The sequence below is a fragment of the Candidatus Nitrosopumilus sp. genome (genome assembly GCF_040878665.1).
Classification (GTDB): domain Archaea; phylum Thermoproteota; class Nitrososphaeria; order Nitrososphaerales; family Nitrosopumilaceae; genus Nitrosopumilus.
Window position 1 is genome coordinate 173,015 of record NZ_JBBDLU010000006.1, and the last position, 54,466, is coordinate 227,480.

General features: G+C 34.0%; 74 protein-coding genes and 1 tRNA gene (1 of these 75 only partly in view). 54 read left to right on the forward strand and 21 right to left on the reverse strand.

The genetic code is table 11. The features are described 5' to 3' along the window. Positions 1 to 179: 179 nt before the first annotated feature. Positions 180 to 611, forward strand: coding sequence for an Lrp/AsnC family transcriptional regulator (locus tag WDZ98_RS05595; protein WP_368059135.1), 432 nt, complete (start codon positions 180 to 182; stop codon positions 609 to 611). On the opposite strand, the gene WDZ98_RS05600 is transcribed toward WDZ98_RS05595, so the two are convergent. The 3 genes from WDZ98_RS05600 to WDZ98_RS05610 are packed head-to-tail and all read right to left on the reverse strand — an operon-like array spanning position 612 to position 1,760. Then, positions 612 to 1,091, reverse strand: a complete 480-nt coding sequence (locus tag WDZ98_RS05600; protein WP_368059133.1) for a 50S ribosomal protein L11 — start codon at positions 1,089 to 1,091, stop codon at positions 612 to 614. It abuts the gene before it with no gap. Between the two features lie 34 nt (positions 1,092 to 1,125). Further along, positions 1,126 to 1,584: a transcription elongation factor Spt5 gene (locus tag WDZ98_RS05605; RefSeq protein WP_368059131.1), complete on the reverse strand. Its 459-nt coding sequence runs from the start codon at positions 1,582 to 1,584 to the stop codon at positions 1,126 to 1,128. Positions 1,585 to 1,586: 2 nt separating this feature from the next. After that, positions 1,587 to 1,760 (reverse strand): protein translocase SEC61 complex subunit gamma, encoded by a 174-nt coding sequence (locus WDZ98_RS05610; RefSeq protein ID WP_368059129.1) that lies wholly within the window; start codon positions 1,758 to 1,760, stop codon positions 1,587 to 1,589. Positions 1,761 to 1,799: 39 nt separating this feature from the next. On the opposite strand from WDZ98_RS05610, the gene WDZ98_RS05615 reads away from it, so the two are divergent. Both WDZ98_RS05615 and WDZ98_RS05620 read left to right on the forward strand, forming a co-directional pair. Then, entirely contained in the window at positions 1,800 to 2,576 is a 777-nt protein-coding gene (locus WDZ98_RS05615) for a D-aminoacyl-tRNA deacylase (protein WP_368059127.1), read from the forward strand. Then, positions 2,573 to 2,872 (forward strand): methylated-DNA--[protein]-cysteine S-methyltransferase, encoded by a 300-nt coding sequence (locus WDZ98_RS05620; protein ID WP_368059125.1) that lies wholly within the window; start codon positions 2,573 to 2,575, stop codon positions 2,870 to 2,872. The genes WDZ98_RS05615 and WDZ98_RS05620 overlap by 4 nt, the downstream gene beginning before the upstream one ends. Here WDZ98_RS05620 and WDZ98_RS05625 read toward each other — a convergent pair. Together WDZ98_RS05625 and WDZ98_RS05630 are read right to left on the reverse strand one after the other, a co-directional pair. Beyond that, entirely contained in the window at positions 2,869 to 3,324 is a 456-nt protein-coding gene (locus WDZ98_RS05625) for a 50S ribosomal protein L19e (protein WP_368059123.1), read from the reverse strand. The genes WDZ98_RS05620 and WDZ98_RS05625 overlap by 4 nt on opposite strands. Then, a complete protein-coding gene (locus WDZ98_RS05630; RefSeq protein ID WP_368059121.1) occupies positions 3,308 to 3,712 on the reverse strand; it encodes a 50S ribosomal protein L32e in 405 nt (134 codons plus the stop codon). Before WDZ98_RS05630 ends, WDZ98_RS05625 begins: the two co-directional genes overlap by 17 nt. Positions 3,713 to 3,859: 147 nt before the next feature. On the opposite strand from WDZ98_RS05630, the gene pckA reads away from it, so the two are divergent. Further along, positions 3,860 to 5,464: a phosphoenolpyruvate carboxykinase (ATP) gene (pckA, locus tag WDZ98_RS05635; RefSeq protein WP_368059119.1), complete on the forward strand. Its 1,605-nt coding sequence runs from the start codon at positions 3,860 to 3,862 to the stop codon at positions 5,462 to 5,464. Here the strand turns inward: pckA and WDZ98_RS05640 are convergent. After that, on the reverse strand, positions 5,448 to 7,466 hold the full coding sequence (locus tag WDZ98_RS05640; protein WP_368059117.1) for a S8 family serine peptidase: 2,019 nt from the start codon (positions 7,464 to 7,466) through the stop codon (positions 5,448 to 5,450). The two genes, pckA and WDZ98_RS05640, sit on opposite strands and share 17 nt — an antisense overlap. A 103-nt stretch (positions 7,467 to 7,569) precedes the next feature. Between WDZ98_RS05640 and WDZ98_RS05645 the strand changes: the two genes are divergently transcribed. From WDZ98_RS05645 to WDZ98_RS05715, 15 genes are all read left to right on the forward strand, one after another. Further along, positions 7,570 to 8,190, forward strand: a complete 621-nt coding sequence (locus WDZ98_RS05645; RefSeq protein WP_368059115.1) for a superoxide dismutase — start codon at positions 7,570 to 7,572, stop codon at positions 8,188 to 8,190. Positions 8,191 to 8,287: 97 nt separating this feature from the next. Then, the gene (gene pfdA, locus WDZ98_RS05650) at positions 8,288 to 8,713 is read left to right on the forward strand and encodes a prefoldin subunit alpha (protein WP_368059113.1); all 426 of its coding nucleotides are present in this window, start codon (positions 8,288 to 8,290) and stop codon (positions 8,711 to 8,713) included. 3 nt (positions 8,714 to 8,716) lie between these two features. Further along, positions 8,717 to 9,982 carry a signal recognition particle-docking protein FtsY gene (ftsY, locus tag WDZ98_RS05655; protein WP_368059111.1) on the forward strand — a complete coding sequence of 422 codons (1,266 nt, stop codon included), beginning with the start codon at positions 8,717 to 8,719 and terminating at the stop codon, positions 9,980 to 9,982. Beyond that, positions 9,979 to 10,893 carry an ornithine carbamoyltransferase gene (gene argF, locus WDZ98_RS05660; RefSeq protein WP_368059109.1) on the forward strand — a complete coding sequence of 305 codons (915 nt, stop codon included), beginning with the start codon at positions 9,979 to 9,981 and terminating at the stop codon, positions 10,891 to 10,893. Before ftsY ends, argF begins: the two co-directional genes overlap by 4 nt. 36 nt (positions 10,894 to 10,929) lie before the next feature. Beyond that, a complete protein-coding gene (locus WDZ98_RS05665; protein ID WP_368059107.1) occupies positions 10,930 to 11,412 on the forward strand; it encodes a 50S ribosomal protein L18 in 483 nt (160 codons plus the stop codon). A 2-nt stretch (positions 11,413 to 11,414) separates the two neighbouring features. After that, positions 11,415 to 12,128, forward strand: coding sequence for a 30S ribosomal protein S5 (locus tag WDZ98_RS05670; protein ID WP_368059105.1), 714 nt, complete (start codon positions 11,415 to 11,417; stop codon positions 12,126 to 12,128). A gap of 6 nt (positions 12,129 to 12,134) precedes the next feature. Continuing rightward, on the forward strand, positions 12,135 to 12,602 hold the full coding sequence (locus tag WDZ98_RS05675; RefSeq protein ID WP_368059103.1) for a 50S ribosomal protein L30: 468 nt from the start codon (positions 12,135 to 12,137) through the stop codon (positions 12,600 to 12,602). 1 nt (position 12,603) lies between these two features. Continuing rightward, on the forward strand, positions 12,604 to 13,029 hold the full coding sequence (locus WDZ98_RS05680) for an uL15 family ribosomal protein (RefSeq protein ID WP_368059101.1): 426 nt from the start codon (positions 12,604 to 12,606) through the stop codon (positions 13,027 to 13,029). Further along, positions 13,022 to 14,452: a preprotein translocase subunit SecY gene (secY, locus tag WDZ98_RS05685; protein WP_368059099.1), complete on the forward strand. Its 1,431-nt coding sequence runs from the start codon at positions 13,022 to 13,024 to the stop codon at positions 14,450 to 14,452. Before WDZ98_RS05680 ends, secY begins: the two co-directional genes overlap by 8 nt. Beyond that, entirely contained in the window at positions 14,430 to 15,017 is a 588-nt protein-coding gene (locus WDZ98_RS05690; protein ID WP_368059097.1) for an adenylate kinase, read from the forward strand. Before secY ends, WDZ98_RS05690 begins: the two co-directional genes overlap by 23 nt. 2 nt (positions 15,018 to 15,019) lie before the next feature. Continuing rightward, positions 15,020 to 15,643 carry an EMC3/TMCO1 family protein gene (locus WDZ98_RS05695; RefSeq protein ID WP_368059095.1) on the forward strand — a complete coding sequence of 208 codons (624 nt, stop codon included), beginning with the start codon at positions 15,020 to 15,022 and terminating at the stop codon, positions 15,641 to 15,643. Then, positions 15,640 to 16,200: an AAA family ATPase gene (locus tag WDZ98_RS05700; protein WP_368059093.1), complete on the forward strand. Its 561-nt coding sequence runs from the start codon at positions 15,640 to 15,642 to the stop codon at positions 16,198 to 16,200. The genes WDZ98_RS05695 and WDZ98_RS05700 overlap by 4 nt, the downstream gene beginning before the upstream one ends. Then, positions 16,197 to 17,198, forward strand: a complete 1,002-nt coding sequence (locus WDZ98_RS05705) for an RNA-guided pseudouridylation complex pseudouridine synthase subunit Cbf5 (RefSeq protein WP_368059091.1) — start codon at positions 16,197 to 16,199, stop codon at positions 17,196 to 17,198. The genes WDZ98_RS05700 and WDZ98_RS05705 overlap by 4 nt, the downstream gene beginning before the upstream one ends. Then, a complete protein-coding gene (locus WDZ98_RS05710; protein ID WP_368059089.1) occupies positions 17,165 to 17,671 on the forward strand; it encodes a hypothetical protein in 507 nt (168 codons plus the stop codon). The genes WDZ98_RS05705 and WDZ98_RS05710 overlap by 34 nt, the downstream gene beginning before the upstream one ends. A gap of 67 nt (positions 17,672 to 17,738) precedes the next feature. Further along, positions 17,739 to 17,836 (forward strand) — tRNA-Ser (locus tag WDZ98_RS05715). A gap of 16 nt (positions 17,837 to 17,852) precedes the next feature. Here WDZ98_RS05715 and WDZ98_RS05720 read toward each other — a convergent pair. Continuing rightward, a complete protein-coding gene (locus WDZ98_RS05720; RefSeq protein ID WP_368059087.1) occupies positions 17,853 to 19,163 on the reverse strand; it encodes an NAD(P)/FAD-dependent oxidoreductase in 1,311 nt (436 codons plus the stop codon). An 87-nt stretch (positions 19,164 to 19,250) separates the two neighbouring features. Between WDZ98_RS05720 and WDZ98_RS05725 the strand changes: the two genes are divergently transcribed. Together WDZ98_RS05725 and WDZ98_RS05730 are read left to right on the forward strand one after the other, a co-directional pair. Next, positions 19,251 to 19,532, forward strand: coding sequence for a hypothetical protein (locus tag WDZ98_RS05725; protein ID WP_368059085.1), 282 nt, complete (start codon positions 19,251 to 19,253; stop codon positions 19,530 to 19,532). Between the two features lie 26 nt (positions 19,533 to 19,558). Next, positions 19,559 to 19,933, forward strand: coding sequence for a ChuX/HutX family heme-like substrate-binding protein (locus tag WDZ98_RS05730; protein ID WP_368059083.1), 375 nt, complete (start codon positions 19,559 to 19,561; stop codon positions 19,931 to 19,933). A 37-nt stretch (positions 19,934 to 19,970) separates the two neighbouring features. Here the strand turns inward: WDZ98_RS05730 and WDZ98_RS05735 are convergent, their stop codons facing one another. Together WDZ98_RS05735 and WDZ98_RS05740 are read right to left on the reverse strand one after the other, a co-directional pair. Then, a complete protein-coding gene (locus WDZ98_RS05735) occupies positions 19,971 to 20,105 on the reverse strand; it encodes a hypothetical protein (protein ID WP_368060938.1) in 135 nt (44 codons plus the stop codon). Positions 20,106 to 20,129: 24 nt separating this feature from the next. Continuing rightward, the gene (locus tag WDZ98_RS05740; protein WP_368059081.1) at positions 20,130 to 21,098 is read right to left on the reverse strand and encodes a 2-hydroxyacid dehydrogenase; all 969 of its coding nucleotides are present in this window, start codon (positions 21,096 to 21,098) and stop codon (positions 20,130 to 20,132) included. A gap of 53 nt (positions 21,099 to 21,151) precedes the next feature. On the opposite strand from WDZ98_RS05740, the gene WDZ98_RS05745 reads away from it, so the two are divergent. The 4 genes from WDZ98_RS05745 to WDZ98_RS05760 are packed head-to-tail and all read left to right on the forward strand — an operon-like array spanning position 21,152 to position 24,702. Continuing rightward, entirely contained in the window at positions 21,152 to 21,298 is a 147-nt protein-coding gene (locus WDZ98_RS05745; RefSeq protein ID WP_368059079.1) for a hypothetical protein, read from the forward strand. A gap of 49 nt (positions 21,299 to 21,347) precedes the next feature. After that, complete coding sequence (locus tag WDZ98_RS05750) at positions 21,348 to 23,258, forward strand: 2-oxoacid:ferredoxin oxidoreductase subunit alpha (protein ID WP_368059077.1); 1,911 nt, start codon at positions 21,348 to 21,350, stop codon at positions 23,256 to 23,258. Continuing rightward, the gene (locus WDZ98_RS05755) at positions 23,248 to 24,210 is read left to right on the forward strand and encodes a 2-oxoacid:ferredoxin oxidoreductase subunit beta (protein ID WP_368059075.1); all 963 of its coding nucleotides are present in this window, start codon (positions 23,248 to 23,250) and stop codon (positions 24,208 to 24,210) included. Before WDZ98_RS05750 ends, WDZ98_RS05755 begins: the two co-directional genes overlap by 11 nt. 51 nt (positions 24,211 to 24,261) lie before the next feature. Further along, positions 24,262 to 24,702: a hypothetical protein gene (locus tag WDZ98_RS05760; RefSeq protein WP_368059073.1), complete on the forward strand. Its 441-nt coding sequence runs from the start codon at positions 24,262 to 24,264 to the stop codon at positions 24,700 to 24,702. Here WDZ98_RS05760 and WDZ98_RS05765 read toward each other — a convergent pair. Further along, positions 24,695 to 25,228, reverse strand: a complete 534-nt coding sequence (locus WDZ98_RS05765) for a hypothetical protein (RefSeq protein WP_368059071.1) — start codon at positions 25,226 to 25,228, stop codon at positions 24,695 to 24,697. The two genes, WDZ98_RS05760 and WDZ98_RS05765, sit on opposite strands and share 8 nt — an antisense overlap. Positions 25,229 to 25,331: 103 nt before the next feature. Between WDZ98_RS05765 and WDZ98_RS05770 the strand changes: the two genes are divergently transcribed. After that, on the forward strand, positions 25,332 to 25,658 hold the full coding sequence (locus WDZ98_RS05770) for a hypothetical protein (protein ID WP_368059069.1): 327 nt from the start codon (positions 25,332 to 25,334) through the stop codon (positions 25,656 to 25,658). Position 25,659: 1 nt separating this feature from the next. Here the strand turns inward: WDZ98_RS05770 and WDZ98_RS05775 are convergent, their stop codons facing one another. Further along, positions 25,660 to 26,214, reverse strand: a complete 555-nt coding sequence (locus tag WDZ98_RS05775) for a hypothetical protein (RefSeq protein ID WP_368059067.1) — start codon at positions 26,212 to 26,214, stop codon at positions 25,660 to 25,662. A gap of 47 nt (positions 26,215 to 26,261) precedes the next feature. Beyond that, positions 26,262 to 27,038 carry a coenzyme F420-0:L-glutamate ligase gene (locus WDZ98_RS05780; RefSeq protein WP_368059065.1) on the reverse strand — a complete coding sequence of 259 codons (777 nt, stop codon included), beginning with the start codon at positions 27,036 to 27,038 and terminating at the stop codon, positions 26,262 to 26,264. Between the two features lie 67 nt (positions 27,039 to 27,105). On the opposite strand from WDZ98_RS05780, the gene WDZ98_RS05785 reads away from it, so the two are divergent. Genes WDZ98_RS05785 through leuD (WDZ98_RS05805) form a run of 5 tightly spaced genes read left to right on the forward strand, consistent with a single transcriptional unit; the run spans position 27,106 to position 31,138 of the window. Beyond that, positions 27,106 to 27,321, forward strand: a complete 216-nt coding sequence (locus tag WDZ98_RS05785; protein WP_368059063.1) for a hypothetical protein — start codon at positions 27,106 to 27,108, stop codon at positions 27,319 to 27,321. Between the two features lie 54 nt (positions 27,322 to 27,375). After that, positions 27,376 to 28,647 (forward strand): aconitase/3-isopropylmalate dehydratase large subunit family protein, encoded by a 1,272-nt coding sequence (locus WDZ98_RS05790; protein ID WP_368059061.1) that lies wholly within the window; start codon positions 27,376 to 27,378, stop codon positions 28,645 to 28,647. Further along, entirely contained in the window at positions 28,644 to 29,129 is a 486-nt protein-coding gene (leuD, locus tag WDZ98_RS05795) for a 3-isopropylmalate dehydratase small subunit (RefSeq protein ID WP_368059059.1), read from the forward strand. Before WDZ98_RS05790 ends, leuD (WDZ98_RS05795) begins: the two co-directional genes overlap by 4 nt. A gap of 7 nt (positions 29,130 to 29,136) precedes the next feature. Continuing rightward, positions 29,137 to 30,552 (forward strand): 3-isopropylmalate dehydratase large subunit, encoded by a 1,416-nt coding sequence (gene leuC / locus WDZ98_RS05800; RefSeq protein WP_368059057.1) that lies wholly within the window; start codon positions 29,137 to 29,139, stop codon positions 30,550 to 30,552. 1 nt (position 30,553) lies between these two features. Next, a complete protein-coding gene (gene leuD, locus WDZ98_RS05805; protein ID WP_368059055.1) occupies positions 30,554 to 31,138 on the forward strand; it encodes a 3-isopropylmalate dehydratase small subunit in 585 nt (194 codons plus the stop codon). On the opposite strand, the gene WDZ98_RS05810 is transcribed toward leuD (WDZ98_RS05805), so the two are convergent. The 5 genes from WDZ98_RS05810 to WDZ98_RS05830 form a co-directional block, all read right to left on the reverse strand. Next, the gene (locus WDZ98_RS05810; RefSeq protein WP_368059053.1) at positions 31,116 to 31,835 is read right to left on the reverse strand and encodes an NDP-sugar synthase; all 720 of its coding nucleotides are present in this window, start codon (positions 31,833 to 31,835) and stop codon (positions 31,116 to 31,118) included. The genes leuD (WDZ98_RS05805) and WDZ98_RS05810 overlap by 23 nt on opposite strands. 3 nt (positions 31,836 to 31,838) lie before the next feature. Further along, the gene (rpsI, locus tag WDZ98_RS05815) at positions 31,839 to 32,288 is read right to left on the reverse strand and encodes a 30S ribosomal protein S9 (RefSeq protein ID WP_368059051.1); all 450 of its coding nucleotides are present in this window, start codon (positions 32,286 to 32,288) and stop codon (positions 31,839 to 31,841) included. Then, positions 32,285 to 32,749, reverse strand: coding sequence for a 50S ribosomal protein L13 (gene rplM, locus WDZ98_RS05820; protein WP_368059049.1), 465 nt, complete (start codon positions 32,747 to 32,749; stop codon positions 32,285 to 32,287). Before rplM ends, rpsI begins: the two co-directional genes overlap by 4 nt. Beyond that, positions 32,742 to 33,065, reverse strand: a complete 324-nt coding sequence (locus WDZ98_RS05825; RefSeq protein ID WP_368059047.1) for a 50S ribosomal protein L18e — start codon at positions 33,063 to 33,065, stop codon at positions 32,742 to 32,744. Before WDZ98_RS05825 ends, rplM begins: the two co-directional genes overlap by 8 nt. A gap of 69 nt (positions 33,066 to 33,134) precedes the next feature. Continuing rightward, positions 33,135 to 33,773, reverse strand: a complete 639-nt coding sequence (locus WDZ98_RS05830; RefSeq protein ID WP_368059045.1) for a DNA-directed RNA polymerase subunit D — start codon at positions 33,771 to 33,773, stop codon at positions 33,135 to 33,137. An 87-nt stretch (positions 33,774 to 33,860) separates the two neighbouring features. Between WDZ98_RS05830 and WDZ98_RS05835 the strand changes: the two genes are divergently transcribed. Genes WDZ98_RS05835 through WDZ98_RS05870 form a run of 8 tightly spaced genes read left to right on the forward strand, consistent with a single transcriptional unit; the run spans position 33,861 to position 38,082 of the window. After that, positions 33,861 to 34,547: a ribosome assembly factor SBDS gene (locus WDZ98_RS05835; protein WP_368059043.1), complete on the forward strand. Its 687-nt coding sequence runs from the start codon at positions 33,861 to 33,863 to the stop codon at positions 34,545 to 34,547. Beyond that, positions 34,547 to 35,230, forward strand: coding sequence for an exosome complex RNA-binding protein Rrp4 (rrp4, locus tag WDZ98_RS05840; RefSeq protein WP_368059041.1), 684 nt, complete (start codon positions 34,547 to 34,549; stop codon positions 35,228 to 35,230). Before WDZ98_RS05835 ends, rrp4 begins: the two co-directional genes overlap by 1 nt. Beyond that, positions 35,230 to 35,964 carry an exosome complex exonuclease Rrp41 gene (gene rrp41 / locus WDZ98_RS05845; RefSeq protein WP_368059039.1) on the forward strand — a complete coding sequence of 245 codons (735 nt, stop codon included), beginning with the start codon at positions 35,230 to 35,232 and terminating at the stop codon, positions 35,962 to 35,964. Before rrp4 ends, rrp41 begins: the two co-directional genes overlap by 1 nt. Before the next feature lie 2 nt (positions 35,965 to 35,966). Next, the gene (gene rrp42, locus WDZ98_RS05850; protein WP_368059037.1) at positions 35,967 to 36,785 is read left to right on the forward strand and encodes an exosome complex protein Rrp42; all 819 of its coding nucleotides are present in this window, start codon (positions 35,967 to 35,969) and stop codon (positions 36,783 to 36,785) included. Between the two features lies 1 nt (position 36,786). Continuing rightward, on the forward strand, positions 36,787 to 36,999 hold the full coding sequence (locus tag WDZ98_RS05855) for a 50S ribosomal protein L37 (RefSeq protein ID WP_368059035.1): 213 nt from the start codon (positions 36,787 to 36,789) through the stop codon (positions 36,997 to 36,999). Continuing rightward, a complete protein-coding gene (locus tag WDZ98_RS05860) occupies positions 36,983 to 37,228 on the forward strand; it encodes a KEOPS complex subunit Pcc1 (protein WP_368059033.1) in 246 nt (81 codons plus the stop codon). The genes WDZ98_RS05855 and WDZ98_RS05860 overlap by 17 nt, the downstream gene beginning before the upstream one ends. 32 nt (positions 37,229 to 37,260) lie before the next feature. Then, positions 37,261 to 37,899, forward strand: coding sequence for a transposase (locus WDZ98_RS05865; RefSeq protein ID WP_368059031.1), 639 nt, complete (start codon positions 37,261 to 37,263; stop codon positions 37,897 to 37,899). 9 nt (positions 37,900 to 37,908) lie between these two features. Further along, the gene (locus WDZ98_RS05870) at positions 37,909 to 38,082 is read left to right on the forward strand and encodes a hypothetical protein (protein ID WP_368059029.1); all 174 of its coding nucleotides are present in this window, start codon (positions 37,909 to 37,911) and stop codon (positions 38,080 to 38,082) included. Here WDZ98_RS05870 and WDZ98_RS05875 read toward each other — a convergent pair. Together WDZ98_RS05875 and WDZ98_RS05880 are read right to left on the reverse strand one after the other, a co-directional pair. Beyond that, a complete protein-coding gene (locus WDZ98_RS05875) occupies positions 38,069 to 38,989 on the reverse strand; it encodes a nucleotidyl transferase AbiEii/AbiGii toxin family protein (RefSeq protein ID WP_368059027.1) in 921 nt (306 codons plus the stop codon). The genes WDZ98_RS05870 and WDZ98_RS05875 overlap by 14 nt on opposite strands. Beyond that, complete coding sequence (locus tag WDZ98_RS05880; RefSeq protein WP_368059025.1) at positions 38,989 to 39,630, reverse strand: hypothetical protein; 642 nt, start codon at positions 39,628 to 39,630, stop codon at positions 38,989 to 38,991. The genes WDZ98_RS05875 and WDZ98_RS05880 overlap by 1 nt, the downstream gene beginning before the upstream one ends. A gap of 787 nt (positions 39,631 to 40,417) precedes the next feature. Between WDZ98_RS05880 and WDZ98_RS05885 the strand changes: the two genes are divergently transcribed. The 10 genes from WDZ98_RS05885 (at position 40,418) to WDZ98_RS05930 (ending at position 48,794) form a co-directional block, all read left to right on the forward strand. Beyond that, positions 40,418 to 40,558: a hypothetical protein gene (locus WDZ98_RS05885; protein ID WP_368059009.1), complete on the forward strand. Its 141-nt coding sequence runs from the start codon at positions 40,418 to 40,420 to the stop codon at positions 40,556 to 40,558. Positions 40,559 to 40,820: 262 nt separating this feature from the next. Beyond that, positions 40,821 to 41,120: a winged helix-turn-helix domain-containing protein gene (locus WDZ98_RS05890; RefSeq protein ID WP_368059021.1), complete on the forward strand. Its 300-nt coding sequence runs from the start codon at positions 40,821 to 40,823 to the stop codon at positions 41,118 to 41,120. An 81-nt stretch (positions 41,121 to 41,201) separates the two neighbouring features. Continuing rightward, positions 41,202 to 42,395 carry a hypothetical protein gene (locus WDZ98_RS05895; protein ID WP_368059019.1) on the forward strand — a complete coding sequence of 398 codons (1,194 nt, stop codon included), beginning with the start codon at positions 41,202 to 41,204 and terminating at the stop codon, positions 42,393 to 42,395. A gap of 247 nt (positions 42,396 to 42,642) precedes the next feature. Beyond that, a complete protein-coding gene (locus WDZ98_RS05900; protein ID WP_368059017.1) occupies positions 42,643 to 43,083 on the forward strand; it encodes a hypothetical protein in 441 nt (146 codons plus the stop codon). Between the two features lie 443 nt (positions 43,084 to 43,526). After that, positions 43,527 to 43,817: a winged helix-turn-helix domain-containing protein gene (locus WDZ98_RS05905; protein WP_368059015.1), complete on the forward strand. Its 291-nt coding sequence runs from the start codon at positions 43,527 to 43,529 to the stop codon at positions 43,815 to 43,817. A gap of 100 nt (positions 43,818 to 43,917) precedes the next feature. Continuing rightward, positions 43,918 to 45,189: a hypothetical protein gene (locus tag WDZ98_RS05910; protein WP_368059013.1), complete on the forward strand. Its 1,272-nt coding sequence runs from the start codon at positions 43,918 to 43,920 to the stop codon at positions 45,187 to 45,189. A gap of 67 nt (positions 45,190 to 45,256) precedes the next feature. After that, on the forward strand, positions 45,257 to 45,814 hold the full coding sequence (locus WDZ98_RS05915; RefSeq protein ID WP_368059011.1) for a hypothetical protein: 558 nt from the start codon (positions 45,257 to 45,259) through the stop codon (positions 45,812 to 45,814). 898 nt (positions 45,815 to 46,712) lie between these two features. After that, positions 46,713 to 46,853 (forward strand): hypothetical protein, encoded by a 141-nt coding sequence (locus tag WDZ98_RS05920; RefSeq protein WP_368059009.1) that lies wholly within the window; start codon positions 46,713 to 46,715, stop codon positions 46,851 to 46,853. 397 nt (positions 46,854 to 47,250) lie between these two features. Then, entirely contained in the window at positions 47,251 to 48,390 is a 1,140-nt protein-coding gene (locus WDZ98_RS05925; RefSeq protein WP_368059007.1) for a hypothetical protein, read from the forward strand. A gap of 152 nt (positions 48,391 to 48,542) precedes the next feature. Then, complete coding sequence (locus WDZ98_RS05930; protein ID WP_368059005.1) at positions 48,543 to 48,794, forward strand: hypothetical protein; 252 nt, start codon at positions 48,543 to 48,545, stop codon at positions 48,792 to 48,794. Between the two features lie 542 nt (positions 48,795 to 49,336). On the opposite strand, the gene WDZ98_RS05935 is transcribed toward WDZ98_RS05930, so the two are convergent. Both WDZ98_RS05935 and WDZ98_RS05940 read right to left on the reverse strand, forming a co-directional pair. Then, positions 49,337 to 49,612 (reverse strand): hypothetical protein, encoded by a 276-nt coding sequence (locus tag WDZ98_RS05935; RefSeq protein ID WP_368059003.1) that lies wholly within the window; start codon positions 49,610 to 49,612, stop codon positions 49,337 to 49,339. A gap of 558 nt (positions 49,613 to 50,170) precedes the next feature. Next, on the reverse strand, positions 50,171 to 50,566 hold the full coding sequence (locus WDZ98_RS05940; protein WP_368059001.1) for a hypothetical protein: 396 nt from the start codon (positions 50,564 to 50,566) through the stop codon (positions 50,171 to 50,173). A 195-nt stretch (positions 50,567 to 50,761) separates the two neighbouring features. Between WDZ98_RS05940 and WDZ98_RS05945 the strand changes: the two genes are divergently transcribed. The 5 genes from WDZ98_RS05945 to WDZ98_RS05965 all read left to right on the forward strand — a co-directional run. Beyond that, entirely contained in the window at positions 50,762 to 51,811 is a 1,050-nt protein-coding gene (locus WDZ98_RS05945) for a hypothetical protein (protein ID WP_368058999.1), read from the forward strand. Further along, the gene (locus tag WDZ98_RS05950) at positions 51,811 to 51,996 is read left to right on the forward strand and encodes a hypothetical protein (RefSeq protein ID WP_368058997.1); all 186 of its coding nucleotides are present in this window, start codon (positions 51,811 to 51,813) and stop codon (positions 51,994 to 51,996) included. The genes WDZ98_RS05945 and WDZ98_RS05950 overlap by 1 nt, the downstream gene beginning before the upstream one ends. Positions 51,997 to 52,289: 293 nt before the next feature. Further along, complete coding sequence (locus WDZ98_RS05955; RefSeq protein ID WP_368058995.1) at positions 52,290 to 52,907, forward strand: hypothetical protein; 618 nt, start codon at positions 52,290 to 52,292, stop codon at positions 52,905 to 52,907. Then, the gene (locus WDZ98_RS05960; protein ID WP_368058993.1) at positions 52,904 to 53,794 is read left to right on the forward strand and encodes a hypothetical protein; all 891 of its coding nucleotides are present in this window, start codon (positions 52,904 to 52,906) and stop codon (positions 53,792 to 53,794) included. The genes WDZ98_RS05955 and WDZ98_RS05960 overlap by 4 nt, the downstream gene beginning before the upstream one ends. 503 nt (positions 53,795 to 54,297) lie before the next feature. Further along, positions 54,298 to 54,466: the beginning of a hypothetical protein gene (locus tag WDZ98_RS05965; RefSeq protein ID WP_368058991.1), read on the forward strand. It continues 476 nt past the right edge of the window; 169 of the gene's 645 nt are visible here — the first part of the coding sequence; it begins with the start codon at positions 54,298 to 54,300; the stop codon falls past the right edge of the window.

Genomic DNA, 54,466 nt, shown 5'->3' on the forward strand with positions numbered 1-54,466 from the left:
CCTAGACAGCCTACTTAAAATCGTTTAGAGGTTGAGATTTTTGATAAGCATTTTTTTTAAATAATTACACATTTCCTACAAAATAATTACAATTTCACAGGGAATTTTACTCAAAACCTACATATATTAAATCACAACCACGTTTTTCTAACAAGTTGCACCGCTTTGATGAATTAGATATGAAATTGCTTTTTGAATTGACCCTTGATGGTTCTATTTCAGTTCCTGCTTTGTCAAAAAAACTTGGAATCAATGCATCCGTTTTGTATAGTAGAATTAAGAGGTTAATGAAGAAGAAACTAATTAAAAAATTCACCATTGAAATTGACGATTCCTTACTGGGAATAGGAGTAAAGGCTTCGGTGGGAATTAATCGAGATCCAAAGTTAAAGGATTCTATTCATAAAAAATTCATAGACATAACTGAGGTTGTCTCCATTTCAGAAGTCACTGGTAGGTTTGACATTATAATTCAAGTTTATGCTAAAAATCTTGAAGCACTTCATTCAGTAGTAATTGAAAAAATTGGAAAAATCGAAGGTATTCAAAATACTGAAACCTTTGTTGAATTACAAAAAACTGACAAAAATCCTGTTTATTTGATTAAATAGTTATTGGAATTTTGCATCCCATTTACCTTCATTCACTTCGGCAGTGATCTCTTTTGGTGTTTTGCCTTCCACCTTTACTCCTAATGCTAGACATGTTCCAATGATTGTCTTTGCAACCGATTTTAATGAAGAAGCATAAGATTTCTCGAGTTTTGTGTTTGCCACTTTGATAACTGCATCCATTGTTATGTCTCCTGCCCATGTAGTTCCAGAAGCTCCTGAGCCTTTTTGGATTCCTGCTTCTTTCATAATTAATGCAGCTGCAGAAGGAATTCCGATTTCAATCGTGTATTTTTTTGTGTCTGTATTAACAGCTACTGTTACAGGAACTTTCATTCCTTCAAAGTCTTTTGTTTTATCATTAATTGATTGTATGACTTCCATAATGTTTACTCCCAGAGGACCTAATGCCGGACCTAACGGTGGACCTGCTGATGCTCCTCCACCTGTTACGAGTGCTGATACTTTTTGTTCTCCCATGTTAAATCAACTTAAAATGAAAATTTAATCCTTCCTAAGCCTCACTTGAAAGCTTTAGGTAATTTGCGTCTACTGTTACTGGTAATTGATATGATGCATCTAACAAAACAACTGTTGCTTCTTCTTTTTCAACATCTATTCTGGTGATAGTTGCTTTCATTCCTTTGAATGGACCTCCTGTAATCTCCACTATGTTATCTACTGCTAATTGTGAAACTGTTGATTTTTTAACAAGATATCCTTCAATATCTTTGAATTCTAACTCTCCTCGTAATTGACCCCGAATGTGTCTAACTCCTTCAACTGCCATATATGCATCACTTGGATTGATTGCCTCAATTACAACATATCCTTTAAGATTATCCACTAACAGGACTGATTGAATGTTAATTTGATTCGTAGCAGCTTTTGCTTCTAATAATCTCATTACTACTTTTTCTTGTCCACCCGTGGTTCTAATTGCAAATAAGTGTGATTTTATTTCTTCTGACAATTTTATCTCCCAAATGTAATTACAGAAAAGACAAACTGTATAGTAAAACCTATAGCTCCTACACCAGCTATTCCTAATAATACAAGTCTAAGATGTTGTTGGTATTCCTCTTTATCTGGTTTTTTAGCCATTTTCATTGTATTGACCATGTTTTTCATAGTTTGCCTAGGGTTCATTGGTGGAAATTAATAAGGTGTCCTTATATCTCTTATCTCATGGAACTTCTAGTTGCGTATCAGGACGATCCTGCCGGTTACAATATGGCAAAATTTCTTTCAAAAGAAATGATTTTGGAGAATGATGTATTTCACGGACAATATTATGACCTTGTTGTGATTTCTACCCCATCCATTTCTGCTGATTGGCTAGAAGAGAAATATGATTACGATGGATTTACATTTCTTTCAAAACATGCTGCCGAATCTGGTGTGTTAGCTTTGACTTGTCATAGTACTGGAAATTTTTCTGATGCAAAATTTGGTGGAAATGTTCGACAAATTGCAATTCCCAACCCTGATCTTCAAAAAACATATCTGCAAACTTTAAAAAAAAATCAATCACAATTCTCTGCTTTTCAAATTACAATTGAGGCTACTCATCATGGACCTACTGCACTTACTAAACCCTCCATCTTTATCGAAATTGGAACTACTGAAAAACAATGGAATGATGTATCTTTGTGTGAATCTGTAGCGACTATAGTTCATCAGGTGATGTCACAACCAATCAAAGAACATCCAGTAGCAATATGTTTTGGTGGGACTCATTATCCTTCAAAATTTAATGATGAATTATTGAACGGGAAATATGCCCTTGGTACAGTAATTCCAAAACATGCTTTGGATGATCTCGATGAAGAACTATTCTCTCATGTTCTTACACAGAACAGTATGGCAACAGTTGCTCTTTTAGATTGGAGAGGATTAGGTTCTAATAAACAAAAAATACTTGATTTTCTCAAATCAACTGAACTTGAGGTAATCAAACTTTGAATCTCCAACAAAAAATTTTTAAAAAATTACTTGAAGTACCAAAAGGTCAAATCACAACATATGGTGAATTGGCAAAATCTGTTGGACTCAAAAATGGGCAACGTACAGTTGGAAAAATAATGAACAAAAATCCCTATCCTGTAATCATTCCATGTCATAGGGTTGTAATGTCTACTGGAAAAGTTGGTGGTTATGCTTATGGAGAACATGTCAAAATCAAGATGCTAAACGATGAGGGTGTTAAAATCCAAAATGGAAAAATAATTGATTTAAAAAATAAAATTTATCGTTTCTAGTCTTTTCGTTTTTCTTTAATTTCATCCATTAAAGTTCTGAGATGTGCTTTGTTTCTAACCGTATTTCCTCCGACTTTTTTGTAGAGGGACCAAAATTCAGGATTAGTCAAATCTTTTCTGTCTTTTGCTATTTTTAATAATCGTCTTAATGCACGGACTTTTGCTACATATACTTCTTTTTTACCTACTCTGGCACCTTTTGTTCCTTGTTTAGACCCTTGAGTGGTACCTCTTTTATTTTTCTGGGCTTTCTTTACATGTGCTCTGCCTTTTGATGTACCTGTAAATGGTTTAATCTTGATTGTATTTGCGGTGATAAGACTACGAATATTTTCTCTAGTAATTGCATCTGCAACATCATCTAAATGATCTGCATCAAATTTTATTCTGTGAACTCCCACGCCGGTTACTCTGGCTGCCAGTCTTTTTTTAGCTTTAAGATTTACTACCACTTGCACTCACTCTTGCGTTAAATATTTTGAATTTGTTTTCAATTGCTTTTACAATAATTTCTTTTCTCTTTCTAGTACCCACACTGTGTCCAAATCTAACACCATCTTTTTTTGGATCTAGTTTTTCCAAATCCCCTAAATTAAAAACTAAATTATCTGTATACCCTGAAGGATGTAATCCTCTTGCATTTTTTGGTCCGCCATATCCAACTTTTACAAGACCTGGACGACCTCTACTCTTTTGTTTTCTTTGATGATGATCAATACCCTTTGGTTTTCTCCAATTAGTTTGTAGTCTAACATAACGCCAACTTTCTGGTCTGACAAAGTCTGGATTGTGTTCTTTTACCTCTTGTCTCTTTGCAATCTTTTCTTTGTTAATAGGCATCAAATTGACTCTTGAATTTTGGAATAAATACGTTCCTAGATAGAAAAAAATTCTATGTGGGAAAAAGATAATAAGGAAATTCAAGGCGGATCGAATACCTCATGAATCAGCCTGAGATTGAAAAAATAATTTTTGGAGATATGTCATTTGACTGAAATATTAAGTACTATACCTACTGAAAAATTCTCATCACAATTAACTTCTTTTGGAATTAATCCTTCCAAGGTATATCGAAATCTAAGTGTAGATGAAATGGTTAGACTTGCAGTTGAGCGCAAAGAGGGTGTGATAAATTCTACAGGCTCACTTTCAGTTAATACGGGAAAATATACTGGTAGATCTCCTGATGACCGATTTATTGTATATGATGACAAAACCCATGATACAATTGATTGGGGAAAAATCAATCATCAATTTCCAAGTGGAAAATTTGAGAAACTCTTTGAAAAAATGAAAGACTTTGTTGATAATAAGGATCTTTTTGTTTTTGATGGTTTTGTAGGTGCTGATCCTGAAACTCGTTTACCTATTAGAGTAATCAATGATCATGTTTGGCAAAGCATGTTTTCAAGTAATCTGTTTATCCGACCTACCACTCAAGAATTAGAAATTCATGAACCTGAATTTACAATTTTATGCATTAATGACTTTGTAGCAGTTCCTGAAATTGATGGAACTAGAACTGATGTCTTTATCCTAATTGATTTAACAAGAAAAATTGTTTTGATTGGTGGCACTGAATATGCAGGAGAAATGAAAAAATCTATGTTTAGCGTAATGAATTTTCTATTGCCAGAACGTGGTATTTTTCCAATGCATTGCTCTGCAAATATTGGTGAAAAAGGAGACACATCATTATTCTTTGGTTTATCTGGTACTGGTAAAACTACACTTTCAGCAGATCCTAACAGAAAATTAATTGGTGATGATGAACATGGTTGGTCTGATACTGGAACATTCAATTTTGAAGGTGGATGTTATGCAAAATGTATCAATCTTAGTCAAGAAGCAGAACCCGAAATCTGGAATGCAATTAAACCAGGAGCACTTTTAGAAAATGTTGTTCTAAATAACAATGTTCCAGATTATGACGATAACACATTAACAGAAAATACTCGTGTTGGATATCCTTTAGATTACATCCCAGGTGCAATAATCCCAAGTGTTGGAGGACATCCTAAAGTGATTGTATTTTTAACTGCTGATGCATTGGGGGTTTTACCTCCAATTTCTCGACTTACTAAAGAAGGTGCAATGTATCACTTTATGTCTGGATATACTAGTAAATTGGCAGGAACTGAAAGAGGAATTAAAGAACCAAAATCTGTATTTTCTCAGTGTTTTGGAGCACCATTTATGCCTAGACCTGCATCAGTCTATGCAAAACTTCTTGGTGATAAAATCAATAAACACAATACTGTGGTTTATCTTGTTAATACCGGTTGGTCTGGTGGTCCATATGGTGTTGGAAAAAGAATTAAGATTCAATATAGTCGTGCAATGGTTACAGCAGCTCTAACTGGCGCACTTGATATTGTCAAATATCGACATGATGATCTTTTCAATCTAGATATTCCTGTTGAAGTGAGTGGGGTTCCTCCTGAAATTCTAGATCCAAAAAATACTTGGATTGATAAAGATTCGTATCAACTTTCTGCCAAAAAATTATCTCAAATGTTTGTTGAAAACTTTGAGAAATTTGAAAATGTTTCACATGAAATAATTGATGCAGGCCCTAAAATTTCTCAATAGATTGTTTTCTTTTAACAATACCGAATATTACTATTCCAACTAAAATCATTGTAATTATTCCAATTTGTTTTTCAGGGATTTGTATAATGTCAACTCTCTTCTGATTTTCTGAAAGTGAACTAATTTCAATTGTATTAAATGCATCTGATGTATTCCCGTTAACTCTAATTTTTGCATCTATCCAATATTCTGAATTCTCATAAATCTTTACTGTTGCTTTTTTATTTGGAGTTGTAGTTGTTGTATGAATGCTTCCATCTTTACTATTTATAGCTGAAATTTTTGCAAAACTCCATTCATCTGGATGATTTATCTCAAAAATAAGATCTTGATTTTGTTGATTTACTGAAATAGAACCTGGAGTATAATGTATTAGGAATGGAACTACATATCGTATGTCTTTATGATTGATGATTACTTTACCCTCATGATCCCCGAATCTTTCTTCACTCATACTAATTTTGATTCTTAATGTGTTTTCTTCAATGATGTGTGAGAATTTTATAAATTCTGGTCCTTCAAATCTAACATTTATCTCCTCTATGGTTCCTTCAAGCAATTTTAATTCTATTTGTTTCTCCCCTGTTGGTTCTTCTGACGATACACTAAGGACAAAATTTGGAGGCGAAATGATTAATTTTGCACGATAAGCATTTTCTATATCTAGTCTGCCTGCACCTGCCTCATGTATTGAAAACTCTTGCCCATATGCATCTGAAACAGGCTCAACTGTAGTCAACAATATGGATTTAATTTCATGATGGTGTAATTCTGGATTTTTCTGTAGTAACAATGCTGCTGCTCCACTTACATGTGGTGCTGCATAGCTTGTTCCACTAGTAAAATTATACCCTCCATTATTTTGTGTAGTGTTAATGTATGCTCCAGGTGCTACAATCTCAGGTTTGATATAAAATGGCGACACTGGTCCTCTTGAGCTAAAATGTGCTACAAAATCTGGATTGTAAAATAAATGTAATATTGCGTTACTATCTTCTTTAATTGATTCTTTAATCTTTAATCCTTCTTCTCTATCCATTGATACTACTGGGATTTGTGGCTTGTATCCTGGTTCTATAAATTCATGAATTAATTCTCCCAAAAAAATTCCTGGCTTGTCATTATAAACAATTAATGCTTTTGCTCCTACATCAGCAGCATTTTTTTCCTTAATTGAAAAATACAGTAACTCCCCTTCTATGTCACTCCCTCTCTCAACAATTAGAATTGCATTATCTACATCCAAATCTTGTAACTCTCCTTCTTTTCCATGTCCACCAAAAATTATTTTTCCAGTAATCGGTTCTTCTAATTTTGAAGATCCAACCATTGGAATCACTGTAAATGATTTATCGTCTATTTCTAACGTTGCAACCAAACTAGAGGTTAGATTGTTGTATGTTGCGCCTACTGTCACTGATCCAAAATTTCTTCCTGGACTTCCAATCGTTTTTAATTTTGGTCCATCATTTCCTGCGGCAGTTACAACAAAAATTTCTTTCTCTAACGCTAAATTTACTGCATCATCAATCTTTGAATTTGTCTTGTTAACACCTAAACTAATATTGATAATGTCTGCCTGATCTTCAATCGCTTTTTCAATTGCTTTAATTATTAATTCTGATGATACTCCTTCTCCATCTTCTGAAACTTTGTAAGCTAAAATTTTTGCTTTGGGCGCAATTCCTATTATTTGTCCATCTGCAGCAATTACTCCTGCAACTTGAGTGCCGTGACCATTTGTATCTAATGGCGGTTCGCCTTCTTGTATGAAATTATATCCTCCTATCACTTTTCCATCTGGTCCCCATCCGAACAAATCTGGATGATTGAAATCCACTCCGGTATCTATGATTGCAACTTTAATTCCATACCCATTAATTCCATCCATTCTTGGAATGTCTGTTCCTACAAACGGTACACTTCTTTGTAGATAAGTCCGAATTTCATTTTCAGATTGGAAAGTTTGAGACAAAACAAAAATTCCTAAAAATACTATCAATAGAGAAAAAATTCCTAATGATTTCACAAATTATCTGTAAATTTAGTAAGTAAAAACGAATTGCTTCATAAAGCAATAAATTGAATCAATTCTTAAGTTACTCATGGGAAAATACACTCTTCCTGAAATGCCATATGCTTATGATGCATTAGAACCTCATATTGACGCAAAAACAATGGAGATTCATCACACAAAACATCATCAAGCATATACTGACAAACTAAATGCAGCCCTTGAAGCATGTCCAACTGATATCCAATCAAAAGATATCATTGACATTTTGTCTGATATTAAATCAGTACCAGAAGCACAAAGAGGTGCAGTTAATTTCAACGGTGGTGGTTATGATAACCATAGGCTATTTTGGAATAATATGAAACCAAATGGAGGTGGAGAACCTGGAGGATCTATTGCGGATGCAATTAAGAATTCTTTTGGAAGCTTCTCTGACTTCAAAGAGAAATTCTCATCTACTACAGCTGTAATTCAAGGCAGTGGTTGGGGATGGTTAGTTTTCAATCCTACTTCTGGAAAGGTTGAATACAAATCAATGCCAAATCAAACTAGTCCTAGAACTGAAGGATTGATACCTTTACTTGGCTGTGATGTATGGGAACATGCATACTATCTCAACTACCAAAACAAAAGACCTGATTATATCTCAGCATGGTGGAATGTAGTTAATTGGGATGAAGTAGAAAATAGATTCTCTCAAACAAAATAAAGTTCTATCTTTATTTTTTTTATTTACTAATCTACTCACTTGTGGTTTTTCAATTCTATGAATGAATTTATAACCATCTGAGAAAAGTTTGTTGTAAATGAGTGAAGAACAGGCTGAACAATTAATGCAGCAAATGCAAATGCTTGAAAACTATTTCTCTGATTTGTCTAATAGGGAAGGAACATTTCTCAATATATTTAGAGAGGCAATTGCTTCCATTGAATCTATCAAATCATTAAGTCAGAAACCTGAATCAGAAACATTGATCCCAATTGGAATGGGAACATATGTTCCAACAAAAATTTCATCAAATTCAAAAATTGTTTTGAACATAGGTGCAGGAATTGCAGTTGAAAAAGACTTTCCATCAGCAATAAACTATCTTGAAGCAAGAATTAAAGAAATTGAAATTGCTTTACAGGACACTGCTGCAAAAAAGCAAGATGCAGCAGCACGGTTAGAACAAGGAAAAGCACAGATAAATCAATTAATGCAATCTATGTCTTCTCCGCAATCTGGATAAACTATGTTTGACAAACTTCGTAATGCATTTTCAAATGCAGCGAAAAGTCTTGGCGAGAAAGAGCTTAATGAAAAAGATATTGAGAATATTCTTTTTGAATTAGAAATTGCTCTTTTAGAATCTGATGTTGCAATTGAAGTAATTGATTCTATAAAATCTGACTTAAAAGAAAAATTAATTGGTTCAAAAGTTGCTAAAAATGAAATTGAAAAATTTGTTAAAGATAGTTTGATTTCAAGTATCTCTGCAATGTTTGATTCTGTTGGAAAAATTGATCTATTTGAACAAATTAACGAAAAAAAGAAACAAGGACTACCATTTTTAATTTTATTTGTTGGCATTAATGGAACTGGAAAAACTACTTCTTTGGCCAAAGTTGCTTATATGCTAAAAGAAGCAAAATATTCTGTTGTTATTGCCGCTGCTGATACTTTCAGAGCCGGTGCTATAGAACAATTACGAGAACACACAAATCGACTAAATCTAAAAATTGTTGCACAAAATTATGAATCTGATCCTGCAGCTGTTGCTAGAGATGCAGTTCTTTATGCTAAATCTCATAAAACTGATTGTGTATTAATTGACACAGCTGGAAGAATGCAAACAAGTAAAAATCTGATGGAACAGATTAGTAAGATTACCAAAGTCGTAAATCCTGATATGAAAATTTTTGTCGGTGATTCTTTAGCCGGAAATGATACTGTAAATCAAGCACGTGAATTCTTTGAACATGTCAAGTTTAACGGGTCTATTCTAACTAAAAGTGATGCAGATGCTCGTGGTGGTGCAGCATTATCTATTGTTAACGTGACTTCTACTCCAGTCATGTTTGTTGGAGTCGGCCAAGAATACCCTGATTTGATACCCTTTGATAAAGAAGTTTTTTTGGAAAATGTTTTTGGATCCTTGGATGGTGTAACAATTAAAACATCTGATAAACCAGAACCAACATCAGAACCAACATCAGAACCAACATCAGAACCAACACCAGAACCTGAATTATCTTCAAATGATCCTTTTGACGGAATTGACGATGTTGATATTACTACATATTCTGATTTGTTTGATATTCCTCCACCTGAAAATGATCGCGATGCAACTCTATTAGGAAATAAAATTCGTGATTGGATTAAACATGGTAGACGCCAATCAGGATCGTCCTCAGATCAAGAAATCAATGACAAATCTGATACAAATAATATACAAAAACATGATAAAGAAGAAAAATCTAAAAAGAAACGAGGTAGATTCGGATTCTTTAGGAAATGAAACTCAAAACCAAAAACCTGCTGACTTTAGCAGAATTAACTCCAAAGGAATTTTTAGGATTAATTGATTCTTCAATACAATTAAAAAAAGAACTCAAAAAAGGAATATGCAAACCTCTTTTGAAAAATAAAACACTGACCATGATTTTTCAAAAACCTTCAACTAGAACTCGTGTTAGTCTTGAAATTGGCATGTTTCAATTAGGTGGTCATGCAATCAATTTATCATCTAATGACATGCAATTGTCTCGTGGTGAGTCTATTGAAGATACAGCAAAAACTCTTTCAGGTTATTCTGATTGTATTATGGCACGTGTTTATGAACATAAGTTATTGGAAACACTATCTGAACATGCAAGCATTCCTGTAATTAATGGACTATCTGATTCTTTTCATCCATGTCAGATTTTAGCAGACTTTATGACGATTAAAGAAAAGAAAAAAAAATTCAAAGGATTAAAAATTGCTTGGGTAGGAGATGGAAATAATGTGTGTAATTCTATGATTTATGGTGCTGCCTTGTCTGGAATTGATATGTTTATTGCAACTCCTAAAGGATTTGAACCCGAAAACTATGTGGTTAAAGAATCTCAAAAATTAACAAACATCGAATTAACTACTGATCCTTTACTTGCAACTAAAAATGCTGATGTGGTTGTAACTGATACATATTCTTCTATTCATAATCAAGATCCAAAACGAATCGAAAAATTCCTTCCAAAATATCAAATTAATTCAAAACTGATGAATATTGCAAAGAAAAATGCGATCTTCTTACATTGTCTTCCAGCTAAACGAGGACAAGAAGTCACATCATCAGTTATTGATGGTCCTCAATCAGTTGTTTGGGATGAGGCAGAAAATCGTTTACATACTCAGAAAGCTTTACTTGCTGCTCTAATTCGCGCTTAACGTATATAAGAGCAGATTCAAACTCGGTTTCTATAGATGGCCTATTCAAAAATATTACGACGATTAAGAGAGGAAAAGACCAATTATAAAAAACGCGGAACCATGTTGATGGGTAAGCGAGATTTTATCACTGTAAATATCACTAATGAAAATACACAAGTACAAATTCTCAAGCCTGGAATGACTGGAGACAAAGTTTTAGCATCTGCACATTCTAGATATCTTCTTGAAAAAGGTTGGAAAGGTTCTAGAAAAAGTGTACCTGCTGCATATCTTACTGGATATTTAGCTGGTAAGAAAGCACTTGGACAAGGTGCAAAAGATGCTATTTTGTATACTGGAACAAGAAGATATACTCAAAGAATGGCAGCAGCTCTTAAAGGTGTGATTGATGCTGGCGTTCAAGTTCCAGCTGATGAAGAAACATTTCCACCAGAGGATAGAATTAACGGTGAACACTTGACAATAAAAAATGAAATCTCAAAAATAAAATCTTCAATAGATAATGAGGTTAAATAGAAATGAGTCAAACAGCACAATCTAAAGGAGGTCAACGAGGTCGAGGTCCACCTGTATATGGCGGAGGTCCACCAGGAGGTTCTAAAGGAGGCGATCGTCCAAGACGACCAAGAAGAGAGCCAGACGAAGAAGTTTGGGTTCCAAAAACTATCTTAGGACAAAAAGTTGCGTCAGGTGAAATTTCATCACTTGAAGAAATTATAGAATCAGGATTAAGAATTCAAGAATCAGGAATTATCAAAAAATTATTACCTGATTTGAAAAGTGAAGTCGTTGACGTGGGTATTATTCAAAGAATGACTACAAACGGTCAATCTACTAGATTCAAAGCAATTGTTGCAACTGGAAATGAAAATGGTTATTTGGGAATTGGTCAAGGTAAATCAAAACAAATGAGAATTGCTATTGAAAAAGCAACAAGTCAAGCTTATCTTAACATTCAACCAGTCAAAATGGGATGTGGTAGTTGGGAATGTAGATGTGATCAAAAACATTCTGTTCCATTCAAAGTTAAAGGAAAAGGTGGTAGTGTTACAATTGAAATCATTCCTGCACCTCGTGGATTAGGTCTTGTAGCAGGTGGTAAAATTAAACGATTATTAGAATTAGCTGGTCTTAAAGATGCATGGACCACAGCTAAAGGTTCTACTCCTACAATGAATTCGACTTCAAAAGCAGTATTGGATTGTCTTAGACAGACATTTAGTCAAGGTTGATAAAAAATGGTAAATGCATATCTTGTTGTTAGAATAAAAGGCCAAGCGGATTGTCCTTATTGGGCAACAACTACGATGACGTTGTTAAAATTAGATAAGAAATATCGTGCGACTATTCTACCTGCTAAAGATAATACTTTAGGAATGCTGAGAAAAGTACAACATTATGTGTCTTGGGTTGAACTTGATGCTTCTTTGGCCAAAGAACTAATTGACAAAAAAGCAAGGAAAAGTGGTTATCAAAAAGTCACAGATGATGATCTAAAAAAACTTGGTTTTTCAAATACTGATGAATTAGCAACAGCTTTGGCTGATGGCAAAGTTACACTATCAAAATTAAAACCTCTAAAACCTTGGTTTGCTTTAGCACCACCAAGACTTGGATTCAAAAAAAGTACCAAAAGATTGTATGGACAAAAGGGAATACTAGGACAAAATAAAGAACTTGATGCTATTGTTAGGAGAATGATTTAACATGGCAACTCGATTACGAAAAACTAGACGACTTAGAGGTGGACGACATATGGGATGGGGACAAGTTGGTCAACATCGTGCCAGTGGTCATAAAGGTGGTCTTGGAGTAACTGGTATGAAGAAGCATCATAGGAGTACTATGATAAAAGAAGATCCAGATCATTACGGTCATGATATTCCTAGAACACCTCACGCAAATATTATAAAAAAATGGGCTAGTCTTAGAGATCTAGATGATTTGTTTACCAAGTTTGGTAAAGATGAAGGTGGAAAGAAAGTCCTAGACCTTCAAAGTATGGGATATGATAAACTCCTTGGTGGCGGAAAACTTACTAATGCATATTCCGTCCGAATACAACAATTTACAGCATCTGCTGAAGAGAAACTAAAATCTGTTGGGGGAGAAGTGGTATCTAATAATGGCTGAAGGTAGCGTCACTAATATTATTCGAAAAGTTGTTTTTAAAGCAGAACCTTATCTTCCTCAAGTACCAAAACCTAAGAAAAAAATCCCACTTCCAACTAGATTGTTGTGGTGTGGAATTGCATTGCTTATCTATATGATCATGGGGCAGACTCCATTATTTGGAGCCAGTGCACCTGAGTTTGATTTTCTTGCCTTTGCAAGAGTTATTTTTGCATCACAACAAGGTACCCTAGTAGAATTGGGTATTGGGCCCATAGTTACATCTGGACTCTTGATGCAATTATTGAGAGGTTCAGATATTCTCAAATTTGATTTTAAAAAGCCTGAAGAAAGAGGAATATTTCAGACAGCTACTAAACTAGTAACATATGTCGTAATTGTAGCTGAATCGATTGTATATGCTATTGCAGTTTATGGTCCTGGTATAGGTGAACCATATGTTTTGTATGTGTTGATTGGTCAATTAATGGCAGCGTCTATTATCATTATGTTCTTAGATGAATTAATTCAAAAGGGTTGGGGTCTTGGTAGTGGAATTAGTTTATTCATTATGGCAGGTGTTGCTCAACAGATTCTTTGGAGTTTGTTTAGTCCATTACCTGCTGGTGATGGTGGAACAATTGGAATTATTCCATACATTGGTCAGTCAATAATGGCTGGTGACATGTCTAATGTTTTCTTTCGCTCGAATCAACTCCCAAGCATATTTGGAATATTCCTTACTGCTGGAATATTATTGATACTTGTATTTACACAGGGTATGAAAATTGAGATTCCAATTGTATCTACAAAATACAGAGGATTTTCTGCTGTATATCCTATAAAATTGATGTATGTTTCTAACATTCCTGTCATACTTGCTTCTGCATTAACTGCGAATGCTGTTTTCATATTTCAAATGTTGTGGGCAAACATGAATCCGAGAAATAATAATTTCTTTATGAATTTTATAGCGCAATTTGATCCTACTAGTCCGTCAACTCCTGTTGGTGGTATTATCTACTACATTACTCCTCCTCGAGGTTTAGATGTTGCAGCTTTGGATCCCATGCGTGCTGTAGGTTATGTTTTGTTTATGATTGGAATTGTAATAGTGTTTGGTAGATTATGGGTAGAACTTGGTGGTTTATCCCCAAAGAGCGCTGCTCAGAATTTGCTTGATGCTGATGTACAAATTCCTGGGTTTAGAAGATCAAATGCACCCGTTGAAGCATTGTTAAACAAATACATTCCATCTGTTACTATCATTGGCTCTGCAATACTGGGACTCTTAGCAGGAGTATCTGATGTATTGGGCGTTTTTGGTTCTGGAATCGGAATTTTACTTATGGTAGATATTCTCATCAACTATTACACACAATTAGTGAAAGAACAAGTTGAAGTCTTTATGCCGCGTTTGGGTGCTTTACTTGGCAGAAAATAAAAAAGTTGTAATGATAGGAATTCCTGGAGTTGGAAAAACTACTTTACTTACAAAGATAGTTGAAATTCTAAAAAATAATGGCAAAAATGTTCACATGATAAGCTTTGGAACTTTGATGTTTGAAGTTGCAAAAGCAAATGGTCTAACAGACAGAGATGAACTTAGAAAGCTTCCTGTGTCTGAACAACAACGCCTTCAAAAAGTTGCAGCAGAAAGAATTGCAGCATACAATGAAGAAATAGTAATTATTGATACTCATGCATTTATCAACTCTCCTGAGGGTTACTATCCTGGCTTACCAGAACATGTTCTAAAAATAATTAAACCCACAAACTTTGTTTCTGTTTCAGCAAAACCTGAAGAAATTTACAATAGACGTATGAAAGATGATACTCGAAATAGGGATAAAATCACTCTTCCTAACATTAAAAAAGAATTAGATGTTCAATCAGGCATGATATCTGCTTGCGCTGTACTTACAGGTGCTCCAGTAAGATATGTTCTAAATGGTGAAGGAAAGATTGATGAAGCTGCTAGTAAAGTAATTAGTGCAATAGGACTGTAAAAATGGATTTTAATTTTATTCTTCTCTTCATTGATTCCATTCCTCTACAATTTGATTTTCTTGGTGGTGGATCTCATGTATTAGGCAGTGATGATCCTGTTGTCAAGGGATTGATTGCTTCAATGTTTGCTGTGACTGGTTTTGGAATATTGTTGAATCTTTTCAATGCTTCAGTTAGAAAAAAAATGGTAGATCAGGTCAAACTAAAACGAATAATGAAAGAAACTCGTGCATGGCAAAAAGAAAGAATGTCTGCTATGAGATCTAAAGATCAAGCAAAAGTTGCAGAACTAGGTAAAAAATCCGCTTACATGAACAAAATGTCTATGGAAATGATGCAGATGAACATGAGGCCTATGATGATTACATTTGTTCCTTTAATCTTGATATTTTATTTTGTGTTACCCGTATTGTTTTCATACACTGTTGCAATATCCCCAATACCATTAAATGTAATTCCTGGCGACATGTTCCAATTGACATGTACTGCTGCACAAGCAGCTGATGTAGACCATGTATGTCCTCAAGAAAACTCATTGTATCTTTGGGCTTGGTATTTTCTATCATCTATTGCATTTAGTGGTATCATAATGAGACTAACCAAAACTTCAATGGATCTTAGTTGACAAAATCTATTGTTATCTCTGGTCCTCCTGCAGTAGGTAAGACAACTGTTGCTAAAGGATTGGCAGAAGAATTCAAATTTCAATATTTGAGTGGAGGAGATGTGTTAAAAGAAATGGCAAATGAGCACGGTTTTGATTCTAAAGGTGATGATTGGTGGGATACTAAAGATGGAATGAAATTCCTGAGTCAGCGTGAAGAAAATTCTGAATTCGATAAAAAACTAGATGAAAAGTTGATGACTCTTTTTAATCAGGGAGGAATGGTTATCACGAGTTATACTCTTCCTTGGTTAGTAAAGAATGGAATAAAAATTTGGTTAGAAGGTTCTCATGAAAGTAGTACAAAGAGAATGCAAACTAGAGATAATATGAGTCCTGAAAATGCATATGAAATTACCAAAGAACGATTTGACAAGAATAGAGCGTTATACAAAAAACTATATCATTTTGATTTTGGCGAAGATAAGTCTGTGTTTGATTTGATCATTAACACTGACCATCTTACCGCACAACAAGTAATTGACGTTGCAAAAGAAACTGTGAGGAAATTACTATGACACTTAAACAACTTGAAAATTTAATTGAGATTGATCAAGATGTAACTGATGATGCTTATGGAACTTATTATGATAAAAGAACAATTGAACAATTACTAAACTACGGATTAATCATTTTAGATAAACCTCCTGGCCCGACAAGTCATGAAACTGTGGCTTGGACAAAACGTCTTTTAAAACTTCCAAAGATCGGACATAGTGGAACATTAGATCCTCAAGTCTCTGGAGTTTTACCTTTAGGTTTGGGAGAGGCAACTAAAGCTTTAGGTGTATTACTTTATGGACCAAAAGAATATCATGCTTTAGGAAGGGTGCATTCACTTCCATCAAAAGAAAAACTAAACGAAATCATTGAAATGTTTAGAGGTGAAATCTTTCAAAAACCTCCTCAACGTTCAGCAGTTGTGAGACAAACAAGAACAAGAACCATCTACGAATTTGAATTAATTGAACAAAAGGAAAGACTGCTTTTAACTAGAATTTTATGTGAAGCAGGAACTTACATTCGTAAACTTTACTATGATATTGGAGAAATTCTTGGTCCAGGTGCTACTATGATCGAACTTAGGCGAACTAGAGTTGATCAATTTTATGAACGAGACGGTTTGGTAACTCTCCATGAACTTGCAAATGCATTTGCGTTATGGGAAGAAAAAAAAGATGCTAGTAGATTAATGCAAATGATCAAACCTGTTGAATATGCCCTTAGTGAATTAAAATCCGTGATAATTCGTGATTCTGCAGTTGATGCAATGTGTCATGGTGCACAACTTGCAATACCTGGAATTTTGAAAATCTCTCCAAATTTAAAGAAAGGAGATATTGTTGGAATCTATACGCAGAAAGGTGAAGCTGTTGCATTGGCTGAATCTACCATGTCTGAAGAAGAAATTAGAGATGCAACAAAAGGATATGCATTTCAAACACAACGAATTATCATGGCTCCAAATACATATCCAAAAAAATGGAGAACAAAGCCAACTCCTCCCAAGGATTAAAGAATGAAGAAATTATTTTAAAAGAATTGTTAGCAAAAAGTCTTGTTGTTTTCATTGGAGTTGGTGTTGTTTCTGGATTTATTTTTGGTGCTTATTTGATAGATGTAAAAAATACAACACAATTAATTTTTGTTGACGGACCATCAATTTCTATAGTTACTGAAAAGTCTGATTTCAAAAAAGATGAATTAATTCAAATTCATATTGTGAATTCTGGAACTATGCCATTAACTTTTTCTGACGATTCATATGGTTTGAAAATTACTGGCTTGTCTGGCATTCTGATATATTCTCCTAATGCTACTGGATCACCTTCAAATCTTGCTCCTGGAAATGAAATCATTTTTTCGTGGAATCAAATTAAAAACGATGGGAATGCATCTTTGGAAGGACTCTACAAAATCTCTGCAAAAGGAATTGATAATGATGGAAATGTTGTGGAAAAATTCACAACTATTACTATTTTGAAGTAGTTTTTTCATTTACAAGTGACATAATTTATAATCGCATTTTATCGAGTACACTTGTCGCAAGACTTGTGCCGGGGTCGCCTAGCCTGGTAGGGCGCGCGCCTGGAAATAATTTACCATAAAGCGCGTTCTCGCAAGGGAACGGGAGTTCAAATCTCCCTCCCGGCGCCTTATATTGTAATTCTTACAGATCTAATTTTTCTATAATATCTGAAAACTTCCATGGGCCACATTGTATATCTTGTTCTTCACTCTTGAACAACTCTGTTTTGTTTAGATGATCTACAATGTGTGCTGAAAATGGTAATGCCCCTGTAGCGCCTGGTGAATTGTAATTTAGAATATGAAATGACATCTCATCGTCTACTAGAATTACATCTGGTACAAACTTTCCATTTTCATCGATAACTGATGATCTTATGCCTGCAGTACCTTTTTGTGTAAATTTTTCTGCATCAATTTTTGGTAAGAATTTTTTTACTCTGTCAATCATTGCTGATTTTGACATCGATGAATGTATTTCGTTGATTGCAAGCTCTTGAAATTGTCTGTCAAAAATTGTTTTTCGTGCACCTGAACCTAGCATTTCAAGCATTTTTGGAATGAATTCTTTGATGTTTTCTGATTTGCCATATCCATGTGGACTAAATACTGGAACTGCGTTTGGTCCTATCTCACAACTACCGTCTACCCTAATTATCCAATGAGGATCTAAAAATGGATATTCTGGAAATTCTGGTACAGAATACACACTTGATTTCGTTAGATTGTTGTACTCTCTCGGTGCTTTCCAATACTCTCCTCTAAAATGTACATCTGTGAATTTTGTTGCAACATCTATTTCATGGGCAATATCAATTGCTTCTCCCCCTGCTGTATTGATTAGATATTTTGCATTAATTTTATTCTCTCCATTCAGTGTTATTGCCCACTTGTCGTTTTCTTTTTTTATGTTAGTAACTTTGGTATTCAACAAAAATTTTGTACCGTTTTTTTGACTATCTTTCATTAACGAATTAGTAAATATGGAATAATCTGTTGAAGCATCTCTGTAAACATATAGAGCAGATTTACATTTTACTTCTGGCTCTATTTTTTTTAATTCATCATCACTCATTAATTTTATGTCTTTTTCATTTAGGCCATTCTCTTTTCCCCATTTAAGATATTTTTCAAGAACTTTGATTCCTTTTTCATCTAATGCAACTTCAATCACTCCATCTTTTTTGAACGGTAAATTTTTTACATTTGCATATTTTTCCCACATCTCATAACCATGAAACGCCGATTTTGCAAACAGTTTCTTCTTTTCAGGATTGTATAGATATGGTGCATGTACCTTTCCTGTGTTTCGTCCACTTGTGTGAAACGCGACGCTATGTGCTTGTTCTATCACTGCAATTTTTTTTGATTTATTTAGAAATGACAAAAAATATGAAATTGAAGTTCCAAGAATTCCTCCACCGATAATTACCATGTCAAAATTTTGTGTCATAAGATAACAATGCTGATTCCATTTAGTTGATAATAAATTGAATCCAAGATAATCAAGATTAATATCTAATAAAATACACTTCAACACATGTTACCTGATAAGTGTTCAGTTACTGAAGAAGGAAAACAATGTGTTAACCCTCCCGAATTCATCGTATCTGTTATTTCGGGTAGTGATGAATACATGGTAGGATTAACATGCCAAAAACATAAACAAATTGTATCTGGTAAAATAGGACTTCTACAGAATGAAGGTAAACTTCATGATGGAAAAATTAGTTTTTCACCTGTAAAAGCCGTTGGAACTGATTGTATTCATGGAGATATTGATGATTTTGTCCAAATTGACATGAATCGTTCAAAAAACTGAAATAATTTTGATTTTAATGTTGATTATTGCTTTTAGAATTATTATCCGATTTAATCAAAATTGATGATATTTTACTTATTATAAAAAACAACGGAGCCATAAGCGAGATTAAAAGTAATCATCTTAATATCAAACAAAAAGAAAAATGGATAACCTTAGGTGATAATGATGGTCCCGCACACATGCATATTGATTCTGATTTGATAAATTATGCAGAATTCATACAAGAAGAAAAACCTGAGAGAATTAGTTTTAGTGTATGTTTTTACAATAAAAACGGAGATCGAATTCTTGCAGCATTTTTTACAAAAATGTATGATGATTCTAAAATTCTTATTTCAGAAAGAAAAAAAATCTATGACGAATTAAACCACAAATATGGTTCTAAAATTCAATTTTAAAAAAAACCTTGTCTGAAAAAGACAAGGAGAAAAAATATTATTCTTGAAATTCTTTCTTCTTCTTTTCTTTTTCAGATTGTTGTTTAGCTAATTCTAATTCTTCGTTTGTATGTTTGAATTTTTTCAATCTAACGTCAATTTGTAATTTAGATATAAAAACTGCACATTTCATGGTGTACAAACTTGAGCGTGAAAATCAATACCCTACTGAATAAGTTGGTTTTTTTTGATTCATTCCTAAAATCAAATTCTTTACAGTAATTTCTGCCATCTTAATCCTTGTTTCTTTCGTTGAACTTCCTATGTGTGGAGCCAGAACTATGTTTTGTAATTTTGTTAGTGGATGGTTTTTCTTTATTGGTTCTGATTCAAATACATCCAAACCTGCTCCTGAAATAATTTTTTTCCTTAAAGCAATCGTCAGATCTTTTTCATTAACTACTTTTCCCCTTGAAGTATTGATTAAAAATGCTGATTTTTTCATTTTTTTAAAAATTTCCATGTTAAACAAATGATTTGTTTCTTTTGTATGGGGAACATGAATTGATATAAAATCACTTTGGCTAACAAGTTTTTCAAATGATACGTATTTTGCATTTAGTGCATTTTCTTTTGATTTTGAAACGTGTTTTCTATTATGATATAATATTTTCATATCAAATGCTTTTGCTCTCTTGGCAAGTGTTCCTCCAATTCTTCCTAGTCCTAAAATCCCAATTGTTTTACCTTGAAGATCAATTCCAACATAATCTGATGCGCCAAAGATCTCTTTCCATTTCCCCTCTCGAATAATTCTATCTCCTTCTGAAATTCTTCTTGATATGTCAAGTAGTAATGAAAATGCTAAATCTGCGGTTGCATCTGTTAGCACTTCTGGTGTATACCCGACACGAATTTTCTTCTTCTTGGCATATTTTGTATCTATATGATCAAAACCAACACTATACGTACTAATGACTTTTAGATTCTTTGCGCATTCTATTGTTTCTTTATTGATTATATCATATGGGAAACAAATGAGACCTTCTATTTCTTTAATTTTTGATCGCAATTTTGTTACTGGTATTGGGATTTTCCCAGAATGAATCTCAACTTGATATTTTTCTTTTAATATTTTTAGTGCAAAATCTTGTAAAGTCCTTGTAAGAAACACTCTCTTTTTCATCACTATTGAAATTCATCTCAAACCATTTATACGATTTCTTTCTAAATTACTCAGTGTCTTCAAAAGTCAAAGAGGAAGAAGAATTTGCTATTTGTGTAGAATGTGGAAATTCAATTGAAAAATGTGGTTGTGTATGTCCTTATTGTGGTGAACGTGATAAATGTGAATGTGCATTGTTTGATGCAGCTACTGGTGGTTAGGAGAAATATACCGTAATACTATTAAAATTCAAGAAATGAGTGAATGCCTATGAGTTCTGTGGATTTTTCTTGGCTAATTGGTGGTCCTCAAGGAAGTGGCATTGAATCTGGTGCAAACATATTTTCAAAAGTTTGCGCAGAAATGGGCTATCAAATTTTTGGCAAAAGAGAATTCTATTCTAATATCAAAGGTGAGCATAGTTATTTCACTGTAAGAGTTGCCGATAAAAAAATTCATTCAAACGTAAATGACGTGACATTGATGGCATCATTTGACGCAGAAACCATTTTTCGTCATTTTGATGAGGTAGTATCTGGTGGGGGAATAATATATGATTCTGATTTGGGGGAAACCACAACAGATGCTGTTCACACTCTTGATGCACCGTTTAAAGAAAGATTACATAAAGAACTAGAATCAAAAAATAAACCGTTTACAGTATCTGGTGTCTTGGAAATTGCAAAAGAAAATGGCGTCAAATTATTTCCTGTATCTTTTAAATTTCTTCTTGAATCGCTTTCTGAAGAAACTGAAAACCCTAGATTAAAGGGATTAGTCAGAATGTTTAATGTTATTGGAGTGTCGTTATCTTTAGGATTGGTTAAAATGCCTCCTGACTCTTTACAAAAAACAATAGAAACCATTTTTTCCAAAAAACCAGAAATAGCAAAAATCAATCAACAAACTGCAAATTATTCATATAACTATGCATCTGCAAAATTTGAAAGTTTTAATCATACATTACCTGGAATTGAAAAAGAACCTAGAACTCTTTTGATTCAAGGGTTTCAAGGAACAGCTTTAGGAAAAATGGCATGTGGGTGCAGACTGCAACCTTATTATCCAATCACTCCTGCTTCTGATGAATCAGTATATCTAGAATCAAATGAAATTTTAGAAATAATTGACGAAAGACCAGGTTCTACTGCTGTAATTCAAACGGAGGATGAAATCTGTGCAATGGGAATGACTATTGGTGCTGCATTAACTGGAACACGCTCTGCAACATGTACTTCTGGTCCTGGATTTGCATTAATGACTGAAATGTTAGGTTGGGCTGGAATGAATGAAGTACCTGTTGTTATTACAAACTATCAAAGAAGTGGACCTTCCACTGGTCTTCCAACTAGACATGGTCAAGACGATTTACTTTTTTCAGTATATGCTGGACATGGAGACTTTCCCAAAATTGTTTATGCTTCAGGTGATGTTGAAGAGAGTTTCTATGATACTGGAAATTGTTTTAATTATGCAGATGTCTTTCAGGTTCCAGTTATTCACATGATGGACAAGTTCCATGCAAGTTCGATAATTACCTGCAAAAGATTTGATCCTCAAAAAATAGTAATCAACAGAGGTAAGCTCTTAGAAAAAGTAGATGATGGTTATAGAAGATTTGAATTTACTGATGATGGTGTATCTCCTCGTTCTAGATTAGGATTAGATAATGGAATTTTTTGGAATACCGGTGATGAATCTGATGAATTTGGTCATATTACTGAAGATCCAATTTTACGTGTAAAAATGATGGATAAAAGAATGTCTCGTCTAGATTTGATTCTTAAAAATATTCCTGTTGAAGAACAGGTTGTATCTTTTGGTGTTAAAGAATACACTATAGTTTCATGGGGTTCTACAATAGGTCCAGTTAGAGATGCACTTGATCTATTGAAAAAAGAGGGAATCTCTATTGGATTAATACAATTAAAATTACTAAATCCTTTTCCAGGCGATTATGTTAGTTCTCTATTCAAAGATGTTAAAACCATAATTGATGTTGAAGCAAATTATTCAGGACAACTAGGAAAACTATTCAAACAAAATACTGGTCGTGATATTGACTACTTCATCTTAAAATATACTGGACGTGCTATGACTAGTACTGAGGTTTATGATTCACTTAAGAAAATTGTTCAGAATAAAGCAAACAAACGGGAGATTTTAATGCATGGCGCTTAAACTAGCTGACTACAAAACAGATGTCCATAATGATTGGTGTCCTGGATGTGGGGATTTTGGAATAGTCAATGCTATTCAGATGGCATTAGCTGAGATGGGAATAGAACGTGATAAGGCTGTAATGTTTTCAGGAATTGGTTGTTCTGGCAAAACATCTCACTTTATCAATACTTATGGTGTTCATACACTACATGGACGGGTTTTGACATTTGCACAAGGTGCAAAGATTGCAAATCCAGAGTTAACTGTTGTTGCAGTTGGCGGTGATGGTGATGGTCTAGGAATTGGTGCTGGTCATTTTGTTGCTGCTGGAAGACGAAATGTGGATATGACTTACATAATTTTTGATAATGGTGTTTACGGTTTAACAAAAGGACAAGCATCTCCTACCTTGAAACTTGGAGAAAAAACAAAATCACTACCCACTCCAAATACAAATTCTAATGTTAATCCAATTGGTTTAGCAATTGCAAGTGGTTTTACATTTGTAGCTCGTGGATATTCTTATGACGTAAGACATCTCAAAGATTTGATAATTCAAGCAGTTAAACACAAAGGTCTTTCATTTCTTGATGTTTTACAGCCTTGTCCTACATACAATGATTTGAATACTAGAGATTGGTATGCTGGAATTGATTTAGTTGACGAAGCTCAAAAGAGACATTCTAGAATCTATAAATTGGAAGAACAGGGATTTGAACCAGTAGTACATTATGATTCAGAACCTGAAGTAAATGAAAAACTATCTCAAGCATTAATTAAATCTCTTGAATGGGGGGATAAAATCCCAATAGGAGTCTTTTACAAAAATCCATTAGTTTCTACTTATACTCAACGATTACAAGATAAGATTCCAAATTATTTCGAAAATCCACCTGCAAAACAAAACATATCTAAAAATGGTCACTCAAACACTGACATTTCAAGTATATTGGATTCTTTAGAAGTGTAAATTGTTGCCTTGAACCTAATAAGTTATAGGCAAGTTTCGTAGAATGTTATTTTGCATTTGAATATCAACGACGCAAATAAAATATTTAGAAAATCAATAATCAAAGGTTTCTTTGAACCTCAACTTGTTAATCTGGATTTTAAAAAATCTCCTGTAAAGCATCCATCAATCACTGATGATGGTCTTATGCAATCTGATTTACTACACATCTTTTTTGATGTGGAAACTGGTTCTGATTATCCTGATGGCGACGAGTGGTTTATTGTAGAATTACTATTTCCTCATGATGTAAAACTTCCTGATAATTTGAAAGGAACAGACTATTTCACTACTATTTCCGTTGATGAAAATAAAACATATTGGCATCATCGTGAATTAATTCGTTACAAATATGGAAAATCAAAAAAACTTGTTGATGCTTTAGAGTTTTTAGAAACAAAATACAAAGAGCTTCATGGATTATTGGAACCCTTACAGAAAGATCTCAAATAACCTGCTTCCATGAGTCTCCGCTGAAATTATACTTTTTATTTTCAGACGAAGCTGTATTGAGACGCCATCTGATTGTTTCTGGATCAAACTTGTATGTTAATTCTGAAACATCTGATGGTATCTTTTGAGGATCTAGATGGTATGGTAGTAATTCTAATACAAAATCAATTTTTTCTAATGCATTATCAAACCATTGTTTATCTTCAATGTCTATGGCGAAGATAATTTTTGGGTTTCCTAAAAAATTAATTTGAATTTTTAATGCATTTCCACTACCTCGTCTTCGTTTCATTTCTTTGAAAACCGATTTGATTTTTTCCCATCGTTTGAAATCAAACCATTGAAAAAATTCTTCATTAAATTGAAGTGGAATTTCAATATCTAAAGAACTGACAAATTTTTCATCATTTACTTCTATTTCATTTTGAATTATAGTAAAATGGGAATTTAAAAATCCATAAAGAACTTCAATTTCCCATGGTGAAATCCCATAGTATCGCAATACTGTTTCCAAATTTTCTGGCAATGCTTTGAAATCTTGAAAATTGTAATTAAAGCTTCAAATCAGCAAAACTAGCACAAATTAACCTTAAAATTAAAATTATATGGCTATTGATACTACCTTAGATATGAAGAAAGAATTTGTTGTAAAAAGTATTGATTCCGCCCCTGATGGTGCTCCATATGTCATAGTCTCATTGTCATCTCTTAAGGATCTCAAAGAAGGGACTCAACACCCCCAATCTCCTTTTGGAAGTCCCAAAGTTATGGGATTTTCAAACATGAATGATATGATGAAAGATCTAAACAAATTGATGTCTGGAATGGGTGGTATGGGAATGCAATCTGGTGTTACTCAATTAAAACTTGAAATGCATGAATACAAGGAAATGGGTCTCTCAGTTGGAGATAAGGTCTTTTTAGAATTAAGTAAAGACGAACCACTTGGTGTTTAGATTACAAAATTGTATTGAAATATTTCCAACCGTACAAAGCTGCAATTGTACCAATCACAAATAACATTGGTTTCCAAGCAAATACTGGTATGCTTGGTGTTGCAAGTTTAACTTTGTAATTGTCTGCAATTGTATTGACATATTTTTTAATTTTATCGTGCCAAATAGTGTAATCGACTTGATATTTTTTCAAAATCTCCCCCACTTCATAAATAACTGGTGTTCTTTGAGAAAACAAATGCTGAAGATAATCTCTGGAAACTTCTACTTCTGCATGAATGCCAATTAATCCTTTTTTTAGATCAATCATTCTGATATGCATTTCCCATGGTTTTTTTAATTTTAGATTCAAACCATTTCCTATCTGTCCTGGTTGCTTATGTTCAAATTTAACTTTGGTAAACCCTTCTGCTGCAAAAATTTTTGCTAATTCTTCAAAACTTTTCTTTACCACAATGTGAAGCTGTTCTACTCCATCTTTACTGTCCACATTAATTTTATGTTTTATTCCATCCAAAAATGAAACTGTCTTAGGATATGTGGTGAGATACTCCATATTTTTTTCAGTGAATTCCTCTATTTAAAGCCGAATAATATCTTAGGCTAATCTTTTGGAGGATTTGATAATCCTCTTACGTAAACACATTGATCTGGCGATATTGCCATTTCTGATGGATTGATTTTCCTGTCAGTAAGTTTTGCATCTGAATTCCTTATTATTGCAAACGGTCTTGATTCTGCACCCTCTCCCATTTTGTGATTTGCTATAGTTGCAAGATTATCTACGACTGCTTGAAATGTGACTTTTAATGGATTGCCATCTAGATCTTTTTTTGCTCTCATATCTAAAACAGGTTCAATCCCTGCACAAGATATTGCAACCCCTGATGTACCGATTCTTGCTGGCATTAACCTACTATCTACAAGGATAACTCCTACATGGATAAAGAATCTTAAGAAAATTTTTCTACGAATTTCTTCTGCTACAAGATATGGATTAGCTGGATATAGTATTGCCTTACCTTTTTTTGCATTTGATTTATCAATTCCTGCATTTGGTGCCATGATGTTGTCTGCAGATGTAATAACAAATCCTCCAATTCCACCAAAAATTTTATCTGATTCTCTGATAATTATTTCTGCAATTTCTGCTTTAAGTTGATATGTCTTTGAAACTTTAATGCCTTCTTCAGAGGGGATGATTTTCTCTAAATCTACAATCCTTCCTTGCGAGTTTGAGACGTATTTTGTAGAAATTACTAAAACATCTCCTTCCTCCAAAACTATATTGTTCTTTCCTAATGTTTTCAGTAATGTTTCAAAAACATCAAATTTTGTATCCATTCTCTCTGATAATAATGGGAAAACCGTTAATTGCACAATATTTTGTGTATTTCTTTTCTTTTTTATTGTTGTGAATAATTAGAATTGTTGTAGGTATGATATAATGAAACAAAATGAAATAGATGAAATTTTATCTCACATCAACACCAAAATCACTGAAGATGTCCCAAGCCTTGTAAAAATGATTATTAGAAAAAAAATAACCAGTTTTCAATCTTTTGAGACTGAATCCCTGCCAGAATCTCTGAGAACTTGTACTGTTGAAGAGTTAATTTCTATAGTAAAACATGGTTTGGATACAGGAAAATTAAAAATTTAACTCTGGATTAATATTCTGAAAAGCTTTTAATCTGTAGTACAAGCTTTTCCGGTTATGAATATTGTAGAGAAGATTCTTGCACGTGCCTCTGAAAAGTCTTCAGTAACACCTGATGATGTAATTTTTGCCAATGTTGACAAAGTAATGATTCACGATGTATCTGGACCTGGTGTAATCAAGGTATTTGATAAACTGAAGAAGCAAGGAATCTCAGTTGACAAGTTATGGGATCCTACAAAGGTTTGGGTCGCTGAAGATCACTTTGTACCTTCAGCTGAAAAAGCTTCAGCTGAAAATATTGTGAAACTATCAAATTTCACTAAACAATATGGGATTGAAAAACACTTCAAGTATGGAATGGGTCAGTACGGAATTTGTCATACGTTGTCTCATGAAGAAGCAATGGTTATGCCAGGAGATGTGTATGTGGGTGGAGATTCTCATACCAATACCACTGGTGCATTAGGCGCATTTGCGTGTGGGTTAGGACACACTGATGTTGCATATGTCTTATTGAATGGAAAGATTTGGTTTAAGGTTCCTGAAACTATGTACTTTAAGATTAATGGAAAGTTACCTGATCATGTAATGGCAAAAGATTTGATTTTAAAAATCATTGGCGATATTGGAACAGATGGTGGTGCATACAGAACAATGCAGTTTGGAGGATCTGGAATTGATGAGATGTCAGTTGAGAGCAGATTAACAATGTGTAATATGACAACTGAAGCTGGTGCAAAAAATGGAATCGTAGAACCTGATCAAAAAATAGTTGAGTATCTTTCAAGTAGAGGCGCAACAAATGTTAATTTAGTAAAAGGTGATGACAATGCGGAATACTCTCAAATCTTTGAATATGAAGCATCTGAGATGGAGCCAATTATTGCAAAACCGTTTTCTCCTGAAAATGTTTCAATTGTAAGGGAAGCCCCTAACGTTGAATTGGATAAATCATACATTGGTTCTTGCACTGGTGCAAAATATGAAGACTTGGAAGCTGCCGCAAGAATTCTCAAAGGAAGGACGGTAAAGATTAGAACTGAAATTTTACCTGCGGCAATCTCAATTTACAAGCGAGCCATGGAAAACGGTTTGTTGAAAATATTCTTAGATGCCGGTGCGACAGTTGGACCACCTACATGTGGGGCATGCTGTGGTGCACATATGGGTGTCTTAGCAAAAGACGAAATCTGTATTAGTACTACTAATAGAAATTTTCCAGGAAGAATGGGTCATGTTGAATCTCAAACATATCTTGCTTCTCCTCAAGTTGCAGCAGCATCTGCAGTTACAGGTAAAATTACTGACCCGAGGGATTTGAAATGAAAGGAAATATCATAAAATACGCTCAAGATAATATCGATACAGATGTAATTATTCCGGGTCAATATCTAAAAGTACATGATTATGCTGAACTTGCAACCCATGCAATGGAAGGATTAGATCCAGATTTTCACTCTAAAGTAAAGGAAGGTGATTTTATTTTGTCTGGAAAGAATTTTGGGTGTGGTTCAAGTCGAGAGCATGCCCCAATTGCCTTATCTCATTCTGGAATAAAGGCAGTACTTGCATTATCTTTTGCAAGAATTTTTTACAGAAATGCTGTAGATGGAGCATTTTTGTTACCTATTGAAATTGAACAAGATGCATACAATGGAATATCCGAAGGAGATGAAATTGAAATTAATATCTCTGTAAATGAAATTAAAAATATTACAAAAAACCAGATCTACAAAATGAAACCCTTCTCAGAAATTATTGGAAAAATTATTTCTGCAGGTGGTCTCTTCAAGTACAAGCCCGATTAAGATTGAAATGGGAAAAACACTTTTTGAAAAAATCTGGGAATCTCATGTTGTAGTTGAAAAACCAAATGGCCCATCTTTAATTTACATTGACCGACATTTGGTGCATGAAGTAACGTCTCCCCAAGCTTTTGATGGATTAAGAATGAATAACCGTAAGGTTAGACGACCTGATCTTACTATAGCTACAATGGATCATAATGTTCCTACAAATAACAGATCTCTTCCAATATTAGATCAAACATCTGCCATCCAAATTCAAACACTTGAAAAAAATTGTAAAGATTTTGGAATCACACTATTTGATATCCACAGTCCTAATCAAGGCATAGTTCATGTGATTGGTCCTCAGTTGGGAATTACATTACCTGGCTCTACAATTGTTTGTGGAGATAGTCACACTTCTACACATGGTGCATTTGGTGCATTGGCATTGGGAATTGGAACAAGTGATGTAGAACATGTCTTGGCATCTCAAACGTTGTGGTTAGAAAAACCAAAACCCTTTGAAATTAGAGTGGAGGGAAAACGAAAAAATCCACATGCAGTTACTGCAAAAGATATCGTTCTTTCAATTATCAAAAATATTGGAACTGGTGGTGGAACAGGCACTGTAATAGAGTATAGGGGCGAGGGAATAGAGGATCTTTCAATGGAGCAGAGAATGACTATATGCAATATGTCAATTGAAGCCGGAGCGAGAGCTGGTTTGATTGCACCTGATGAAAAGACGTTTGAGTATCTTAGGGGTAGAAAATACACTCCAAAAAATTATGAGACTCTAGTTGACACTTGGAAAGATCATCTAAATACTGACACTGATGCAACATTTGAGAAAGAATTTACTTTGCACATTGATGACATTGCTCCTCAAGTTAGCTGGGGAACAAATCCGGGAATGACTTGTGACGTAACTGAATCCATTCCATTCCCTGATGATTTTTCAAAAGGAGATGCTAACCAAAAGAAAGGAGCAGAAAAAGCACTTGATTATATGGATCTTAAACCGGGAACTCCAATTGAAGAAATTAAAATTGATAGAGTGTTTATTGGTTCTTGTACTAATGCACGATTAGATGATCTTATAGAAGCATCAAAAGTTGTGAAGGGACAGAAAATTTCACCAAATGTTAGAGCCATGGTTGTTCCAGGTTCTCAAATGGTAAAAAAACAAGCAGAAGAAATGGGTCTAGATAAAATTTTCATTGATGCTAATTTTGAATGGAGGGAAGCTGGATGTAGTATGTGTTTGGGAATGAATCCTGATATATTATCTCCAGGTGAACGTTGCGCAAGTACGTCTAATAGAAACTTTGAAGGTAGACAAGGTACTGGTGGGCGAACTCATTTAGTAAGTCCTGTAATGGCAGCAGCTGCAGCTATTGCAGGCCATTTTGTAGATGTACGGAAAATGGATTTGAATTAAAATGCAATCTTTCAATAAAGTAACAAGTATTGTCACACCTTTAGACAAAGTTAATGTGGATACTGATCAAATCGTTCCTAAACAGTTCTTAAAATTAGTTCAAAAGTCTGGTTTTGGAAAATTTTTATTTTTTAATTGGCGGTATGATGAAAATGAGAATGAAACGTCTGATTTCATCTTAAATGATTCAAAATATAATGATTCCCAAATCCTTGTGGCTGGTGATAATTTTGGTTGTGGATCTAGCCGAGAACATGCAGTATGGGCGTTACTCGATTATGGATTTTCTGTAATAATTGCTCCTTCATTTGCAGATATTTTCTTTAGTAATTGTTTCAAAAATGGAGTTTTACCAATTTCATTGGAACAAAAGATAGTTGAAAAATTACAGCAAGAACAACACCCAATTGAAGTCGATTTGGAAAAACAAATCATTAAAACATCTTCTGAAGAAATATTTTTTGAAATAGATCCTTACCAGAAAAAAATCCTCTTAGAAGGTTTAGACGATATTGCTCAAACTTTTCAGTATGAGGATAAAATTTATGAATTTGAAAAAAATTCTAAAATCCCATCTGTTTTATAATTGTCTTTACCGTTTTTTCGTTTCTTTCTAAAATGATTGGAGATTCTACATCAATCCATTCTGCACCATCTATATCAAACGCACTAATTTTTCCCTCTTTTGATAATCCTTGTAAAATATCATATGATAGATTGATCTCTTTTTGTTTTTGTTTTGATTTTATTCGTTTTATGATGTCTTTTCCAAGTATGTAAATGCCAAGACATTCGGATAGTTGTAATTTCATTACTGGTTTTTCTTTGAATTCCTTTATGATTCCATTTTCAACTGCTGCAAAACCTGTTTCTTCTTTTCTTTTTGTTCGTATTGCAATACATGCAGAACTATTTTTTTCTTTGAATAACTCCTTCATTTTTTTTAGATCTATTGCACACAAATTATCTACAAACCATAATACAAATTCTGATTCATCTTTAAGTTCTCTTTCGATATACAACAAATCTCCTCCTGTTCCACTCTGTGAGTCTTGAACAAAAGTGATATTTTTTTGATTTCCATAATAATTTTCTATCTGACCTCCTAACCCCTTAAAATCTGATATTATGATGATTTCTTTTATGAAACTAAATGATTTTAGGTATTTTACAATATAATCAATCAGTGGTTTTCCATTGATTGGAATCATTGCTTTTGGAAAATATTCTGTATATGGCTTGCCTCTAGTTCCTTTACCACCTGCAAGAATTACAGCCTTCACAGCCTAACGGTATGATTTCTGTTTTCTTCTTCTTGCACCAGGTCCACCAAATTTCTTTGGTTCTTTTTGTCTGGCGTCTCCACTTACTAGGTATTTGTCAAAATCGGTAATTCTTTTTCTAAGATCTTCTCTAGTTGATTTTGGAAATGGATGATCTTTTGGTTCTTTTTTAGATTTTGTCCATCCAGTAAGTGCTCTTGAAATTCCTGTTGCAATAGCACTGGCTTGACCCATATATCCACCACCTCTAACTCTTACAGATATGTCTATTTTGTCTCTCAAATCTCCTGATATTTCTAGTGGTGCTAAAATTACTTCACGAGCAGTTTCTTGTGGGATCATTTCAACTGGAACATTGTTGATTCTAATTTTGCCTTTGCCCTTAGTAATGTAAACATGAGCACTGGCAGTTTTTCTTGTTGCAAAATAGATTTCAGTTTTTGGAGTTGTCATTCAGTCCATCCTATTATTCTGCATAATTCCCCTATTGATGTATAGTTTGATGCAGTTTTTTTAATTATTGCTTTTTCAAATTGAATTTTTGTAAGTGATTTAATTTCCTTTGGGGAACCAATGTATGTTCTAAGTCTTTGATGTGATTCTTTTCCTGATGGTTTTTTACCATATGGTAACATTCCACGAATCATTTTTGCCATGATTGTATCTGGTCTTCTGTAGTGAACTGGTCCGTGTTTTGGATGGATTACACTATTAATTTTCAAAAAATCTCTAGCCTCTTTAATGTGATTAGCTCTTGTTCCACTCAGCATGATTTTCTCACAATTTACCACTGATACTCTATTTCCCTGTGTTAGTAATTTTGCAACATTTGATGCTAATCTTCCAGCTATGTGATTTGTCGCGTCTACAACTATTGGTATATCTGTTCTTACAACTGTTTCTTGTTTAGCCAAGTAATACAACTCCTTTTCCAGTTGGATTTTGTTCAATCAAATCTGAATGTGTGATTAGTTTTCCACCTTTTTCTAAGATTTTGTTAGCTGCAGATATTGAAATTGAAAATGAAAATAATGTTATTTTGTGAGCGATACTTCCTGTTCCAAGAACTTTGCCTGGAAAGACTACTATGTCGTTTTCTTTTGTTAGTTGACCAATTCGATTCAAGTTAAGATCTCTTCTTGCAGCAGATGGTTTTAATGCATATTCTGCTAATTTTGCCCAAATTAGAGCATCATTTTTAGTAGATGCTCTCTTCAGATCTTTAGCCATGCGTATAACCACTTGATTAGTCATGTGAATAATCCGGCTTGAAACCCAAATATAATGTCTATGCTTAGTTTATTCTTCAATTGTGTCAATCATATCTTTGAATTGACCTAATCTATTGCTAACTTCATCTACCCCTGAAATAATAATTTGTTCAGGATTAAGTGAACCTGTTGATTCTACTGTTAACACTTTGACATCTTCTTTATCTGTATCAGTAAGGATTGAAATATTTGCAGAATTCCATTTTGCATGCTCTGTCCCACGTCCTAGTCTGGCATAACATTCAATTTTGATTCTTTGACCTGGCGCTAATTGTACAATTGGAATTTTATCTGATACTGGTTTTATTGAATCGTCTTCTGAGGATAATTCATTTGAAAGAATTGTTCTTGTTACATCTGAGTCACCTGAATCTAAAACTAACATTACTTTACAGTTTGAACATCCAGCTTCACTTTGACATTGACATTTGGATGGTTCATTAAATCGACCCAAATCTGTTGTTATTGGAATTAATCCTAATCTATGTGCCAAGCCTTCATCTGGAAGTACAGAAGAATTTTCTATGATATCTACAGTGTCAATTGCAAAAACTGGAACTCCGTTAAGACATACTCGTCTGAGTGCATTTGCATATTGTAATGGCACTCCGCTTAGCTTTACAGCTATTTTTTGATTATCTTTACTAATTACTTCTAAGGATGACAAATCTTGAACAAAATCCTCAAAGTCCACATAAAAATCTAGCTGGTTTTACGTATAGATAAATACCAAATCTTCCTAAATATTTTGAAAATGACTGATGTCACATTGGTACGGTATTCCTTTGAAGGGGAAAAATTTGAGATTATGGTAAAACCTGATCCTGCATTAGACTACAAGATGGGTAAGAAAAAAGATCTTTCTGCGGTCTTGGTTTCAGATGAGATTTACACTGATTCTGGAAAAGGCACGAGACCATCATCTGAGAAATTACTAAAGGCATTCAAAACAGAAGACCAAAATGAAATCGCTCAGATAATAATGGAAAAAGGTGAACTAAACCTTACAACAGATCAACGACGAAAAATGATAGAAGATAAGAAAAAACAAATCGTCCACTTTATCGCAAAAACATACGTAGATCCTAAAACACATCTTCCTCATCCTCCATTGAGAATTGAGCAAGCTATGAAAGATGGTCGAGTTTCAGTTGATCCTCAAAAAAATGTAGATGAACAGGTCAAAGATATTGTCGAGAAATTACGTTCTATCATTGCTCTGAAATCTGAGAATATAAAATTAGAAATTACAATTCCTGCACAGTTCGCATCGCAATCTTATGCTGTTTTGAAATCTGTAGGTTCTCTAAAATCTGAAGAATGGCAAAATAATGGTTCCTTAAAAGCAATACTTGAAATACCCGCTGCAGCAAGGCCAAATGTGATAGATAGATTAGGTTCTATAACTAAGGGTTCTGCTACAGTTGAGGTAATGCACTGATGGATAATAAAAGAAAGTATGTTATTCCAGGTGACGTAGTAACAACTGGACCTTTTAGACCTGAACAAAACGTGTTCCTTGATGGAAATAAAATAATCTCTACTACTATTGGAATTTCTGAAATATATGATGACTCTGTTAAAGTAATCCCATTAACTGGAAAATATATTCCTAAAATTAATGATCTAGTAATCGGCAAAGTTGTTTCTCATACTTCATTATCTTGGGAACTAGATATCAACTCCTGTTATGTTGGATTTTTGCCTGCACAAGATGTGTTTGGACGAGATTTTTCTGCTCATGCTGATGAACTCACATCTAAACTAAAATCAGGTGATCTAGTTGCTGCCAGAATAGCTAATTTTGATAGAACTAGAGATCCTCTAGTTACAATCGCTGATCGAGATTTAGGTAAAATCGATTCTGGTGACTTGATAAAAATCTCTCCAAGTAAAGTCCCACGACTAATTGGAAAGCGTGGTAGCATGATTCAGATGATAGAAATGGCTACTAATGCAGCAGTTACTATTGGACAAAACGGTTGGGTAGTGGTATCATGTGAAACTCCCGAGGGATTATTAAAGGCTAAAAAAGCAATTGAAATGGTTAATGAAAAAGCACATGTTGCTAATTTGACTGATCAAGTGAAAGAAATGTTAGAAATAAAGGATGATGAATCATAATGGGCGGAAGAGACGCAACAATGGTCCTGTTGGACGAGAATGGTATTCGTTGTGATGGACGAAAAGTTGATGAGCCAAGACGAATTATGATCAGAGCCGGTGGGCTAAAGAATGCTGATGGTTCTGCATACATAGAATTTGGTGATAACAAAATCCTTGTTGGTGTATTTGGTCCAAGAGATGTTCATCCAAAACACATGTCAGATACTGATACTGGAATTTTAAGAGTTAGATATCATATGGAACCATTTTCTGTTGGTGAGAGAAAAAATCCTGCACCATCAAGAAGAGAAATTGAAATCTCCAAAGTAATCAAAGAAGCATTAGAGCCTGCTGTCATGTTGGATAAATTCCCAAGAACTGCAGTTGATGTGTTTATTGAAGTATTACAAGCAGATGGTGGAACTAGATGTGCTGCACTTACTGCGGCTTCTGTTGCATTAGCTGATGCTGGTATTCCTATGCGAGATATGGTTGCGGCAATCGCAGCAGGTAAAGTTGCAGATACTGTAATTCTTGATGTTAACAATGAAGAAGATCAAGCAGGTCAAGCCGATATGCCAATTGGATATATGCCAAATCTTGAACAAATCACATTATTACAATTAGACGGTATTCTGACTCCTGAAGAATACAAGAAATGTGTTGAAGTTGGAATTAATGGTTGTAAAATTGTTTACGAATTACAAAAGAAAGCACTTAATGACAAATACTTTGGAAAAGGAGGAGATTAAAATTGACATCTACTTCAGTTATTGATGAACTAAAGAAATCACAAATCCTTGAACTGTTAGAGCAAGGAAAACGAGTTGATGGACGTGCTCTTGATGAACCACGTGAAATTTTAATTGAAATTAATGCAATTCCTAAAGCAAATGGTTCTGCAAGAATTCGTCTTGGTGATACAGAAGTTGTTTGCGGAGTGAAAATACAACCAGATAGGCCATTCCCTGATACTGGTGATAAAGGACTCTTCATCTGTACTGCTGAACTTTTACCACTATCCCACCCCACTGTTGAAACTGGACCACCACAACCTCCTGTTATTGAATTAGCAAGAGTTGTTGATAGAGGAATTCGAGAGAGCCATATGGTTGATGTTTCACAATTGGTTATAGAGAAAGACAAGTCTGTAATTGGTGTATTTGCAGATAATGTTGTTGTTGATTATGATGGAAACTTGTTTGATGCATGCTCTTATGCTACCACTGCCGCTTTACTTTCCTCAAAAACTCCAAAATGGAATTGGGTCGATGATCATCCTTTACTTGTTGAAGATGAATCTGTTGCGTTACCCATCTCTACAATACCTGTGTCTGTAACCATGGGTAAGATTGGAAATCACATTATTGTTGATCCAAATGGAGATGAATGGGAAAGCATGGATGCACGCATTACAATTACTACTGACTCTGATGGAAATATCTGTGCACTACAAAAAGGTGGAAGTGGCGGATTTACACAAGATGAGATTAATCGATGTGGAGATATCTCAATTAAAGTAGGTGCAAAAATAAGAGAAAAATTAAAAGAGGCTCAAAAGAGTAGTCAATAAAATGGCAAAAGCAAAGAAATCTCTTAAAGGATTAGGCGCTAGATATGGAATTAAACTTAGAAAACAATATACAAAAATTCATCTTCAATTAAAAGAAAAAAGATCTTGTCCTGAATGTGGCTCTAGAACATTTGGAAGGGATGCTGTGGGTATCTGGTCGTGTAAAAAGTGCAGCTATAAAGTAGCTGGAACTGCATATGACGTTAAACTTTAGTGCAAAAATTACTGTTGATGTTAAAGAAAAGTCAAACGCAATTTATGATTCAATAAATACTGACAATGAGTTCTATCCTGAAAATCCAGTGAAAACTAAGATCCATCTTGATAAACAAATTGTCATTTCTGTAGAATCTGATCATTTAACACATTTGAGAGCTAACTTGAATTCTACACTTCGATTAATTCAGGCTAGCTATGATTCGATTGAATCGGTAAAGACATAATCAAAAAGAATCCTAAGAATTCGGACATTCCTTTGTTTAATGAAAGAGAAACGCTGTTAAAAAAATACAATTCATTAGAAAATGAATCAGATAAAGCAGATGTAAAAAAACAAGTGGATGCAATGACTGAACAAATTCAGGCTTGGCATGATGAAAGATTCGATCAAGCCAAATATGATGAATTTGTTAAAGCAAAAAAATTGCTTCAAACAAACTTAGATGTCCTCAAAGAGGGCAAAGGTGACCTAGAAGCATATGAAATTTTGCCTTGGGTGTCTAGAAGCTTTGATTATGAAAATAATGCACTAGACGTTAGAATAGATCCAAAATACTTTATTGAGGAAAACATTCCAGATTATCTTGATGATGAGTCCATTGAACAAATAGTATCAGTCTATGCAGATAAGGGCTATGATTCCAAAACAATCCAAAATTATTTGAAATCAAGGGACATCATTGCATGCATTCCACAAAGAAATTTCAAGACAAGAAACAATGACAGTACTGATCAGAATAATTACAACAAGACAAGATATGTAGTGGAGAGATTCTTTGCGTGGTTAAAGTGTGGATTCCACAGGACTAGAATAAGATACGAGAGAAATGCAGAAAACTATCTTGGATTAATCAACATTGCATCATTTTTGATGTATTGTAGGGTTTTGAAATAAGTTGTTGGTATGGAAGCTTCTAACTATTTATCGAGCAATATGCCGAATGCAGGACATGTTCTCCTTGAAGTTGCAATACCAACAATATCTTTTTCTACTTTCCTTGGAACTTATGTAACAGTAAAAACTGGAAAGAAAAAGTTTAATCTGGTAGTTCCAGGTAAGAATTTCAAAATTTCCTGACGAGTTCTTTCAGATAATTTATCAGATCATCTAAGAATCTATCCAACTCCTCATCATCAATTTCTGTAATCAGTAAACCTCTTTCGATTCCCCAATTGAATATGCTTCCCTTATCTAGCAAGTTCTTTTTTTCTTCAAAATTATCTCGATACCGTTCATAATGCTCAAGGGCATAACCGATCTTTTTGATTATACAATCTTCCACATCTTTTGTTTCAACACCTAGATTTTTAGAGATTAAAAATACGTCTAGAAAGTCCCTTGCTTTTGTGCCCTTTCTTGTAAGTATGGCCCTTATTTTTTCACTTAGAATTTCCCTTACATCATATACTCCAAAAGGTATCGTCGAAGCGTATTCCGCATATTCTTCATACAGTGCTCCCAACTTGTCATGTTTCCCAGTTATCAGGCTCTTCAAATTTCCATCTATTGGTTTGAGGCAAAGGTTATCGACAAAATTTATCTGAATTTTTATGTACATTCTTTCCTTTGACACATCAGAATTGTACCAAACTTTGAATGTACAGATCTTCCCACGGCTTACAAGTTCGACATAATCTCTATTTCCCTTATCCCACTTGAAATCCAGTCCTCTTCCAGAAGATATCTTTTCTAGAATCTTACCTGTTGTCTCAGTGATTTCAGATACCTCTTTATCTATTTGTCTGCCCGATTTTCCAGCAAATCTAATTTGATTCTTCCATGTGAAATCAATGTCTTCTGAGAATCTAACGTATCCAAGATAGTGTTTTATCAGACATGTACCGCCTTTGAAAAGGAAATTTTCAGCGAAGAATTTTTCTTTAGAGAGATCCAGCAATATGTGATGTAAGAGTATGTCTTTTTCTATCATGTCTTTTCTTTGGATTTTTTCATCTACAGAAATTCTATCAACAAAATCAGACATCATTTGCTCAATTCCTCCGCAACAGCTGCAACCGTTTTTGGATAGTTTTTGGAATATTTTTTGAGTTTTTCTTTAGAAACTTTTTCAGACCATTCCGATACATCCATTATGACTCTGTTCGCCGGTACACCGTCCTGTGTTGAAAGATAAACAAAGTCCAAGATTGTCTTCTCTGGATCAGAATAGTACAGCATTGTGTTATTACTTTTCTTTATGCCGAAATTTAATAGAGATGGTGAAATTTTTACAAATTTGAATTTGTAACCTGCGATTGTAATTGGCTTGGCGCGAAACAATGAGTCACTGATCACCTCATCTATTGTGAAGTACTCATGTGTCATGTTGTTGTGCTTTAACGCGGTATGCAATCCGAAATACCAGTTTTTCACACCTTTCAATTCAAGGCCTTTTGCAACAAGTTCCAGATGATTGTATTTGGTCTTTCCAAACATCAGCCCTTCGGGTGGTCTTACATAGAATATGCCTTTGAAGATTCTCACCAAATGACCACGATGTGTAAAGTTCTTCACGGTAGTTGTGTAATCTAGATTCAGAGTCTTGCAATATTTTTTCAATTCATCTGATTTGACAAACTCCTTCTTGTCTATCCACAGTTTTTCAAGCAATATGCTTACTTTCATTTATATCACAACCTCTCACTATATGAGATATTGTAATATATATAACAATATCTCACTTATTGAGATGTTATAATATATGATTTCTAGGCTTAAATTAGTATGGTAAACCACTCATAGCGGAATATCCCATACGCAAGGTAATTCTTAACGTAATCAGCATCTGGATGGTGAACTGGCAGTGCATATGCGGTAATTTCGTCAAAGAGAAAAGATTCTGTCCTCGTTGCAAGTTGATGAGATTCAGACTGGACAACTCGTCCGTTCTGGACTATTGGGGCCTTGGAGTCGGTACGTATGTGTATACCATAAAATATGGAAAAGAAGCAACCGTCCGTTCTGGACTATTGGGGCCTTGGAGTCGGTACACTATCAAACGGTTTGCCATTTAATTTTCCAACCCATCTTTTCTCAACACATACTCTTGTCTGCGGCCAGACCGGAACCGGCAAGTCCAGGTTTGCGATGAACCTTGCAGTAAAGGCGGAGAATAATTTTTCAACACATAGAATCAAACTTTTGATAATTGCTGTAGATGTCATTTTAATTCCAGTTTGCTTATGAGAATATTTTTTTCAATAATTTTGAATATATTGTTAAATTTTATTAGATACTGAAATTCTTTATAGTCTTTGAAATTTAATCATCAAATAGATTTTACATTATCAATTTAACATTCCAATATCAAATACGTCTAGGTCCACACGACCGTAACCATTAGGGTTTGTACCCTGCCAAAAAACTTGTATATTCTGTGATGGTTTATATCTCATATCTTCACAGGGTCATCATGAGCAAACGTGTTACAATAATGATTGACGATGATTTAGATAAAAAACTACGACTGCGCCAATCAAAAATGATACAACAAAAACAAGTTTCAGTCAGTTATTCTGGAACACTAAACGAAGCATTGAGAAAAGTTCTGTAAGATAGAATCATCGTTGTATGTGTAGATTTACCATGACTCTCTACCCGTCTGACCTGAAAGTCAGGATGTATGAGAGAATCGTTATCTTGTTTTTAATGTTTTACAATTTACAAAAATTATCTATGGCAGATTTGTGCTTTGGTGATACTATGATCATTTTGAAGAATATGATTTTAAGATATTCATACTATAAAAGTATTACTTCAATCCAAATTGAAGTAAATGATAAATACCATGAAATTAATAACATCATACTATAACATTGACCAATAATAAAAAAAGCCTAAAAAGAATTAACCATGCAATTTTAGACAGACTTGTTAGAATACTATATGAAAACGGTCACTGTAGAAGAACAACAATAGCAAGAAAATCAAACATGTCATATGACAACTGTGTGTCGTATTTAGAATTTCTTGAGAAATTTGGCGTACTTAGAAAAATGGATGATAATGGAAGTGAGATAATTGCATTAACAAAACAAGGAATGAAGATGCACAAAATAAAACTAAATGTAATTACATGTAATGACAAAAAACAGAGTTCAGCAGTGTATTCATAATTTAAAAGAGTTGCTCACTACTGCAAGAGTCTTGGTGCAGTGAGTCGATGTTATTAGGAAGATATTATGTTATGAATAGTAATGACAAAAAATAACAAACAAATAGTAACCTCTACAATCCTCTTTGGTAGCATGTTTCTTACGATCATGTTGTCAATGTCTGTGATTAATAATGACCTTGCATTTGCTGCTTCTGAAAAGGAAGAATTGTCTAAACAATCTATTGCGATAGACCGAGAATTCTTAGCGGTAGAACAGAAATTGAATAGTGTGCAGGCCAACTTATCTAATGAGAATGAAAAAATGATCCGTGCAATCAATAATGGTGACTTTGAATCATACCGTGATGCAAAAGACATGATATCTTCATTAGAAGTTGAAACTGTAACCTTAAAGAATCAATTATCGGGTTTACAAGATCAACTTGATGAGATCAGACAACAAAAAAGAAATTTGATTACCATTGATCCTGTATTATCTGATAAACTGAATTCTGCACATGATCTTCTTAAAAACAAGATTAGAGAAACAACTATGTTGAATCCGAACACCAATGTTATTGGCGGGATCCCAATTTCTTCTGAATTTGTAGATCTTAACCAAGAAAAACTTGTGATACGAATTGATGTAAAACATCCAATTATTACAGATTCTATATTAGTGGCAAAGAGTGATGAAATGACAAATCAATTTCTTTTAGCAGCAAAAGAAATTGTTGGAGATGACGTTCCTATTGATATTCGATACAGCAATATCAGTCCATTATCATGTACTTCACGAGATTCTGAATGTAGGCCTTTATGGGGAGGAGTGGAAATTTCAAACGATTCTTACCTCTGCACTCTTGGCTTTAGAGCATTTGATGATGTATATCCATACTCTGTAGGATTTGTTACTGCAGGACATTGTTTTGATTCTGTCGAAACTGCTTATCAACCACATGGTGGTGATGGAGTTGGAACCGCAGACAAAAATACTTGGACAGGATCTACTTTCACTGACTGTGATTGTGCTTTTGTAGATCTTGATAACGGTATAGGTATTGAAGACAAAATGTATGCTTCATCAGATAGCTCTTATACCATAGCAGGTCGTCATTCATCATCTACATTAAGTGTAAATGATGATGTTCGTACATCAGCTGCCGCCAGCGATGCTCTCAACTATGGAGAAATAACTGCAATTGATGTGACTAACTATTATGATGGTCATTGGGTCTATCATACAGTCGAGGCTGATTATTGGGCAGAGTCTGGCGATAGTGGCGCCCAGTAACAACGTTAGGTACTACGTATGTTCTTGGAATCACTGTAGCCGGTGATCCTGAAGGTGACTACTTCGGTATTTTCTCTCCATGGGAAGAAATTGATGACCATTTGGGAGTCAACTAATCCTTTTATTTTTTTTACAATTATGGATTATACTTGTTATGCTATATGACAAAACTTGTTCATGTAACATTGATGCAAATTTTCTAAATAGTATGTTAACAAATATCTATTAAGATAGTAAGTGTGATTAAATGAATAAAGATTTGAACATTGATCCTATGAAGAAACGTGAGATATTTTGTATGATGATCACTGTATTTGTGATAGCCTTTATTTTTGTAGTTTACGTAGTACTTTTACCCGCTGGATATCTCTCTGAAAACAGTAAGATCTTTATTCCTAATTGGTATTCTGGTCTAAATGTTTTTGTTACCATGGAAATATGGTCATTTATCGGAGTACCTGCAATAATTTCATTATCTGCTTTCATTGATATTGTGTTTGGGATTTCTAGTTTAGATCTATTTCCTGGAATACTGTTTTTTATTCTAATCTGGATTTCTATCCCATTAATGTTGTGGAACATGAAAGGTATGAAAATTTGGAAACAGGTTCTTTATTCGTATTTGGTAGCGATGCAATTATCTATACTACCTCTAGTTTTCTGGATTGGGATTTCACATCCTTTATAATTAATTAAAAATAGGTAGGAATATTGTAAACGTTCCAGTCGCTTTCTACCGTTGTAAAAGAACTAGTTTCCGGATATACATGTAAAGCGGGCTAGGTCGGGTCGCACTTTCTAATTTAATGTCGTGGCGTGTAAATATTTGACCAAGCCCTTACCTGGCGCCATGGCTTTGACATTTTCGTTAAAGCCCTTACTTTTTAGCAGATTTTAGGAACAAAATTTACCCGAAAATAATACAAAACTCGTTCAAAACCATTACATAATTTCAGTGCGTTGAATCAATAATATAATTTTCATATTGAGAATCGAATGTGAGATGGAATAATAATTGCTGGTTATTACATTATTGTTTTAATCCACTTGATTCTAAAATACATTCAATCTGAATTGAAGTAAATGATAAATATCATGAAATTAATAATATCATACTCTAATATTTGATGAATGATGGTGAAAAAGAAACTACAAAGGTTTGATCTCAAGGTTTTGCTGCGTCTGCTTACTGTAATGTATGAATCTGGACACGAAAAGAGAACAAACTTGGCTCTAAATGCAAAGATAAACTATGACACTTGTGTCTCATATCTTGAGATGCTAGAGTTTTTGGGATTTGCAGTCAAGACAAATCGGCATCATGTCTATGACATCACTCCCCATGGAATTTCACTGTGCAAGAAGAAACTGAATACAGCATTTGATAAAAAATACAATGACATTCCAACAATTTTGGACTGACACTTAGCATATAGATACTATCTATATGGATAGTATGCGATCGCATAGTATCTATGTACTGAGCGCGACTTAATAGAGTGTTCCACCATTGGGAATGGTAATGACAAATAATAAAGAAAAAATGACTACGAAAACGACAAAAACAATTCTTTTTACAGGAATAATTCTGACTCTCATCATCCCAATAATTGGAATGAACGTTGATGCACAAACACAACAAAATGATCAGAATCGACTTGTTGAAAAGAAACAAAGAATTGATGAAAACTTTCAACAATTTCTCAATGTTCGTGAACAGACGTCTAATTTAGAACGAGATCTGTATTATGTTGAACAAGATATGGAAAAACTAGATCCAAGTGATTCGCAAATCGAAACACTTGAAGCAAAACAACAAAAAATTAAGAATGAAGTTGCCGATATGTATCAGCAAATTGATCGTTTAGAACAAATTAGTGTTGAGTTGCATAAGATTCCCATAGAAAAAGAGGAATTATTGAAAGACACGGTAAGTCAAATCGTGAACAAATATCAAATTCATACCAAAGATAATCCGAGTGGACTTCTAGAAGACGTCTTCATAAGCTCAAAAAATGAAATAGTGTATGCATTACAAAGCACTGCTAATAATATGGTAAGTGATCCTTTGTTACAACAAAAAATTGAAAATATGAAGTATGATCTAGATTTACTAGCAACAAACAATGATGTTGACATAGTCGTTTCTAAAATAACCAAAACCAGTTCATGTAACTATCATGGTGAAAGAGATGATTATTGTCAACCTGCAGCTGGCGGAGTACAAATACAGGGAGCAAACACGTTTAATACTACTGTAGAAACTACAACACTTAGTTTTCCTGCTACAAGAGATAGTGTAGCTGGTTTCGTTATGGCAGGGCACGGTACGCTGACATTGGATGGCGGAGAGGATATCTACCAACCTATAAAATCAGGCTCCAATAAAATAGGAGATCTGGTTGTGGGTTATGACGATGAAACTTGCGACTGCTCATTCATAGATCTATCTCCTGGCAGAACTGTTGATGCCGAAATCGTCAGCAACGATGTCTATAACTGGGATATTGATGAATATGTTGGAGCAAGTGGACAATCTGTAGGAAACTATGTGTACATGTCTGGTATAACTAGCAATATTTCAATTGGTCAGATCGACTCCAAGGAATCAGAGATTAATAGAATATATGCCTATTATGTATCTGATGAGGGTGACAGTGGAGGACCTGTAGGTAGAGTCCAGAGTGGAGAATTTGACGTATTTGGAATACATAATGGATTTGTAGACGAAGAAACAGATTTGGCGCAGTATATCCCATATGATGTAATTGAGACTGCATTAGATCTTGATTAAATCCTCTATTCTTTTTTTTGAAGTGTGGTTAGTAAATATTATAATGTATAAGTGATTATTTTTGACGATGTTTAGTATTTTTCTTATCATTGTTTTAACATTAATCCCTACATATTATTCAGAACAAGAATGTGATCTGAGAAAGGATTTAGAAATACGCGGTGAACTTTTACAACAGGACCCCGTTGTTAAAGCATTCTTAGAAAAATATCCTGATACAACATCCTCTGTATCAATAGATAGTTCAAAACCTCTTAAAGCACACATAAAATATTATCACGAACAAGATGCTGTAAAAATTGAATTTCAGGTATATGTACGTGAATCTGGTGTAGACCCACATGATTGTTTTAGTTTAATTTACTACACATACCATTATGAAGATACAAACAAAACTGAGTATGCCAAACATTATTACTATGAACAACAACAAATGCTTGATATTTTGAATGCTGATATTACTCATTCAAGTCCATACAAACAGTTTAGACATGGAATAGATTTACAGAATATTCAATGTAAAAATGAATTGATGTTAATCATAAAATATGATGATTCTCCTGCATGTGTAACTCCTGAAACCAAAACTAAACTAATAGAACGTGGTTGGGCAAAACCAACTTGAAATCTGTAATTGTTTTATCTTTAATGATATGATACAGAACAACAGATATGGGGAGAAAGAGAACTAAATACACAGACTATAACGACTGAAATCTATTTTGATTCAGAAAAATCGGGTACAGTCTTTATGCGTTGATGTCTGAAATTATTTCTTTATAACTAAAGGGCTGACATCGAAACTTTCATTGTGGTGACGATGGCACTGTTGTTAATGAGAATAGTCTAGTTGCAACAGTTGGTAGTGCCTATAATGATGGCGACGTAGATTGGGGATGTGCAACAGCTGGAAGTTCTTTCCAAGTATCTCAAAGTTCTCAAGCCACATGGGGATATAGTGTATCAGCAGATGCTGAGTCAAGTAAATGGGTTCCTTAACCCTTTTCATATTTTTTACATTTTAATTTTCTATCCCCGTATCCGTTTGATTCAAAAAAGTTAATCTGAGCTAAAATTAATCTGATTGCAGAAAATTAATTTTATTACAGTTAACCTGATTGTATTAAAATCAATTTGATTCGAGTCGTGCTCACACGTTTTAATTTGATTCTAATCTCAGAAATAGAATCAAATTTAAGAACTGGCATTGCTTGTTTTTAATCTCAGAAAAAGAAAATGAAAACTATATTTTTGATAATTGCGTAGACATGCCATTTTAATTCCAGTTTGCTTATGAGAATATTTTTTTCAATAATTTTGAATATATTGTTAAATTTTATTAGATACTGAAATTCTTTATAGTCTTTGAAATTTAATCATCAAATAGATTTTACATTATCAATTTAACATTCCAATATCAAATACGTCTAGGTCCACACGACCGTAACCATTAGGGTTTGTACCCTGCCAAAAAACTTGTATATTCTGTGATGGTTTATATCTCATATCTTCACAGGGTCATCATGAGCAAACGTGTTACAATAATGATTGACGATGATTTAGATAAAAAACTACGACTGCGCCAATCAAAAATGATACAACAAAAACAAGTTTCAGTCAGTTATTCTGGAACACTAAACGAAGCATTGAGAAAAGTTCTGTAAGATAGAATCATCGTTGTATGTGTAGATTTACCATGGTTCAAATCCATACAGGTCCAAACAATTGAATACATCAGAGTTCAAGTCAATTAGGATTTAAACTCATAATCAAAAAAGTATCGGTCAGACGGGAATGACCTCAAAAACATAACATCTTTGAAGTGTACCCTGACTCTCTACCCGTCTGACCTGAAAGTCAGGATGTATGAGAGAATCGCTATCTTACTTTTAATGTTTTTTCAATTCTTTGTAAAAATTATCTATGGCAGATTTGTGCTTTGGTGATACTATGATCATTTTGAAGAATATGATTTTAAGATATTCATACTATAAAAGTATTGCTTCAATCCAGATTGATCTAATGTTTAATAACATCATATGATATGAAAACGGTAATAACATGAATAACAAAACAATTTTGTTTGCATTTCTAGCTGCAACCATAGTTTTATCCATTACTGGATTAAACATGGTTGAGGCACAAGCAAATCAAAATACAACTACAAAACAAAAAATGACTAATGAGCAAGAAATAGTAAATACCCAAATCGATGATATTGCCAAACAAATTATTGATTTGCAAATAGATGATCAACAAAAAGGAACTCGTGATAATACAGAACAAATCAATTCCTTGATGGCACAGTTGGAGGAATTATCTCCGCTAACTCCTACAAAGTATATCGCTCCAGAACTAAAACAAAAGATGAAGGATGCACAACACCGCATAACATCTGAAGAAGGAAGCCATCTGCCAATTTATGCTGTAGGAATAGAATCTGAAACTGGATTGTTAAAAATTAGGGCAGATTCAACTACAAACATAGATCAGGAAATTCAAGCATTTGTTGGTGAGGATATCCCATTATCTATTGAATATGGTCCAAACACTTTCAAATTCCAATCGTCAGACTGTACTGGTAGTGGAACAGCGAGTGGACCATGTAATCCAATAATTGGAGGAGCATTTAGTGAAGATGGGTATTGGGGAAAAGATTGCACTGTATCTATTGCGGCAGTTAGAACTGCTGCAAACCCTGATGAGGATGGAATAGTTATCCCAAAACACTGCAATCCAACAAGTGGAAACTTCTATCAAGCAGATAATGATGTATCTGCAGAGTTAGTTGGTACTCCAACCGCGACAGGTGGAAGTGACTGTGATTGTGAATTCATAAAATCAAATTCACGATCTATCGATACTAGTAAAATCTATCTTGGAGGCGGTACGGATATCACCACTAGTGGAAATGCAGATCTTGCAGATGAAACCTACGTTTGGTTATGGGGTGCTACTACTGGATTTGATTCAGGAAGAATTAAAGAAGTAGATCAATCTGCACAAATCCCAGCAAATTCAGGTGATTGGTATGACAATCTGTACTTCATAGATTCAATTTCATACACCGACGGAGATAGTGGAGCCCCAGTAGTTGCTTCTTCTAATACCAAATATGGTGGAATGAATATCGGAACAGATGGAACATATCAAGTAGCTCATGAATGGTCATATATGAAAAGCCAACTTGGGTTACAATAACCCTTTTTCTTTTTTATTAGAGCAGATTTCATTTTTAAAATGTGTCACTCATTAATGGAACCCTTTCTTCTTGATAGTCTATTGGTTATTTTTTATTTCTGAATTAAAAGATCAGAATACTTTATGAATCTGTTATACTTCATAGTATTATTATGAAACACATCATCATTCTGATTGGCTTTGTAGTGTTGATTCAATTTAATCCTGTTTTTGCACATACTGTGACAGAATTTTATGGTGTAGGTGGATGTCCTGTTAATTCCTGTGGTGTTACTGACTGGGATCTGTCTAAAATTGCATCAGACAGTATGTTTTATGTGTCTCTGATCGTTTATTCTATGATAATAGTTTTGTTTTTCTATTTTCTATATAAAAGGAAATGTGAAATTAGACATACTATGTAATAATCACTTAGAATAGTTTTAGATGGTCTCCATTTTTGATCTTTACTGTTAACATCCTTTCTTAGAGTGTAATTATTCAAAAGAACAATTCTTGTAATGTAGGAAAATTTTTTTGTCATTAGTAAACTCAACAGATCTTGAAAAAAACATGTTATTGGATAGCGAAGCGGACATATATCAAATTAGAATAATTTTAGATGATGTTTATTAGTAAATGGAAATCCAATAGAATGCAAATCCTTAGAATGGATGTACCCCCAATATCTCTACCTAGTGTAATTTTATCTATGTTTTAGAGAATAATTGTTATCTCGAACCCATATCTCTTGTTTATATGGTGAAATAAGCACATAGAAAGCACTTTATCTTTTGATGGATTTTTTGATTTATGTACTTCAAAGATATAGTACTAATTACATGTGCTTCATCTGGAATTGGTAGAGAAAATATTATTGACAAATTTCAACTATTGCAAAAAATAACAAAATTTCAACTTGAAATCTAGTGAATTTTAGATGTTCGTTAAACTGTAAGAGATGCCTCTAGCTCGCACTTTGATTTTGTTTCAATTTGTCGGTACTCTCATAGAGATTCTCCCAGCTCATTTCCTGCGAATCACCCAGTATGTCATAAATGTCAAGTTTTTTGCCTTGATTGTTTTTCATCTTTTTCCAGATCTTTTTCTTTTCATCATCTGTCGCCCTCATCTCAAACCATATTCCAAGCATTGCAACCAATCCCTTGCTGATTTTGTCATCACCTGATGCAAGCAGACCGCTTTTGTACGACGAGTTGCGTGCCGGGATTCCATATTTCACATCATCTACAGATACTGAAGGTGGTACTTGTTACAATCTAAAGTACGGAGATACGGTTGTAGTGACTGTTGTAACACAAAAGTATGGCAGTATACAATTTAGTGGTAGTTACCCAAGCACTGTGGTAGTACTCTAACTTTTTTTCTTTTTTTAAATTGGACCTGAAAAATAGTCCGAGTCTTTATCGTATTTTTTTTAAGATTACAAAAAATGCATATCTCTTCACCTTTTTCATTAAGTTGAAAATCATGAAACCAATTATTTCTACATAACCATTTGAAGATTTTTTCTAGGATCATTCTAAATTCTTTTTTTAATTATAAAAACAAAACCTTTCAAATTTGTTGACGTATGCCATGTAATTCCTTAGGAGGTACTTTAGAGGCTGGATACGATCCAGAGCACTGTAAGTCACACTTGACTTTTTTTAAAACAAATGGATCGTATGGATATACTAAAAATAATTTTTATAATCTACAATAATCATATTTGTTATACAAAATATTCTCAGAAACAACCATTCCAAGTGCAAATAGTATCAATAGTCTAGTTTTCATGTTACTTCACAGGCAACGATGCCTCAATTACTGATGTGTTGTTTGCAAACGACACTGAAAACAGTTTGTAGGTATGATCTGAAGACCAATATTCTGTTTCTGTAACTACACCATCCACTCTGATTACAAATTCCCTCCAATAGTCAGGATTTGTATTGAGCAAATCACTTGGAATACGTGCAGAAAACAGTCCTCCATCATTTGGAACAATTGAAAATTCAAAGGATGTTACATTGCCAAACGAATTAGATTTTGGAGTTACATGCACCAATTTTCCTCCTCTTATGTCATACAGTATGTTTGATTCTGTATTGTTTATGTTTACAGTTTTGACAAAATTACCCCATCCTCTTTGAATCAAACTGTCTCCAGTAGATTCCTTGACACATACAGGCATTTGATTTGTGTTTTTTACCGCTAATGTTAATCACACATTACACTGGACTCCAAGATAACTATGCTCAAAGAATTTCTCAAAGTGTTGCTGATATGGATAATCAAACTCTCCCAGATATTTGAGGCTTGGGCATAATTCATTTCAAAAAAACTGATTGCATCTAAACTTAATTGCACAACATTCTCTTTACGATTCTTGGGTTTTCCTGTTCTGTCATACAGTTGTAATACACCATCAATTGATTACACTGACATACTGCCCGTACAAGATCAATTATCCAATTTATCTGGTGAAGCAATAGATGTCATCTTAGAAACTCCTGGTGGCGTTGGTGAAGTAGTTGAAGACATTGTAAAACTTCTTCGTGATAAATATGAGCATGTTGGAATTATTATTCCTGGTTGGGCTAAAAGTGCAGGAACAATTTTTGCAATGGCAGGAGATGAAATCTTGATGGGATCTGCATCTGGTTTAGGTCCAATAGATGCTCAAATAATAACAAATAGTAAAAGATTCTCCGCTGATGCTTTTCTAGAGGGATTAGAAAAAATTAAAAATGATATAATACAAAGTGGAAAACTAAATCCAGCCTATATCCCAATGTTACAACAAATTTCACCTGGAGAAATTCAACATTGTGAAAATGCACAAAAATTTTCTAAACGAATAGTTACTGAATGGCTTGAAAATTATAAATTCAAATTTTGGAAAAATCATAGTACAGGAAATCCAGTTACACAAGAAGAACGTCATAAAAGAGCTGAAGAAATTGCAACCGAATTATGTTCTCAATCACGTTGGTTAACACATGGTCGTTCAATTAAAATTAAAGACTTGGAAGAATTAAGAGTAAAAATTACTAATTATAGTAATAACAAAGATCTCAATGATGCAATTATTCGATATCATACATTATTGAGAATGTCTTTTGAGGATACTGCTATGTACAAATTATTTGAAACTCCTGACACTCAAATTTCTAGATTTCAAGCATCTGTCAATGTTAAACCCGAAAATGTTTCTGTTAAAGACATGAAAATAGTCAACATTAATTTTGTATGCCCACAATGTAAAACCAAATACACTATTCAGGTTAATTTGAATGAACAAGCTCCTATTAACGAGGGATGCGTTCCATATCCTATTGAAAATAACATGTTTAAATGTATCAAATGTAATAAAGAAACAGATGTCTCTAGAGCAAGACTACAAATTGAGGCACAAACTGGAAAGAGTGTGGTTTGATGGAAGAAGAATCTAAATTTAAAATAATTTTTGAAAAAATGGATGAAGCCATTAAAGATCAGAAAAATATTCAATCAATAGATTTTGATCAATTAATGAAAATCAGTGAAGAAATAAGGAATTTTGAGAAGATTGTTAATGATGCAACAATCGATGAAGATTATGTTGTTCTAACAAGAGCCTAAACTTTATCTGCAAACTCTACACTGTTTCATTAATCTTTCAAAATCTTGGCGATTTTTCGTTGTTTAGCTATCGTCTCGTAACAGTTAACTTTGTGATTAACAACTATTACCAATTAAAGTTATGAATAAATGCTGTTTGCATGAATCAATAAATTAATCATGAAATCACCTGAACAATACATTATTTATTATCTGAGGTAAAACACAACATCAAAAATTATTATGTTAATAACTTTCTCGGTTAAAAAAATTTTTAATCAAACCTTTTATGATTTCCAATTATATGAATTATAATGATTACAAAAACGAACAGCATAGTTTTTGCTTTGGTCGCTATAGTTGCAGTTGGATCTATAGGCTTGATCTCGTCAAGCATGTCTGAGAATCAAACCGAAGACATTCCAGAAGTAACTCTTGATTTTAATCAAGATTTCTTAGAAAGAGATGGGATCAGATCAGTAGTAACTATTGTCCATTCTGAATCAGTAGATGTGACAAGAGGTAATTCTGTAATTACATCACTTACTTTGACACACGAAGCTAATGATGCAAAAGCAAAATCAGTAACACTTGAACCAAGAGGAACTATAGGCGTAATTACACCAGAACCATATGCTAGTATGTACACTTCCGAAGAAAGAAGTCAACAACTCAGAGAGAACGGAGAGATTACTGGCAGTATAAGTTTGAGTGATTATGTTTCATATTCTCCAAGCCAAGTTACAATTGCCCCAGGTGAATCCGTAGTCGTATCTATGATGATTGATATTCCTGATGATTTTGATGAAAGATTGATGGTTGGAAAATTACCATTCCAACCAAACTTTGTCAAAATTGGTGATTATCCTGAACAGCAAATACGAATTGACAATGCAATAGTTGACGTCCAAGTTACGGAGAGATCACAATGAGACCATTCTTTGCTCTTGGCATTCTTATTGCTTCGTTAATGATGGTATCTACTTCCGGAGCATTTGCCGCACAACCATATGTTGGAGCTTCTCCAAATATTTCAGTAGAGACAGCATCACAAGGATTTTTCTTTGCTGATTATGATGGAATTCATGATTCTACATATTGGATGGGTGCAGTATTGTCTATGGAAGGTGCGGATGACAGCGATGTTGATTCTGGAATAACCTACCAAATCGGTTCTTATGTTGAAACAAATCAAAACCTAGAAGGACATGCAGAAGTTCATACGGCTACTTCTGTACTGTGGGATTGTAATACGGGTGTAAATACTTGCCCTCAGCTGCAATCAGATGTAGATGACAACGATCATGTCTATGCTACGCAGTATTGGAACGGCGCACGTGACGAAGTAACCTTTTATTGGGACTCAAAACCAAACACAGGTTCAACATATTCTGTATGGAGCGACCCCCCATACAGTCCTGGTGGCAGTGATTCATCAGAAAACTTTCTGGTTGGAAGAGATACGGCAACATTAGCCCAAGATCTGTGGTATTACCACATTGGCATAGAAGCAAGTGGTGAAACCAGTACTGCCGGACTAGATCTATACGATGCAGGATGGGTTGAAAATGTTGGAGGTCTCACATATGCAAAGGACAAGGAATTCCGCACACTAGAAGAACAATCAGTCAATAGCAATGATTGGGAACCTCGTATCGGATATGATGGAAGTGTTATTCTGGTTGTTGGTGGATTGAACTACGATGACCTTTCAGGAGATTACATCAAAAAAGCTGGTTCATCAGTGCCAGATGGTAGAATCGAATTTAGCATAGATTCTGATGATGATCTACTACAAGGAACTGAAATCTGGGATTAATCCCTACCTTTTTATTTTTATAACATAAATTAGAATTAATTTTCAGCTTAAAATGAATCTTAGAAAAATTGCCTTGCTTAGTTTAGTATCTATTGTAGTATTGAGTATAGTGATATTTGGGAGTGATTATAATAACCCAATAGATCAATCTAGTCTTGAATATCTGAAAGCATTATAAGAATTATGTAGACAAAATGAAAATAATGATTCTGTAGCTATAATTGATGGTTTAATATGGGGACATGGAAAGTTTGCAGTACAGCAAAGCAATCAAGCAAATGCATTAGATGGTGCATTCTCATCTAACAAAATTTATGATGGATCTAGTTGGATTAATCTGTCCGACGCAGATTATAATAATTATTGTGAAAATGATATTAATGCATCAGGCAAAGACATAGAATTGGTAGGCGATAGCGAAAATACGCTTGACTTTGGTACATCAGCAGGAACTGATGATTGCCCACGAACGTATATTTCTGATTTTCTACCAGGATAAAATCATGAATCGAAAAAATACAACAATATTTGGTAGTATTATCATGGCTGCAGTGCTTGCAACAATCATATCAGTAGGAACTGCTGATTCTATTTCTGTCAATAATCTTGATAGAACTTGCATGTCTATCCAAGATGCCAAAAAAATTACCCAGTTTGGTAAATATCCTAATG

Excerpts from the sequence above, each read along its gene's own strand:
- WDZ98_RS05670 (WP_368059105.1), top strand. The coding sequence starts at position 11,415 with ATGAGTCAAACAGCACAATCTAAAGGAGGTCAACGAGGTCGAGGTCCA.
- pfdA (WP_368059113.1), top strand. The coding sequence starts at position 8,288 with ATGAGTGAAGAACAGGCTGAACAATTAATGCAGCAAATGCAAATGCTT.
- WDZ98_RS05855 (WP_368059035.1), top strand. The coding sequence starts at position 36,787 with ATGGCAAAAGCAAAGAAATCTCTTAAAGGATTAGGCGCTAGATATGGA.
- WDZ98_RS05775 (WP_368059067.1), bottom strand. The coding sequence starts at position 26,214 with ATGGAGTATCTCACCACATATCCTAAGACAGTTTCATTTTTGGATGGA.
- WDZ98_RS05960 (WP_368058993.1), top strand. The coding sequence starts at position 52,904 with ATGAGACCATTCTTTGCTCTTGGCATTCTTATTGCTTCGTTAATGATG.
- leuD (WP_368059055.1), top strand. The coding sequence starts at position 30,554 with ATGCAATCTTTCAATAAAGTAACAAGTATTGTCACACCTTTAGACAAA.
- WDZ98_RS05665 (WP_368059107.1), top strand. The coding sequence starts at position 10,930 with ATGGCCTATTCAAAAATATTACGACGATTAAGAGAGGAAAAGACCAAT.
- WDZ98_RS05900 (WP_368059017.1), top strand. The coding sequence starts at position 42,643 with ATGAATAAAGATTTGAACATTGATCCTATGAAGAAACGTGAGATATTT.
- WDZ98_RS05630 (WP_368059121.1), bottom strand. The coding sequence starts at position 3,712 with ATGCCTATTAACAAAGAAAAGATTGCAAAGAGACAAGAGGTAAAAGAA.
- WDZ98_RS05790 (WP_368059061.1), top strand. The coding sequence starts at position 27,376 with ATGAATATTGTAGAGAAGATTCTTGCACGTGCCTCTGAAAAGTCTTCA.
- rrp4 (WP_368059041.1), top strand. The coding sequence starts at position 34,547 with ATGGATAATAAAAGAAAGTATGTTATTCCAGGTGACGTAGTAACAACT.
- secY (WP_368059099.1), top strand. The coding sequence starts at position 13,022 with ATGGCTGAAGGTAGCGTCACTAATATTATTCGAAAAGTTGTTTTTAAA.
- WDZ98_RS05885 (WP_368059009.1), top strand. The coding sequence starts at position 40,418 with ATGAGCAAACGTGTTACAATAATGATTGACGATGATTTAGATAAAAAA.
- WDZ98_RS05725 (WP_368059085.1), top strand. The coding sequence starts at position 19,251 with ATGTTACCTGATAAGTGTTCAGTTACTGAAGAAGGAAAACAATGTGTT.
- argF (WP_368059109.1), top strand. The coding sequence starts at position 9,979 with ATGAAACTCAAAACCAAAAACCTGCTGACTTTAGCAGAATTAACTCCA.
- WDZ98_RS05750 (WP_368059077.1), top strand. The coding sequence starts at position 21,348 with ATGAGTTCTGTGGATTTTTCTTGGCTAATTGGTGGTCCTCAAGGAAGT.
- WDZ98_RS05675 (WP_368059103.1), top strand. The coding sequence starts at position 12,135 with ATGGTAAATGCATATCTTGTTGTTAGAATAAAAGGCCAAGCGGATTGT.
- rpsI (WP_368059051.1), bottom strand. The coding sequence starts at position 32,288 with ATGACAACTCCAAAAACTGAAATCTATTTTGCAACAAGAAAAACTGCC.
- WDZ98_RS05940 (WP_368059001.1), bottom strand. The coding sequence starts at position 50,566 with ATGCCTGTATGTGTCAAGGAATCTACTGGAGACAGTTTGATTCAAAGA.
- WDZ98_RS05645 (WP_368059115.1), top strand. The coding sequence starts at position 7,570 with ATGGGAAAATACACTCTTCCTGAAATGCCATATGCTTATGATGCATTA.
- WDZ98_RS05875 (WP_368059027.1), bottom strand. The coding sequence starts at position 38,989 with ATGTCTGATTTTGTTGATAGAATTTCTGTAGATGAAAAAATCCAAAGA.
- WDZ98_RS05910 (WP_368059013.1), top strand. The coding sequence starts at position 43,918 with ATGACAAATAATAAAGAAAAAATGACTACGAAAACGACAAAAACAATT.
- ftsY (WP_368059111.1), top strand. The coding sequence starts at position 8,717 with ATGTTTGACAAACTTCGTAATGCATTTTCAAATGCAGCGAAAAGTCTT.
- WDZ98_RS05595 (WP_368059135.1), top strand. The coding sequence starts at position 180 with ATGAAATTGCTTTTTGAATTGACCCTTGATGGTTCTATTTCAGTTCCT.
- WDZ98_RS05680 (WP_368059101.1), top strand. The coding sequence starts at position 12,604 with ATGGCAACTCGATTACGAAAAACTAGACGACTTAGAGGTGGACGACAT.
- leuD (WP_368059059.1), top strand. The coding sequence starts at position 28,644 with ATGAAAGGAAATATCATAAAATACGCTCAAGATAATATCGATACAGAT.
- WDZ98_RS05880 (WP_368059025.1), bottom strand. The coding sequence starts at position 39,630 with ATGAAAGTAAGCATATTGCTTGAAAAACTGTGGATAGACAAGAAGGAG.
- WDZ98_RS05720 (WP_368059087.1), bottom strand. The coding sequence starts at position 19,163 with ATGACACAAAATTTTGACATGGTAATTATCGGTGGAGGAATTCTTGGA.
- WDZ98_RS05930 (WP_368059005.1), top strand. The coding sequence starts at position 48,543 with ATGAAACACATCATCATTCTGATTGGCTTTGTAGTGTTGATTCAATTT.
- WDZ98_RS05600 (WP_368059133.1), bottom strand. The coding sequence starts at position 1,091 with ATGGGAGAACAAAAAGTATCAGCACTCGTAACAGGTGGAGGAGCATCA.
- WDZ98_RS05835 (WP_368059043.1), top strand. The coding sequence starts at position 33,861 with ATGACTGATGTCACATTGGTACGGTATTCCTTTGAAGGGGAAAAATTT.
- WDZ98_RS05770 (WP_368059069.1), top strand. The coding sequence starts at position 25,332 with ATGAAGAAAGAATTTGTTGTAAAAAGTATTGATTCCGCCCCTGATGGT.
- WDZ98_RS05610 (WP_368059129.1), bottom strand. The coding sequence starts at position 1,760 with ATGAACCCTAGGCAAACTATGAAAAACATGGTCAATACAATGAAAATG.
- WDZ98_RS05860 (WP_368059033.1), top strand. The coding sequence starts at position 36,983 with ATGACGTTAAACTTTAGTGCAAAAATTACTGTTGATGTTAAAGAAAAG.
- WDZ98_RS05915 (WP_368059011.1), top strand. The coding sequence starts at position 45,257 with ATGTTTAGTATTTTTCTTATCATTGTTTTAACATTAATCCCTACATAT.
- WDZ98_RS05925 (WP_368059007.1), top strand. The coding sequence starts at position 47,251 with ATGAATAACAAAACAATTTTGTTTGCATTTCTAGCTGCAACCATAGTT.
- WDZ98_RS05695 (WP_368059095.1), top strand. The coding sequence starts at position 15,020 with ATGGATTTTAATTTTATTCTTCTCTTCATTGATTCCATTCCTCTACAA.
- WDZ98_RS05905 (WP_368059015.1), top strand. The coding sequence starts at position 43,527 with ATGATGGTGAAAAAGAAACTACAAAGGTTTGATCTCAAGGTTTTGCTG.
- rrp41 (WP_368059039.1), top strand. The coding sequence starts at position 35,230 with ATGGGCGGAAGAGACGCAACAATGGTCCTGTTGGACGAGAATGGTATT.
- WDZ98_RS05920 (WP_368059009.1), top strand. The coding sequence starts at position 46,713 with ATGAGCAAACGTGTTACAATAATGATTGACGATGATTTAGATAAAAAA.
- WDZ98_RS05950 (WP_368058997.1), top strand. The coding sequence starts at position 51,811 with ATGGAAGAAGAATCTAAATTTAAAATAATTTTTGAAAAAATGGATGAA.
- WDZ98_RS05735 (WP_368060938.1), bottom strand. The coding sequence starts at position 20,105 with ATGAAATGTGCAGTTTTTATATCTAAATTACAAATTGACGTTAGATTG.
- leuC (WP_368059057.1), top strand. The coding sequence starts at position 29,137 with ATGGGAAAAACACTTTTTGAAAAAATCTGGGAATCTCATGTTGTAGTT.
- WDZ98_RS05955 (WP_368058995.1), top strand. The coding sequence starts at position 52,290 with ATGATTACAAAAACGAACAGCATAGTTTTTGCTTTGGTCGCTATAGTT.
- WDZ98_RS05870 (WP_368059029.1), top strand. The coding sequence starts at position 37,909 with ATGGAAGCTTCTAACTATTTATCGAGCAATATGCCGAATGCAGGACAT.
- WDZ98_RS05710 (WP_368059089.1), top strand. The coding sequence starts at position 17,165 with ATGGAGAACAAAGCCAACTCCTCCCAAGGATTAAAGAATGAAGAAATT.
- WDZ98_RS05895 (WP_368059019.1), top strand. The coding sequence starts at position 41,202 with ATGACAAAAAATAACAAACAAATAGTAACCTCTACAATCCTCTTTGGT.
- WDZ98_RS05740 (WP_368059081.1), bottom strand. The coding sequence starts at position 21,098 with ATGAAAAAGAGAGTGTTTCTTACAAGGACTTTACAAGATTTTGCACTA.
- WDZ98_RS05785 (WP_368059063.1), top strand. The coding sequence starts at position 27,106 with ATGAAACAAAATGAAATAGATGAAATTTTATCTCACATCAACACCAAA.
- WDZ98_RS05755 (WP_368059075.1), top strand. The coding sequence starts at position 23,248 with ATGGCGCTTAAACTAGCTGACTACAAAACAGATGTCCATAATGATTGG.
- WDZ98_RS05615 (WP_368059127.1), top strand. The coding sequence starts at position 1,800 with ATGGAACTTCTAGTTGCGTATCAGGACGATCCTGCCGGTTACAATATG.
- WDZ98_RS05825 (WP_368059047.1), bottom strand. The coding sequence starts at position 33,065 with ATGGCTAAAGATCTGAAGAGAGCATCTACTAAAAATGATGCTCTAATT.
- WDZ98_RS05705 (WP_368059091.1), top strand. The coding sequence starts at position 16,197 with ATGACACTTAAACAACTTGAAAATTTAATTGAGATTGATCAAGATGTA.